At 62.1% G+C, this 44,188-nt stretch carries 46 protein-coding genes and 1 pseudogene (1 of these 47 only partly in view); 26 read left to right on the top strand and 21 right to left on the bottom strand.

Annotated elements, in window-relative coordinates; translation table 11 throughout:
* Nucleotides 1-193 carry the final stretch of a 2-amino-4-hydroxy-6-hydroxymethyldihydropteridine diphosphokinase gene (folK, locus tag BQ8482_RS00345; RefSeq protein WP_123145776.1) on the top strand. 320 nt of this gene lie to the left of the window's left edge, so 193 of the gene's 513 nt are visible here — the last part of the coding sequence; its start codon lies off the left edge, out of view; its stop codon occupies nucleotides 191-193.
* A 103-nt stretch (nucleotides 194-296) separates the two neighbouring features.
* On the opposite strand, the gene BQ8482_RS00350 is transcribed toward folK, so the two are convergent.
* Nucleotides 297-845, bottom strand: coding sequence for a DUF924 family protein (locus BQ8482_RS00350; protein ID WP_165848374.1), 549 nt, complete (start codon nucleotides 843-845; stop codon nucleotides 297-299).
* Nucleotides 842-2,698 (bottom strand): monovalent cation:proton antiporter-2 (CPA2) family protein, encoded by a 1,857-nt coding sequence (locus BQ8482_RS00355; protein WP_123145777.1) that lies wholly within the window; start codon nucleotides 2,696-2,698, stop codon nucleotides 842-844. The genes BQ8482_RS00350 and BQ8482_RS00355 overlap by 4 nt, the downstream gene beginning before the upstream one ends.
* Before the next feature lie 216 nt (nucleotides 2,699-2,914).
* Between BQ8482_RS00355 and BQ8482_RS38890 the strand changes: the two genes are divergently transcribed.
* Nucleotides 2,915-3,073 (top strand): hypothetical protein, encoded by a 159-nt coding sequence (locus BQ8482_RS38890; protein ID WP_244602583.1) that lies wholly within the window; start codon nucleotides 2,915-2,917, stop codon nucleotides 3,071-3,073.
* 94 nt (nucleotides 3,074-3,167) lie between these two features.
* On the opposite strand, the gene BQ8482_RS00365 is transcribed toward BQ8482_RS38890, so the two are convergent.
* From BQ8482_RS00365 to BQ8482_RS00380, 4 genes are all read right to left on the bottom strand, one after another.
* The gene (locus tag BQ8482_RS00365) at nucleotides 3,168-3,722 is read right to left on the bottom strand and encodes a hypothetical protein (protein ID WP_123145779.1); all 555 of its coding nucleotides are present in this window, start codon (nucleotides 3,720-3,722) and stop codon (nucleotides 3,168-3,170) included.
* Between the two features lie 189 nt (nucleotides 3,723-3,911).
* Nucleotides 3,912-5,000 (bottom strand): YcjF family protein, encoded by a 1,089-nt coding sequence (locus BQ8482_RS00370; RefSeq protein ID WP_123145780.1) that lies wholly within the window; start codon nucleotides 4,998-5,000, stop codon nucleotides 3,912-3,914.
* A complete protein-coding gene (locus BQ8482_RS00375) occupies nucleotides 4,997-6,493 on the bottom strand; it encodes a YcjX family GTP-binding protein (protein WP_123145939.1) in 1,497 nt (498 codons plus the stop codon). Before BQ8482_RS00375 ends, BQ8482_RS00370 begins: the two co-directional genes overlap by 4 nt.
* Nucleotides 6,494-6,785: 292 nt before the next feature.
* Complete coding sequence (locus tag BQ8482_RS00380) at nucleotides 6,786-7,289, bottom strand: SixA phosphatase family protein (protein WP_123145940.1); 504 nt, start codon at nucleotides 7,287-7,289, stop codon at nucleotides 6,786-6,788.
* A gap of 263 nt (nucleotides 7,290-7,552) precedes the next feature.
* On the opposite strand from BQ8482_RS00380, the gene dksA reads away from it, so the two are divergent.
* Nucleotides 7,553-7,969 carry an RNA polymerase-binding protein DksA gene (dksA, locus tag BQ8482_RS00385; RefSeq protein WP_006202025.1) on the top strand — a complete coding sequence of 139 codons (417 nt, stop codon included), beginning with the start codon at nucleotides 7,553-7,555 and terminating at the stop codon, nucleotides 7,967-7,969.
* Nucleotides 7,970-8,070: 101 nt separating this feature from the next.
* Here dksA and BQ8482_RS00390 read toward each other — a convergent pair whose 3' ends face one another.
* Nucleotides 8,071-8,808: a flagellar biosynthetic protein FliO gene (locus BQ8482_RS00390; RefSeq protein ID WP_123145781.1), complete on the bottom strand. Its 738-nt coding sequence runs from the start codon at nucleotides 8,806-8,808 to the stop codon at nucleotides 8,071-8,073.
* A gap of 300 nt (nucleotides 8,809-9,108) precedes the next feature.
* Here BQ8482_RS00390 and cckA point away from each other — a divergent pair, with 300 nt between their 5' ends.
* Nucleotides 9,109-11,679 carry a cell cycle histidine kinase CckA gene (gene cckA / locus BQ8482_RS00395; RefSeq protein WP_123145782.1) on the top strand — a complete coding sequence of 857 codons (2,571 nt, stop codon included), beginning with the start codon at nucleotides 9,109-9,111 and terminating at the stop codon, nucleotides 11,677-11,679.
* 85 nt (nucleotides 11,680-11,764) lie between these two features.
* Nucleotides 11,765-12,475 carry a purine-nucleoside phosphorylase gene (locus tag BQ8482_RS00400; protein WP_123145783.1) on the top strand — a complete coding sequence of 237 codons (711 nt, stop codon included), beginning with the start codon at nucleotides 11,765-11,767 and terminating at the stop codon, nucleotides 12,473-12,475.
* Here BQ8482_RS00400 and BQ8482_RS00405 read toward each other — a convergent pair.
* The gene (locus tag BQ8482_RS00405; RefSeq protein WP_123145784.1) at nucleotides 12,472-12,777 is read right to left on the bottom strand and encodes a ribbon-helix-helix domain-containing protein; all 306 of its coding nucleotides are present in this window, start codon (nucleotides 12,775-12,777) and stop codon (nucleotides 12,472-12,474) included. The genes BQ8482_RS00400 and BQ8482_RS00405 overlap by 4 nt on opposite strands.
* Nucleotides 12,778-13,142: 365 nt before the next feature.
* On the opposite strand from BQ8482_RS00405, the gene BQ8482_RS00410 reads away from it, so the two are divergent.
* The 3 genes from BQ8482_RS00410 to BQ8482_RS00420 all read left to right on the top strand — a co-directional run bounded on the left by BQ8482_RS00410 (nucleotide 13,143) and on the right by BQ8482_RS00420 (nucleotide 15,785).
* Entirely contained in the window at nucleotides 13,143-13,538 is a 396-nt protein-coding gene (locus BQ8482_RS00410) for a VOC family protein (RefSeq protein WP_123145785.1), read from the top strand.
* Nucleotides 13,539-13,617: 79 nt separating this feature from the next.
* On the top strand, nucleotides 13,618-14,166 hold the full coding sequence (locus tag BQ8482_RS00415) for a gluconate 2-dehydrogenase subunit 3 family protein (protein WP_123145786.1): 549 nt from the start codon (nucleotides 13,618-13,620) through the stop codon (nucleotides 14,164-14,166).
* 47 nt (nucleotides 14,167-14,213) lie between these two features.
* Complete coding sequence (locus BQ8482_RS00420) at nucleotides 14,214-15,785, top strand: GMC family oxidoreductase (RefSeq protein ID WP_123145787.1); 1,572 nt, start codon at nucleotides 14,214-14,216, stop codon at nucleotides 15,783-15,785.
* 68 nt (nucleotides 15,786-15,853) lie between these two features.
* On the opposite strand, the gene BQ8482_RS00425 is transcribed toward BQ8482_RS00420, so the two are convergent.
* Nucleotides 15,854-16,249 (bottom strand): hypothetical protein, encoded by a 396-nt coding sequence (locus tag BQ8482_RS00425; RefSeq protein ID WP_123145941.1) that lies wholly within the window; start codon nucleotides 16,247-16,249, stop codon nucleotides 15,854-15,856.
* 301 nt (nucleotides 16,250-16,550) lie between these two features.
* Between BQ8482_RS00425 and urtA the strand changes: the two genes are divergently transcribed.
* The 6 genes from urtA to BQ8482_RS00455 all read left to right on the top strand — a co-directional run bounded on the left by urtA (nucleotide 16,551) and on the right by BQ8482_RS00455 (nucleotide 22,979).
* Nucleotides 16,551-17,861 carry an urea ABC transporter substrate-binding protein gene (urtA, locus tag BQ8482_RS00430; protein ID WP_123145788.1) on the top strand — a complete coding sequence of 437 codons (1,311 nt, stop codon included), beginning with the start codon at nucleotides 16,551-16,553 and terminating at the stop codon, nucleotides 17,859-17,861.
* 125 nt (nucleotides 17,862-17,986) lie between these two features.
* Nucleotides 17,987-19,603 (top strand): urea ABC transporter permease subunit UrtB, encoded by a 1,617-nt coding sequence (gene urtB / locus BQ8482_RS00435; RefSeq protein ID WP_123145942.1) that lies wholly within the window; start codon nucleotides 17,987-17,989, stop codon nucleotides 19,601-19,603.
* On the top strand, nucleotides 19,600-20,829 hold the full coding sequence (gene urtC / locus BQ8482_RS00440) for an urea ABC transporter permease subunit UrtC (protein ID WP_123145789.1): 1,230 nt from the start codon (nucleotides 19,600-19,602) through the stop codon (nucleotides 20,827-20,829). Before urtB ends, urtC begins: the two co-directional genes overlap by 4 nt.
* Before the next feature lie 3 nt (nucleotides 20,830-20,832).
* The gene (gene urtD / locus BQ8482_RS00445; RefSeq protein ID WP_123145790.1) at nucleotides 20,833-21,579 is read left to right on the top strand and encodes an urea ABC transporter ATP-binding protein UrtD; all 747 of its coding nucleotides are present in this window, start codon (nucleotides 20,833-20,835) and stop codon (nucleotides 21,577-21,579) included.
* Nucleotides 21,580-21,649: 70 nt separating this feature from the next.
* Complete coding sequence (urtE, locus tag BQ8482_RS00450) at nucleotides 21,650-22,345, top strand: urea ABC transporter ATP-binding subunit UrtE (protein ID WP_006202038.1); 696 nt, start codon at nucleotides 21,650-21,652, stop codon at nucleotides 22,343-22,345.
* A 457-nt stretch (nucleotides 22,346-22,802) separates the two neighbouring features.
* Nucleotides 22,803-22,979, top strand: coding sequence for a hypothetical protein (locus BQ8482_RS00455; protein WP_084831419.1), 177 nt, complete (start codon nucleotides 22,803-22,805; stop codon nucleotides 22,977-22,979).
* Nucleotides 22,980-23,019: 40 nt separating this feature from the next.
* Here the strand turns inward: BQ8482_RS00455 and BQ8482_RS00460 are convergent, their stop codons facing one another.
* The 9 genes and pseudogenes from BQ8482_RS00460 to BQ8482_RS00500 all read right to left on the bottom strand — a co-directional run bounded on the left by BQ8482_RS00460 (nucleotide 23,020) and on the right by BQ8482_RS00500 (nucleotide 31,585).
* Complete coding sequence (locus BQ8482_RS00460) at nucleotides 23,020-24,171, bottom strand: GGDEF domain-containing protein (RefSeq protein ID WP_123145791.1); 1,152 nt, start codon at nucleotides 24,169-24,171, stop codon at nucleotides 23,020-23,022.
* A gap of 96 nt (nucleotides 24,172-24,267) precedes the next feature.
* Nucleotides 24,268-25,074 carry a DUF72 domain-containing protein gene (locus BQ8482_RS00465; protein ID WP_123145792.1) on the bottom strand — a complete coding sequence of 269 codons (807 nt, stop codon included), beginning with the start codon at nucleotides 25,072-25,074 and terminating at the stop codon, nucleotides 24,268-24,270.
* Between the two features lie 27 nt (nucleotides 25,075-25,101).
* A pseudogene (locus tag BQ8482_RS00470) lies at nucleotides 25,102-25,573 on the bottom strand (GNAT family N-acetyltransferase).
* A gap of 34 nt (nucleotides 25,574-25,607) precedes the next feature.
* The gene (uvrA, locus tag BQ8482_RS00475; RefSeq protein WP_123145793.1) at nucleotides 25,608-28,529 is read right to left on the bottom strand and encodes an excinuclease ABC subunit UvrA; all 2,922 of its coding nucleotides are present in this window, start codon (nucleotides 28,527-28,529) and stop codon (nucleotides 25,608-25,610) included.
* 770 nt (nucleotides 28,530-29,299) lie between these two features.
* Nucleotides 29,300-29,590 carry a hypothetical protein gene (locus BQ8482_RS00480; RefSeq protein WP_123145794.1) on the bottom strand — a complete coding sequence of 97 codons (291 nt, stop codon included), beginning with the start codon at nucleotides 29,588-29,590 and terminating at the stop codon, nucleotides 29,300-29,302.
* A gap of 96 nt (nucleotides 29,591-29,686) precedes the next feature.
* Nucleotides 29,687-30,292 carry an ATP-dependent Clp protease proteolytic subunit gene (locus BQ8482_RS00485; RefSeq protein WP_095492808.1) on the bottom strand — a complete coding sequence of 202 codons (606 nt, stop codon included), beginning with the start codon at nucleotides 30,290-30,292 and terminating at the stop codon, nucleotides 29,687-29,689.
* 21 nt (nucleotides 30,293-30,313) lie between these two features.
* A complete protein-coding gene (locus tag BQ8482_RS00490; protein WP_123145795.1) occupies nucleotides 30,314-30,808 on the bottom strand; it encodes an SRPBCC family protein in 495 nt (164 codons plus the stop codon).
* Nucleotides 30,805-31,119, bottom strand: a complete 315-nt coding sequence (locus BQ8482_RS00495; RefSeq protein ID WP_123145796.1) for an ArsR/SmtB family transcription factor — start codon at nucleotides 31,117-31,119, stop codon at nucleotides 30,805-30,807. Before BQ8482_RS00495 ends, BQ8482_RS00490 begins: the two co-directional genes overlap by 4 nt.
* A 76-nt stretch (nucleotides 31,120-31,195) precedes the next feature.
* Entirely contained in the window at nucleotides 31,196-31,585 is a 390-nt protein-coding gene (locus tag BQ8482_RS00500) for a cupin domain-containing protein (protein ID WP_123145797.1), read from the bottom strand.
* Between the two features lie 218 nt (nucleotides 31,586-31,803).
* On the opposite strand from BQ8482_RS00500, the gene ssb reads away from it, so the two are divergent.
* The 3 genes from ssb to BQ8482_RS00515 all read left to right on the top strand — a co-directional run bounded on the left by ssb (nucleotide 31,804) and on the right by BQ8482_RS00515 (nucleotide 33,527).
* Nucleotides 31,804-32,322, top strand: a complete 519-nt coding sequence (gene ssb / locus BQ8482_RS00505; RefSeq protein WP_123145798.1) for a single-stranded DNA-binding protein — start codon at nucleotides 31,804-31,806, stop codon at nucleotides 32,320-32,322.
* Between the two features lie 134 nt (nucleotides 32,323-32,456).
* Nucleotides 32,457-32,879 carry an OsmC family protein gene (locus tag BQ8482_RS00510; protein ID WP_123145799.1) on the top strand — a complete coding sequence of 141 codons (423 nt, stop codon included), beginning with the start codon at nucleotides 32,457-32,459 and terminating at the stop codon, nucleotides 32,877-32,879.
* A gap of 249 nt (nucleotides 32,880-33,128) precedes the next feature.
* On the top strand, nucleotides 33,129-33,527 hold the full coding sequence (locus BQ8482_RS00515; RefSeq protein ID WP_123145800.1) for a hypothetical protein: 399 nt from the start codon (nucleotides 33,129-33,131) through the stop codon (nucleotides 33,525-33,527).
* 17 nt (nucleotides 33,528-33,544) lie between these two features.
* Here the strand turns inward: BQ8482_RS00515 and BQ8482_RS00520 are convergent, their stop codons facing one another.
* Complete coding sequence (locus tag BQ8482_RS00520) at nucleotides 33,545-34,174, bottom strand: MarC family protein (protein ID WP_123145801.1); 630 nt, start codon at nucleotides 34,172-34,174, stop codon at nucleotides 33,545-33,547.
* 77 nt (nucleotides 34,175-34,251) lie between these two features.
* Complete coding sequence (locus tag BQ8482_RS00525) at nucleotides 34,252-34,788, bottom strand: hypothetical protein (protein ID WP_123145802.1); 537 nt, start codon at nucleotides 34,786-34,788, stop codon at nucleotides 34,252-34,254.
* A gap of 103 nt (nucleotides 34,789-34,891) precedes the next feature.
* Here BQ8482_RS00525 and BQ8482_RS00530 point away from each other — a divergent pair, with 103 nt between their 5' ends.
* The gene (locus BQ8482_RS00530) at nucleotides 34,892-35,746 is read left to right on the top strand and encodes a helix-turn-helix transcriptional regulator (RefSeq protein ID WP_123145803.1); all 855 of its coding nucleotides are present in this window, start codon (nucleotides 34,892-34,894) and stop codon (nucleotides 35,744-35,746) included.
* Between the two features lie 191 nt (nucleotides 35,747-35,937).
* Nucleotides 35,938-38,748, top strand: a complete 2,811-nt coding sequence (gene gyrA, locus BQ8482_RS00535; protein WP_123145804.1) for a DNA gyrase subunit A — start codon at nucleotides 35,938-35,940, stop codon at nucleotides 38,746-38,748.
* Between the two features lie 59 nt (nucleotides 38,749-38,807).
* On the opposite strand, the gene BQ8482_RS00540 is transcribed toward gyrA, so the two are convergent.
* Nucleotides 38,808-38,960 carry a hypothetical protein gene (locus BQ8482_RS00540; protein WP_095485300.1) on the bottom strand — a complete coding sequence of 51 codons (153 nt, stop codon included), beginning with the start codon at nucleotides 38,958-38,960 and terminating at the stop codon, nucleotides 38,808-38,810.
* A gap of 325 nt (nucleotides 38,961-39,285) precedes the next feature.
* Between BQ8482_RS00540 and coaD the strand changes: the two genes are divergently transcribed.
* The 7 genes from coaD (at nucleotide 39,286) to BQ8482_RS00575 (ending at nucleotide 44,109) form a co-directional block, all read left to right on the top strand.
* The gene (gene coaD, locus BQ8482_RS00545; protein WP_123145805.1) at nucleotides 39,286-39,786 is read left to right on the top strand and encodes a pantetheine-phosphate adenylyltransferase; all 501 of its coding nucleotides are present in this window, start codon (nucleotides 39,286-39,288) and stop codon (nucleotides 39,784-39,786) included.
* 75 nt (nucleotides 39,787-39,861) lie between these two features.
* Nucleotides 39,862-40,452, top strand: a complete 591-nt coding sequence (locus tag BQ8482_RS00550; protein WP_123145943.1) for a peptidylprolyl isomerase — start codon at nucleotides 39,862-39,864, stop codon at nucleotides 40,450-40,452.
* Nucleotides 40,453-40,480: 28 nt separating this feature from the next.
* A complete protein-coding gene (locus BQ8482_RS00555) occupies nucleotides 40,481-40,993 on the top strand; it encodes a peptidylprolyl isomerase (protein ID WP_023801171.1) in 513 nt (170 codons plus the stop codon).
* Nucleotides 40,990-41,388 carry a hypothetical protein gene (locus BQ8482_RS00560; RefSeq protein ID WP_123145806.1) on the top strand — a complete coding sequence of 133 codons (399 nt, stop codon included), beginning with the start codon at nucleotides 40,990-40,992 and terminating at the stop codon, nucleotides 41,386-41,388. Before BQ8482_RS00555 ends, BQ8482_RS00560 begins: the two co-directional genes overlap by 4 nt.
* Nucleotides 41,389-41,400: 12 nt before the next feature.
* A complete protein-coding gene (queA, locus tag BQ8482_RS00565) occupies nucleotides 41,401-42,513 on the top strand; it encodes a tRNA preQ1(34) S-adenosylmethionine ribosyltransferase-isomerase QueA (RefSeq protein WP_123145807.1) in 1,113 nt (370 codons plus the stop codon).
* Entirely contained in the window at nucleotides 42,510-43,640 is a 1,131-nt protein-coding gene (gene tgt / locus BQ8482_RS00570; RefSeq protein WP_123145808.1) for a tRNA guanosine(34) transglycosylase Tgt, read from the top strand. The genes queA and tgt overlap by 4 nt, the downstream gene beginning before the upstream one ends.
* A 232-nt stretch (nucleotides 43,641-43,872) precedes the next feature.
* Nucleotides 43,873-44,109 (top strand): Lrp/AsnC ligand binding domain-containing protein, encoded by a 237-nt coding sequence (locus BQ8482_RS00575; RefSeq protein ID WP_095492825.1) that lies wholly within the window; start codon nucleotides 43,873-43,875, stop codon nucleotides 44,107-44,109.
* Nucleotides 44,110-44,188 lie beyond the last annotated feature (79 nt).

Raw genomic sequence — 44,188 nt, forward strand, 5'->3', positions numbered from 1 at the left:
TCGGATCATCCACGAAACCGGGCTGGAAGTGCCACATCCGCGCATGCTGGAGCGCGCTTTCGTTCTGGCGCCGCTGGCCGAGATCGCAGCTGACCTCACCGTCGACGGCAGAAGCGTGGCGGAACGGCTTGCCGCTCTCGACAGCGCCGGCATCGAGCGACTGCCGTCCGGCCGGGATTGGTGGCTGACCTAAACGGCGTGTTTTCAAATGGAACCGCTGCGCTGCTCTATCTCGTTGTTTACGCATTGGATTTAACCGAAAGCCGCTTCGCACATTTCGCTCCGATGCACTGAGCTCAGCCGGAAAATCCGCCGCCGTCGAGGAACACCTGTTCCTCCGGCGTCGTCTCGCGGCCAAGCATCCTGTTTCGATGCGGAAAGCGGCCGAAGCGCTGAATGATCTCCAGGTGCTCGACCGCATACTTCAGATAGGATTGGGCTTTGGCGGTAGTGAGGTCCACTGATTTGAGCTGGTCGGCGAGATGCTCCGAATGCTCATAAGGCAGATAGAGGAAGACGCGCAGCTCTTCGTCGAGCGCCAGATCCTGGCCGGCGGCGATCGCCTTTTCGGCAAAATGCCTTGCCAGCGGGTCGGTCGCATACATATGGCCGGTGCCGCGAAAGCAGTTTCGCGGGAACTGGTCGAGCAGGATCATCAGCGCCAGTGAGCCTTCGGCATGCTCCGACCAGTCGTCGCATTCACGCCGCGCGGCAGCGTAGTGCAGGTCGAGAAACCGGTTGCGGAACTCGGCGTCGAAGGCATCATTCTTCTCGAACCATGCATCCTCTCCAGCGTCACGCCAGAATTTGGTGACGGAGAGCGAGCGCTCGTCCAGTTCGATCATCTGTTTGCTCCAGGTGTTAAATCCGCAGGCTCGGATTTATGCAGAACGCCGGCGGTTTCTTCATTGAGCGCCTGACCGGCGTGGCGTGGCTGGCTGAGCGGTGTCGGAATCGGCGTGCCGATATTGCCCTTGAGGAAGCGCGCTCCGGCGCGAACGCCTTCGGCGAGCTGCAGCTCGAAGCGGGCGGCATCGCGGTGGCGGACGTCCTCGATCACCTCGGCGACTTCCTCCGGGTCGACGCCCAGCGCTTCCAGCGTGGAGCCGCCGAAGACAAGCGCTGATTCGAAGGTTTCGCGAATCTGGAAATCGACGTCGGCACGTATCAACTGGAGTGCGGTTCCGCGGTCGAAAGCGCGTGCCAGCACGGTCAGCAGGGGAAACTCCGCCTTGATGAGCTTTGCGATGCGGACGGCGACATCGGGCTTGTCGACGCAGATCAACACGGCGCGCGCGCGGCCGGCGCCTGCGGCACGCAGAATGTCTAGCCGCGTGCCGTCGCCATAATAGACCTTGAAACCGAAATCGGCCGCCGCCTGGATCATCTCGACCTCATTGTCGATGATCGACACATCGATCCCGCGCAACAGCAGCGGCTGGCTGGCGATCTGGCCGAAGCGGCCGAAGCCGATGATCAGCACGCTGCCGGTAAGGCCATCGGCGATGTCGACGCCTTCGAGCGACTGCTCGTCGCGTGGCGTCAGATACCGCAATGCCAGAATGGCCAGCGGTGTCAGCACCATGGAGATGATGACGATCGCCGTCAGGGTCGCATTAGCCTGGCTGTCGATGATGCCGACCGCCGCGGCGGCGGAATAGAGAACGAAGGCGAATTCGCCGCCTTGCGCCATGAAGACGGCACGCTCGAGCGCTTCCCGGTGACCGGTCTTGAGGAGGCGGGCGACGAGATAGATGCCGATCGCCTTTATTGCCATGTAGGCGACGACGTAGATGACGACAATCCGCCAGTTCTCGATGACCACATGCAGGTCGAGCGACATGCCGACCGCGAGGAAGAACAACCCGAGCAGCACACCGCGGAATGGTTCGACATCGGCCTCGAGCTGATGGCGAAAGGTGGATTCCGACAAAAGCACGCCGGCCAGGAAAGCGCCCATCGCCATCGACAGGCCGCTGAGCTGCATGGCAAGCGCCGACCCCAGAACCACCAGAAGGGCGGCTGCGGTCATCACTTCGCGGGCGCGGGCGTCCGCCAGGATGCGAAAGAACGGATTGAGCAGATAGCGCCCGGCCAGCACCAGCCCGACGATGGCGGCAAGGCCGATGCCCACCTCCGTCAGCCGCTGCGTCAAGCTCATATCGGCGCCGCCCGGTGCCAGGAAGGCGATCAGGGCCAGCAGCGGCACGATCGCCAGGTCCTCGAGCAGCAGGATGGAGACAATGCGCTGGCCTTTGGGCGCGGCGATCTCACCGCGTTCCTCCAGAAGCTGCATGACGATCGCCGTCGAGGTCAGCACGAAGCCGGCGCCGGCGACGAAGGATTGCGAGACCGGAAAACCTCCCGCCAGTCCGACGCCGGTCAGCAACAGCGCGCACACGCCGACCTGCAATGCGCCAAGGCCAAAGATCTCTCGCCTGAGGCCCCACAGCCGCGACGGTTGCATCTCCAGCCCGATGATGAACAGGAACATGACGACGCCGAGCTCGGCGACGTGAAGAATGGCTTCCGATTCGGAAAAGATGCCGATGCCGAACGGGCCGATGACCACGCCAGCCGCCAGATAGCCAAGGATGGAACCAAGGCCCATGCGCTTGAAGATCGGCACCGCGACAACACCTGCGGCGAGCAGCGCCACCACGTGGATCAGATCGCTGCCCGCTGCTTCTGCCGCCATGCCTGCCGTTCCGTTCTCTCTAGGGACCGCCGCACGTGCTGCGGCATCGAGCGGCCAAGATAGGGGCTTCGGCTGAAATCGAACAGTCCGAATCCGGAAACTGGTGCAGCAGTGTTGCAGGCGCGCTCCACAGCTTTATGCACCCGCTGCGCTGAATGTTGCAGCAATCGGGCGCCTGACTGCACGACCGAAATGCTGACCAAGAAGGCTCAGGACATGACCGCAGCCCCTCAGGAGGCGGTTACCAAGGATCCGGCCAAGGCAGCCGACCTCACCGCCAAGGTCCAGGCGGTCATAACCAAGTATCAGGGCACGACGACGGCGGACGAGGCCTGCAAGGCCTATGACGAGTTGATCACCGCCATCAAGGGCTGAGCATCGATCGGAGTTTTGGAGAAAGCGGTGGCGGTAGCTGCCGCTTTTTTGCAACTAGAGTAGAGCGCCGCCTATCGGACGTGCAAAAGGTCGCTCAGTTCGGCGCTATGGAGCCGACTTCGACCGTATCGACGCGCTTCAGCTTCATGCCAATGACCGGCACTAATTGCTGGTCGACGCGCACCGCAACCGTCACCGTCATCGAATTGTCGTTGGGGACAAGAGCCTGCATGACGCCGCGCAACTGGTTGCGGTTGATGGTGAAGACGACCTTGTTGGCGCTGACCACGTTGCCGCCGATAATGTCGAGGCCGGAACCGGCAGCACCGCCCATGAAGCTGCCCTTGTAGCCCTCGCGGCCCTTGTGTTGGATCGTCGCCGACATCTGCTGGGTGAACATGCCGACCCGGCAGCCGCCGTCGAGCGACATGCCGATCTTGCCGTCTGGTGTCGAACCGGTGAAATTGCAGGTGAATTTCGTGCCCTTGTATTTGCCGGCGACGATTTCCCCGGGGCCGACCCATTCGCCTTCCACCGATTGAAAGAACTTCCTGTCCCGTTCTGCTGCAAAGGTCTTTTCGGCCATGCCGGCAGTTGTTGAAACCACGACCGCCATCGGCAGGACGCTAGACAAGATCACGCTTTTCATCGACGACACCCGGCAACAAAGAGACTGGTTTGGAACCCGTCCGACCATGAACAAGATTGGTTAATGCTTCGTCACCGCTAGCGCATGGCCCGAAAACCGGAAGCGATTTGCGCTGGGATCATGCGCGAAATCAAAGTGCTCCACCGTCCTTGGTGCGCTTACCAGGACGTGCGGTGCTGGAGACGGTTGTCACGTGTCGGAAGTCGATGTCTCCTTCTGCTTTTTCGTTGCAAACGATGTCAGCGCGGACAGGAAATCACCCATGCCGGGCCGTCTCGTGGCGCTGAAGGGCAGGGGCCTTGCGGTCTCCATCGCAGCAATGCCGATGCGCGCCGTCATCATGCCGTTGACGACACCTTCGCCAAGCTTGGCCGAGAGCCGAGCAGCGAGGCCATGGCCGACGATCTGCTGAACGAAACTGTCGCCGACGGCAATCGAGCCGGTCACCGCCAGATGAGCGAGAACGCTGCGCGCCAGCCGGAAGAACCCCAGCGTGCCCGGCCGGCCGCCATAAAGTTCCGACAGCCGGCGAATCAGCCGGCCCGCTTCGAACACGACATAGGCGACGTCGACCAGAGCGCGAGGGCTGACCGCCGTCACCAGCGACACACGCTTTGCCGCTTCGAGGATCATCACCTTGGCGCGCGCATCGAGGGGGCCGAGGATTTCGGTCTCGGCCAGGCGCACCAGATTGCCACCGTCGATGATCTCGTCGCGCAAGTCTGCCAACGCACGTCTGCCGGCCGCGGTTTCGGGTTTGGCCGCGACAAAGGCCGAGAGTTCGTCGACCACGGCGCGAGCGGCCTTCGGATCGTCGCGGGCAATGGCGTCGAGTGCCCGCTTCTGTAGCTTTTCGACCTCGGCGAGGCGGGCGATCGCCAGGAATTCGCGGACGAGGATGACCAGAAGCGCCAGCACCGCGATCACGGCCATCCCGGCGGCAAGCCAGCCCAGCCATTCGGCACGTGCGAACAGATCGCGAATCAGCTGATCGGTCCAAAGGCCGAGGGCCAGCGAAACCAGAACGCCCAATGCGCCGAACAACAAGCCACCTGATATCGAACGCTTACGCGGCGCGGTGGCAGGCGGCGGTTCGGCGGCGATAATATCCGGCTCGTCGAAAACGTCGATTTCCGCCGGAGTGACGACGGCAAGATCAGCCTTCGCGGCGCGTGGCCTTCTGGCCGATGGAGAGTCGGGCTGCCGCAAGGCTGCCCGTTCTTTTGGCGGGGCTTCCGGCTCGATGCGAAAAGCCGCCGGCTTGCGGGGCGCGGTCATGCCAGACGATCTCCGATCAGGAACTGCAGGGCGCGGTCGAGCCTGATATGCGGCAGCGACAGCGTGACGCCTTCAGCCGTGCGTTCGAGCTTTGGCGGGCGAAAGCGCACGAAGCGGATTGCCGGGTCATCATTACTTTGTCGATGGTCTGGGCTCTGCCGATGGTCTGGCCCAGAGACATCGAACACTGCATCAATTTTGTCCGGTAAATCACCGGGAAATATGGCTGTTTCGGTTTTTCCATCAAATGTTTCGCCGTTGATCTTTTCATCTTTCAACGGTGTGCCAATGATGACCGGCAACGTCTCACGGCCTTGCTTGACCGTGCCTTCCCGGGTCGCGCGCACCGCCGCCAGGGCAACCACGTCGACATCGGCGCCGGTGAAATTCGCCCGCGCCACGGCACGGTCGGCGAGCCGCCGCACGATCGCCTGCAGCCGGTCGTGGCTTTCGTGGTGCAGATGGTCCGCTTTCGTCGCCGCCACCAATATGCGGTCGATGCGCCTTGAAAAAAAGTCGGTCAGGAAATTGCCGCGGCCGGGGCGGAAACATGCGAGGATTTCGGTCACAGCACGTTCGAGATCGGCCATGGCGCCGGGGCCTGCGTTCAAGGCCTGCAGGGCGTCTATCACCACGATCTGACGGTCGAGGCGCGTGATGTGCTCCCGGAAGAACGGCTTTACGACATATGTCTTGTAGGCCTCGTAGCGCCGCTCCATCATCGCCTGAAGCGACCCGGAACGCGCCCGCCGCTCACTCAGGCCCGGCAAGGGCGCGAAGGTCAGTGCCGGCGAGCCCTCAAGATCGCCGGGCATCAGGAAACGGCCGGGTGGCAGGGTTGAAAGCGCCCGCTCGTCGAGCTTGCATGCCTTGAGATAAGCGGCGAAGCTGTCGGCGAGGCGGCGCGCCGTCATCTCGTCGGCGTCCGCATTCGGGTCGACTGCGGCAGAGAGCGCGCGCCATTCCTTCGAAAGGTCGGCGCGCACCGGCAGCGCGGCCATCTCGAAGGCTTCGCGTGAGAAATCAGCGTAGGATTTGCCGAGCAGCGGCAGGTCGAGCAGCCATTCGCCGGGATAGTCGACGATATCGACCGACAATTTGCCTGATGAAAACATGCGGCTCCAGCCGGAGGCCGATTCATATTCGATGGTGAGCCTCAGCTCGGAAATGGCACGTGTCGAATCCGGCCACAGGCGGTCGTTGACCAGGGCCGCTACGTGATCCTCGTACTGGAATCGCGGTACGGCGTCATCCGGTTGCTCTTCGAGGAAGGCACGGGCGATGCGTCCCGATTTCTGCGCCGCGAACAGCGGCAAGCGCCCGCCATGGATCAGATTGTGGACAAAGGCTGAGATGAACACTGTCTTGCCTGCGCGGGAAAGGCCAGTGACACCCAGCCGCAGCGATGGCGAAAAAAGCCCGGTAGCGCGCCCCGACAGCGTATCCAGGGCAATCTTCGCCTCGTCGGTGAAAGTGGTCAGCGATGATGCCAAAATGCGTCTCTCGGGGCTTCGGTACGACCCGATATAGACGCTGCCGCCTTGTGTGGCGAATCCGAAATTCGCAGTACCTTGGGGCAGCGCAGTGAGCGAATTTCGGAATCTAAGCCACACCAGCAAATCATTGAATTCGCGCATGAACCCGAACCATAGGCTCGGAAAAGATCATGCGCAAAATTGAGTTCTACAGCGTCCTTTGCGCGTCCAAGAGGACGGCGCTGTAGTGTGCGCTGATGCCATTGAAGTGGCAGGAACTTCAAGCCAACAACTTTAGGTTGAAATGGCGTCAGAGATCGGCCGGCGTCACGAAGGCTTCGAGATAGCCGGTGCCTTGCGCGGCATTGGCAAGACTGCCTGGAAAACGGACGACCGCAAGGCCGGAGGCCGGGAAGCCGTGGTTCAGAATTCCCCTCGCAGCCTCGTCGCCATCGCCCGAAAGCGCGATAGTAAGATCTTCCGTCATCGGGTTGTGGCCGATGACGAGCAGCGAGCCTGGCCCGCCATTGCCGCGGATGATCGAGAGATAACTGGCGGCGTCCTCGCTATAGAGCGTGTCCAAGAACAGGACCCGGCCTGTATCGGTGTGGCCGGCCAGGCCTTCCAGCGTCTGGCGCGCTCGCTTTGCGTTGGAGCAAAGGGTGAGGTCCGGAATGTAGCTGCGGGCCCGCATGGCCGCACCCATGGTTTCGGCGTCGGCGAGGCCGGATGCGTCGAGCGGACGATCGAAATCGCGCATGCCGGGTAGGGCCCATCCGGCCTTGGCATGCCTCAATAGATAGAGCTTGCTCACCGGCCCCTCGCTTGTGCCAAACACCGAAACTCGCCAAAGGCGCTGCAGGATTAGCCATGAGAACGGCCTTATGCACAATGGCCGGCACCTTTCAAACCCAACAAATCATACGCGAATTCGGTCGTGCCCTTCATGCGAATGATGCGGCCAATACCGTTTTGCCCGACATTAACAATTGCGTGAAACTGTCGTCGATTACGCTTGTGCAGCATTCGGTCCGCGAATATATAGGCGCCAAAATTGGGGCTGTTTGGGTGAGTCGAATGAACGACATCGTTACTGCCGATTACGTACCCTCCGAAGACGAGCCGTTCATGAACGAACGGCAGAAATCCTACTTTCGCCTGAAGCTCGTCACCTGGAAGAACGACATACTGCGCGAAGCGCGCGAAACTCTCGAAATCCTGCAGCAGGAAAACGCCAACCACCCCGATCTCGCTGATCGCGCCTCTTCGGAAACTGACCGCGCCATCGAACTTCGCGCCCGCGATCGCCAGCGAAAACTCATTTCAAAAATTGATTCCGCGCTTCAGCGCATTGATGAAGGCACTTATGGCTATTGTGAGGAAACCGGCGAGCCCATCGCGCTGAAGCGGCTCGATGCGCGTCCGATCGCGACCTTGTCGATCGAGGCGCAGGAGCGCCACGAGCGCCGCGAGAAGGTCTACCGCGACGACTGAAGCACAGGCGGAGCGCCTAAAAAGCAGCCGATAGCGAATTTTGTCATGGCCGGTCTCCGGCCATTTTTTGTTAGCTGTTCGCTGCCCCGGTTTCTGGCCGGTTATCTTTTCTGGCTGGAAAGCTCGCCGAGAAGCTTCGTCATCTCGTCATCGAGAGACGACGGCGCCTTTACCGCCGGCTTGCTCTCCGGCTTGGTGGGGTGCGGGTCATCAAACGAGACCTCGAGCTCCCTCATCAGCGTATCGTCAATAGAATCCTGCTTTGGCGGGGAATCCTGTCTTGCCGGCGATGGCGCCTGTCGAAACGCAGTGGCGTTCGCCGATCCGTAGGCGGGCAGCGGCGTGATGGTCGCCGATTCATGGCTTTGCCCTGGCTTCGGCGCTGGCGCCAGTGCGGTCTGATGGGGCCGGACAGGCGTCGGGGCCGCGCTTACCGGCTGCGGAGGCGGTGCTTGCATCATTGGCGCAGGAGCCGGTTGAGGCGCGCGCGGCCGCGGTGCCGGCTGATGGCCGCCGCTATCTCCGGTCAGTGCAGGACGGCGCAGCGCCGACAGCCGGATGTCGCGTTCGACGACGACATCGGTTGGGCCTCCGATCAACAGCAGGTGCTCGATGTCGTCGCGGCGCACCAGCACCAACCGGCGGTGACTGTCGACAGCGGTGGCGTCCATGACGGCCAGGCGCGTCTTGCGGTTCCTGCCACCGGCAACGAATGTTCCAAAGGTCAGATTGCGGACCAGCTTGATGATGAGGAGAATAATGGCCAGAAGGACAAGCGCGACCAGCGTCCACAGGATTTCCGCGGCATAAGGACCTAAAACGCTATCCAGCCCTTGCATTAGTGCCCCCGTATCGGCTTTCGAAGAAAAGTGACACTAGACTGTTGCGGCACGCCCCTGCAAGTTGCCTTTCGCGCTTCTTGAACAGCTTGAAACGCCAATCTGGTGGATTTGAAGTTCCTGCGAATTGAGTGCGTCAGCGTTCCCACTTCAAATCCACCACACTGGATTTTCAGCAAGTTGGTGGCGCAGAACGGGCGTCATTTTTAGCGGACATTTGCCGCCAAGGCCTTTTCCGGACCCTGAGAATGTGATTCAACCGGGCAGGGGCAAGTACCGGATTTCACGAGCAGGGGGCATATGGCCAAGGAAGCGCGCGGCGATTTCTATCCGGTACCGATCGTCGACCAGAACACGCGACCGGGTGCGGTCACCCGGCTCATCGTCTTCATCGTCGTCCTGACCGGCGCCGCGATCGTCTTCGGCCTTTTCCGCGAACGTCTTGGCGATCCATTCCTGCTCGGAATGCTTGGTGTGCTGGCGATGATCGGCGTCGGCTTCCTGTTCGCGACCGCCATCGGCTTCGTGCAGATCACACCGCGCTCGACGAGTGACGAGCTATCGAAAGCGTTTGTCGATTCGATGTCGCAAGGTCTTCTGGTCACGGACACCAAGGGTCGTGTCGTCTACGCCAATCGGGCCTATGCCGACATGACGGGCGCCGCGTCCGCGGCGGATCTCAAGACGGTCGAAAGTTTGCTGTCTGACGTTCCCGAGGCCTCGGTGACCATATACCGGCTCGCCTCCGGCCTGCGCGACGGCCAGCCCGGCGACGGAGAGTTTCGGCTTGCGCAATCCATTCGACCCGGCGCCGAGCCGGGCGCGCGCTGGTATCGCGCCCGTGCCCGCGCCTTCAGCGTCCCTGGCCAGCGGCTGCCCTTGCTCGCCTGGCAACTCGCCGACATCTCGGAAGAACGGGCCGAGCAGGAGCGATTCTTCCTTGATCTGCAGGAGGCCATCGACCATCTCGACCATGCGCCGGCCGGCTTCTTTTCGGCCGACCAGGAAGGCCGCGTCACCTATATCAACGCCACGCTGGCGGAGTGGCTGGGCATCGACCTGACGAGCTTCACACCTGGTGCCGTTACGCTTCCGGAGATCGTCGCCGGCGACGGCATGGCGCTGGTCCGCTCAGTCAAGGCCGATCCCGGCACCACGCGCAATGCGGTCATCGATCTCGATCTGACGACGGTGAAAGGCGAGGCGCTGCCCGTGCGTTTCATGCATAGGGTCTCGGCCAGCCGCGAGGGTGTCAACGGTCCGACGCGCACCATCGTGCTCAACCGGACGCAAGGCGAGGACGCTTCCGCCGATCTTCGCGCCTCGGAGATCCGCTTCACCCGCTTCTTCAATTCGACGCCGATGGCAATAGCGGCGGTCGACAACAGTGGGCGCATCTTGCGCACCAACGCGCCTTTCCTGTCGCTGTTTTCCTCCGTCGTCGACGGGGACGCGGTCGATCGGCGCGTGCGGCTGGACACGGTGATCCATGAGCGCGACCGGCCCGCCTTTGCCGCGGCGTTCGAAAAAGCGCGACAAAGGCAGGCCGACATCGAACCGATCGATACGCTGCTGCCCGGCAATGAAGAACGGCACATGCGCTTCTACGTCAACGCGGTCGCCGACGGCACCGGCGAGGGCGCCGAAGAATCGGCCATCGTCTATGCCGTCGAGACCACCGAGCAGAAGGCGCTCGAGGGCCAGATGGCGCAAAGCCAGAAGATGCAGGCGGTCGGCCAGCTTGCCGGCGGCATCGCACACGACTTCAACAACGTACTGACCGCCATCATCATGGCGTCGGACCTTTTGTTGACCAACCATCGCCCGTCGGACCCGTCCTTCCCCGACATCATGAACATCAAGCAGAACGCCAACCGGGCGGCTTCGCTGGTGAGGCAGCTTCTGGCCTTCTCGCGCAAGCAGACGCTGCGGCCGGAGGTGCTCAACCTGACCGACGTGCTTGCCGATCTGCGGATGCTGCTGGCCCGCCTGGTCGGAAGCGACATCAAGCTGAAGGTCGATCATGGCCGCGATCTGTGGCCGGTGAAGGTCGACATCGGGCAGTTCGAGCAGGTGGTGGTCAATCTGGCGGTCAATGCGCGCGATGCGATGCCGGCCGGCGGCGACCTCACCGTGCGCACCCGGAACGTGACGACAGAAGAGAGCAAAAGCCTTCCCTACCGCGAACTTGCGCCGGCCGATTACGTGGTGGTCGAAGTCGAAGACACCGGCAGCGGCATCGCCCCCGAAGTCCTCAAGAAGATTTTCGAACCCTTCTTCACCACCAAGGAGGTCGGCAAGGGCACCGGCCTCGGCCTGTCCATGGTCTACGGCATCATCAAGCAGACAGGTGGCTTCATCTTCTGCGATTCCGAGGTCGGCAAGGGATCGGTGTTCCGCATTTTCCTGCCGCGCTACATTGCTGAGGCGAGAAAGGCAGGCGAGCCCGGCGAGGCGCCGGTCGCACCGGCAAAGATCGCCGACGCAGCCAAGGATCTGTCGGGCTCGGCCACGGTGCTGCTCGTCGAGGACGAGGATGCCGTGCGCATGGGCGGCATGCGGGCGCTGACGTCGCGCGGCTACACCGTCCACGAAGCGTCCTCGGGCGTCGAGGCGCTGGAAGTCTTCGAGGCGCTCGGCGGCAAGGTCGACATTGTCGTTTCCGACGTGGTGATGCCTGAGATGGATGGGCCGACGCTGCTTGGCGAACTGCGCAAGCGGCAACCCGACATCAAATTCGTCTTCGTTTCCGGTTACGCCGAGGATGCGTTCGCCAAGAACCTGCCGGCAGACGCGCATTTCGGTTTCCTGCCGAAGCCGTTTTCGCTCAAGCAACTGGCCACAATCGTCAAGGATGTGCTGGAATCTTAGGGCATACTAATTCTCGCACTTGCGAAATGGCGTGAGACTGCCATGATTATGGCGAAACGGGCGGCGGGTTTTGGGGGAGCATGCCGTGACGCCGCACAACGAGGCAGGCAAAGGTGATTATGCCGCAACAGTGCTGTTGCCGGGCGATCCGCAGCGTGCCGAATGGATGGCGGAAACCTTTCTGGAGGCGCCGCGCTGCGTCAATCGTCGAAGGGAGGCCCTCGGTTTTACCGGCCTGTTTCGCGGCAAGCCCGTCAGCATCCAGTCCACCGGCATCGGCGTCTCGTCATTCCTGATCTACGCGCATGAATTGCTGGACTTCCATGGCGTGAGGACACTGATCCGCACCGGCACCTGTGGCGCCCTGACGGCGGCGGTTAAACTGCGCAGCCTGGTGATCTCGCAGTCGGTGCGGGGTGAAAGTGCAGAGAGCGGCCAGGTCTTGGGGCTCTACGGTGCTGATGCCGGCCCCGATCCGGCGCTTTATGCCCAGGCATTGACGCGGGCTGCCGAAATCGGCATCGAACATCAGGCCGGGCTGACCATCTGCAGCGATATATTCTATCATCCCCAGGGGCGCGATCGCTTCGCCGAAGCACAGGCACAGGGCGCGCTGGCCGTGGATATGGAGACCAGTGCGCTCTATCGCATCGCCGCGCATTTCGGCGCCCGGGCCCTGTCGATGCTGACTGTCGTCGACAATGTGGTGACCGGCGAGCAAACCGACTATTCCGAACGCCAGGCGCTTTTTACCGATATGACCCGCCTGGCACTCGATGTTGCGATCGAAAGTTAAGCCGCTTCCCGTTTCGGGGCCGAGTGTTCTTCGATGCCCGGCCGATGGCCACGCAGATAGAGAGCACAGGTCGTGCGCAGCATCGAGGCGAAGTTCGGAATCTGGCCATTGATCTCGATGGCCTCGTCATAAAGCTTCGAGATGAATTTCGGCGTCGTCAGACCTTGGCTGTCGGCGATCTCGTCGAGCAATGCCCAGAACGTCGCCTCGAGTTGGATGCTCGTCGAGTGCCCGTCGATGCGGATCGATCGATTGATCTGCCGGTAGCCCTCCGGATCCTGCCCGGCAAAAACCCTGCACATCGTTACCTCCCGTTCTTATTGGTCTTGGCCATTCTTGTTGATTTTAGGCGCAATCAGCAGCGATTCGCGCCTTTGAGCAGTGCCTATCGTGGCAAATTATCTTCAGCTGGAAAGCGGAAAACAGCAATCGGACTTTCGTCCTTAAAAGCGCGTCGCGTTTGAATGGATTCATGCGACGCGCTTTTAGGCCTCGTTCTTATGCATGTCGTTATCGCAAAACCGCTGCGCACTTTTGCGCGACATGCATTAGCGGTTTGCCACCCCGTCGTTAGATTAGCGCGTGGTAATCGGCTGCCACCACCTCTGCCGCAACCCGCGCATAATCACGCCGACGCGCACAAGGCGCTGCTGCGACGGAGTGTCATTTGGCGAAGACGATCCACACCATGATCCGGGTTCTGGACGAGGACCAGTCCATCAAATTCTACCGGAAAGCCTTTGGGCTGTATGTCGCCGAACGGCTCGATTTCGATACTTTCACGCTCGTCTATCTGAGCAATGCCGAGGCGGAGTTCGAGGTCGAGCTCACCGTCAACAAGGGCCGTGAAGAGCCTTATGCGCTCGGCGACGGCTACGGCCATCTCGCGGTTTCGGTCGCCGATCTGGACAGCGAGCATGACCGGCTCGGCGCGCTTGGCCTCGCCCCGAAGAAGATCGTCGAGTTCAACCGCGACGGAGCGCTGCTCGCGCGCTTCTTCTTCATCGAGGATCCCGACGGCTACAAGATCGAGGTCCTGCAGCGTCAGGGCCGGTTCAAATAGGAGACATTACGGCCGCGCCGGCCAGCGCGGCGCCAGCCAGGGCACCTTCGGGTGCAGATAGCAAGCAAGGGAGGAACAAATGGTCACGATTTATGAGAGCAAGCCGGCCCATGAAAAGAAGCCCGGCCTATCGCGGCGCGAGCTTCTGAAGCGCGGCGGTGTCGGCGCGTTGCTGGTCATTTCAGGCAGTGCCGTCATCAGCCCGGAACATGCCTGGGGTCTCGAAACATCCGCGCTCAAGCCCGAAACCATGGCGACCCTGATCCAGATGGCGCGCGACATCTACCCGCACGATCAAGTGCCTGACAAATATTACGCAATCGCCGTCAAGGCTCACGATGAGCAGGCCGGGAAAGACCCCACCCACAAAGATCTTATCGAAAAGGGCATTGCCGATCTCGACGTGAAGTCGGGCAAGGGCGGCTACACCGGTCTCGGCTGGGAGGAGCAGCGCGTTGCCGTGCTGAGAGAAATCGAGGACACGCCGTTCTTCCAGGCAGTCCGCGGCGGGCTTGTCGTCGGCCTCTACAACCAGAAGGAGGTCTGGCCGATCTTCGGCTACGAGGGCGAGTCCTACTCCAAGGGCGGCTACATGGCGCGCGGGTTCGACGACATCGAGTGGCTCTGAGCCCCATCGTCCCAAACCGTACACAACAGACATCACGGGAGGAAACCATGGCAGCACCATTTGATCTCAAGAACGATGGCGTGGTCGTCATCATCGGCTCGGGCGCCGGCGGCGGCACGCTCGGCAACGAACTCGCGCAGAAGGGCATCGATGTCGTCATCCTGGAAGCGGGCGCCCGCCACGAATATGAGGATTTCATCAACGACGAGTGGGATTCATTCGCCCAGCTCGCCTGGACGGACAAGCGCACGACCTCGGGAGACTGGCGGGTGGCGAAGGATTTCCCCAATCTGCCGGCTTGGATCGTCAAGGCGGTCGGCGGCTCGACCACGCACTGGGCGGGCGCCTCGCTGCGCTTTCAGGAGCATGAATTCAGAACGCTTTCGACCTACGGAAAACTGGAAGGCGCGAACCTGCTCGATTGGCCGATCACGCTTGCCGAGCTGGAGCCCTACTACGCAAAGGCCGAAGACAGACTAGGCGTGACGCTCACCAACAACATCCCGGGTCTTCCTGGCAACAACAACTTCAAGGTGATGAAGGCCGGCGCCGACAAGCTCGGCTACAAGGAGTGCCATACCGGCCGGATGGCAATCAATTCCGAGCCGCGCGACGACCGCAATGCCTGCCAGCAGACCGGCTTCTGCTTCCAGGGCTGCAAATGGGGCGCCAAATGGTCGACGCTCTACAGCGAAATTCCCAAGGGCGAGGCGACCGGCCATCTTGAGGTCAGGCCAAACGCCATGGCGATCAAGATCAGCCACGACGCCAGCGGGAAAGTAACCGGCGTTGTCTATGCCGACAAGGACGGCAAGCTTCAGGAACAGAAGGCCCGCATCGTCGCCGTCGCGGGAAATTCGATCGAGAGCCCGCGGCTGCTGCTCAATTCGGCATCGAGCCAGTTTCCCGACGGCCTTGCCAATTCGTCGGGGCAGGTCGGCAAGAACTACATGCGCCACACCACGGGGTCGGTCTACGGCATCTTCGACAAGCCGGTGCATATGTATCGCGGCACCACCATGGCCGGTATCATCCGCGACGAAGCCCGCAATGATCCCTCGCGCGGCTTCGTTGGCGGCTACGAGTTGGAGACGCTGTCGCTCGGCCTGCCGTTCATGGCCGCCTTCCTCAATCCCGGCGGCTGGGGGCGTTCCTTCACCACGGCGCTCGACCACTACGACCATATGGCCGGTATGTGGATCGTCGGCGAGGACATGCCGCGCGAGGAAAACCGCATCACGCTGCATGCCGATATCAAGGACGAGCACGGCATGCCGGTGGCGGACGTCCATTTCGACGACCATGCCAACGACACGGCGATGCGCAACCACGCCTACAAGCAGGGCTCGGCGCTCTACGCGGCGGTCGGGGCGACGCGGACCTTCCCGACGCCACCCTATCCGTCGACCCATAATCTCGGCACCAACCGGATGAGCGAGAAGGCGACCGACGGCGTCGTCAACAAGCATGGCCAGGCGCACGACATCAAGAACCTGTTCGTGTCGGATGGCAGCCAGTTCACCACCGGCGGCGCTGAAAATCCGACATTGACGATCGTGTCGCTGGCGATCCGTCAGGCTGACTATATTGCCGAACAGATGTCGGCCAAGAGCATTTAGCCATACCCTCCCGACTTGCCTGCTGGCGCGGAACCTCGCAAGGTTTCGCGCCTCTTCCTGTCGGCTGTTCAACGCTTTGTGCAGGTCGAGGCGGTGAAGGCGCCGTCAGGCTGCTTCATGATGATGTCGAAGGACGGGCTGGTTTGACCGTCCAGGGTGGCTTGCGTGAGCGAGATCGAGTTGCCGCCGGTCGTATAGCCGCCCAACGGGCCCAACCAGGTGATCTCGCCGTTTGCATCCATCTGATAGTTGTAGCCCTGCCGGGCGGTTCCGAAGGTCACCGGGCCGCTATAGACATTCCCCTTGATGGTGATGTCGCCAAGGCTGAGGAACATGCCAAGCAGATAGACTTCGCAGTGATAGGTGCCGTCCGGCAATTTGCCGTCTGTGAAGTCGGCGCGTGCGCCGCCGGTGGCCGCAACCAGAAGCATGGTGCTGAAAATACAAGAAATCCTAGAGGCCATGACGTCGCTCTTTTGAAGATCGAACTTGCCCCATTTTCCTGCTGCGCTGCAACGGTTCGCCGTCTTCGATCTGGTTCTGCTCAAAATTGGCGCATTAATTCGCGAGTGATCAAAAATTAGGCGAGAGCGGGGGAGTTTTTTCCAGGCAGAGCACCGGCGGCGGCGCTTATCTTTGGCGGCTAGTATATTAACCGGCTGATAGGGCTGGGAAATCCAAGCCCACTTAATTTTGCTCCCGCGGTTGGCACAGCCGTTGCATGGTCTGTTTGCGATGCGATCAACCAGCTAGGGAGTTTGAAATATGAGGGGCAGTTTCTCGACAATAACAAAAATGCTTTCGGCAGGCGCGGTTACGGCCGGCCTGCTGATGAGCGTCCCGGCCAGGGCGGCTGACGACACGATCAAGGTGGGTATTCTTCACTCGCTGTCGGGTACCATGGCGATTTCGGAGACGACGCTGAAGGACGCCATGCTGATGCTCATCGAAGAGCAGAATGCAAAGGGCGGCCTGCTCGGCAAGAAACTCGAAGCGGTCGTCGTCGATCCGGCTTCGAACTGGCCGCTGTTCGCCGAAAAGGCACGCGAGCTGATCTCCAAGAACAAGGTCGCGGCGGTGTTCGGTTGCTGGACCTCGGTGTCGCGCAAGTCGGTGCTGCCGGTGTTCAGCGAGCTCGACAACATCCTGTTCTACCCCGTCCAGTATGAAGGCGAGGAGAGCGAGCGCAACGTGTTCTACACCGGTGCGGCGCCGAACCAGCAGGCAATTCCGGCCGTCGACTATCTGATGAGCGAGGACGGCGGTTCGGTGAAACGCTGGGTGCTTGAAGGCACCGACTACGTTTATCCGCGCACCACCAACAAGATCCTCGAAGCCTATCTGAAAGCCAAGGGCGTCGCCGCCGAAGACATCTTGGTCAACTACACGCCGTTCGGCTTCTCCGATTGGCAGACCGAGGTCTCGGCGATCAAGAAGTTCGGCTCGGCCGGCAAGAAGACCGCCGTCGTCTCGACCGTCAATGGCGACGCCAACGTGCCGTTCTACAAGGAGCTCGGCAACCAGGGCATCAAGGCCGAGGACATCCCGGTCATGGCCTTCTCGGTCGGCGAGGAAGAGCTTGCCGGTCTCGACACAGCGCCGCTCGTCGGTCATCTAGCCGCCTGGAACTATTTCCAGAGCATCGATACGCCCGAGAACGCGAAGTTCATTGCCGACTGGCACAAGTTCATCAAGAGCGACAAGCGCACCACCAACGACCCGATGGAAGCCCACTATGTCGGCTTCAACATGTGGGTGAAGGCGGTCGAGAAGGCCGGCACCACCGATCCTGACAAGGTCATCGACGCCGTGATCGGTGTCTCGGTGCCGAACCTGACCGGTGGTTATTCGACCATGATGCCGAACCATCACATCACCAAGCCTGTGCTGATCGGCGAAATCCAGGCCGACGGCCAGTTCGAGACCGTCTCGCAGACGCCTGGCCTGGTGATGGGTGACGAGTGGTCTGACTATCTGGCTGATTCGAAGGACCTGATCTCCGATTGGCGCGCGCCTCTGTCCTGCGGCAACTTCAATGTTGCAACCGGCAAGTGTGGCGGCAAGGGAACCAACTGATCCTCCCGGGTCTGACGGTCGTGGATTTCTCCACGACCCAGACCGCGACGCGTCCGGGCGAGCTCCTCCTCTCCTCCAGCCCGCCCGGACGCGAAGTTCAACCCTTCAAGAGTCGCCAGAAATCGATGATCTTCACCCGCGCGATCGGCCTGACGCTGCTGCTCCTCCTGGGGATGCTGTCGCCGTCGAACGCTGCCGAAGCGGATCTGCGCGCCATCATCGCCAAATTTGCCACTGTCTCGAATTTTTCGGCCACCGAAGCTGTTGTGCGCGAGCTCGCGGCCACCGGTGACACTGCCGTCGAACGTCCGCTTGGCGCGCTTGCGGAGGGCGATCTCTACGTTCGCAAGGCCGATTCGCTGGTTTTCATCGGCAAGGAAGGTGGCGGCAGCGTTGCGCTGCTCGACCCGCTGAGCGGGGAAAAGTCCGGCGAGGCGGCCAAGGGCGAGATCACCAAGATCAAGGTCAACAATACGCTGCGCCGCGCCATCCGCGATGCGCTGGGCACGCTGACGCTCGGCGCGAAAGATCCGGCCGCGCGCATTGCTGCCGCCGACACCATGTTCAAGACGCCCGATGCCACAAACATCGAGCCACTCGATGCCGCCATCACCAGCGAGAGCGTGGCAAGCGTCAAAGCGCTGCTCGAACAGGCCCGCGCCGCATCGGTTCTGGTGTCGGACAGGCCGGAGGCCGACAAACTCGCAGCGATCGCCCTGATCGGCGCGCGCGGCGATCGCAACGCACTGTCCCTGCTCACCGCCGTCGAGGCCAATTCCGAAGGCGCGGTCAAGGACGCGGCGACGGCGGCGATCGCCAACATCAATTCGACGCTGGCGCTGTGGGATGCGGGCCAGAACATCTGGTACGGCATCTCGCTCGGATCGGTGCTGCTGCTGGCGGCGATCGGTCTCGCCATCACCTTCGGCGTCATGGGGGTCATCAACATGGCGCATGGCGAAATGGTCATGCTCGGCGCCTACACGACCTTTGTCGTGCAGGAAGTGATCCGAAACTCCTTTCCCGGCCTGTTCGACTGGTCGCTGGTCATCGCACTGCCGCTCGCCTTCTCGGTCGCGGCGCTTGTCGGCCTTGTCATCGAGCGGGGCGTGATCCGTTTCCTCTACGGCCGGCCGCTGGAGACGCTGCTGGCGACATGGGGCGTCTCGCTGATCCTGCAGCAGGCCGTGCGCACCATCTTCGGGCCGACGAACCAGGAGGTCGGCAACCCGTCATGGATGTCGGGTTCGTTCGATATCGGCCAGCTCGCCGTGACCTGGAACCGGCTCTGGATACTGGTATTCGCGCTCGGCGTGTTCGCGGTGCTGCTTTATGTGATGAAGCGCGCGCCCTGGGGCCTGCAGATGCGCGCCGTCACCGCCAACCGCCGCATGGCCGCTTCGATGGGCATCAGGACACCATGGGTCGACGCGCTGACCTTTGCATTGGGGTCCGGCATTGCAGGCATCGCCGGTGTCGCGCTCAGCCAGATCGACAATGTCTCGCCCAATCTCGGCCGCGGCTACATCATCGACAGCTTCATGGTCGTCGTCTTCGGCGGCGTCGGCAATCTCTGGGGCACGCTGGTCGGCGCCTTCTCGCTCGGCATCGTCAACAAATTCCTTGAACCCTATGCCGGGGCAGTCCTCGGCAAGATTGTCGTGCTGGTCCTCATCATCCTGTTCATCCAGAAGCGCCCGCGCGGCCTTTTCGCGCTGAAGGGCAGGTCGGTGGAAGCATGATCACGGGACGCTTCTTCGCCGCCGGCGCCGATCGCCGCATCGCGATCACGATCTTCATCCTTTTGGCGGTCGCCTTCATCGTGCCGCTGCTCAATCTTGCGGTCTCGCCGACGAGTGCGTTCTACGTGCCGTCCTATGTCGTCGCGCTCACCGGCAAGTATCTCTGCTACGCGCTGCTCGCCTTGGCGCTCGATCTCGTCTGGGGCTATTGCGGCATCCTTTCGCTCGGCCACGGCGCTTTCTTCGCGCTCGGCGGCTATGCGATGGGCATGTATCTGATGCGCCAGATCGGTTCGCGCGGCGTCTACGGCAATCCGCTGCTGCCGGACTTCATGGTGTTCCTGAACTATAGGGAATTGCCGTGGTTCTGGTACGGTTTCGACCAGTTCTGGTTTGCCGCGATCATGGTGCTTGCGGTGCCCGGCCTGCTCGCCTTCGTCTTCGGCTGGTTCGCCTTCCGCAGCCGCGTCACCGGCGTCTATCTGTCGATCATCACCCAGGCGATGACCTATGCCCTGCTGCTTGCGTTTTTCCGCAACGACATGGGTTTCGGCGGCAACAACGGCCTGACCGATTTCAAGGATATTCTCGGCTACAACGTGCAGGCGGATGCGACACGCTCGGCATTGTTCGCGGCCAGCGCCGTCACGCTGGCGCTCGCCGTCTTCGTCACCTGGGCAATCGTCGGTTCCAAATACGGCAAGCTGCTGATGGCGGTGCGCGACGCCGAGAGCCGCACGCGCTTTCTCGGCTGGCGCGCGGAGAACGTCAAACTGTTCGCCTTCACCGTGTCGGCTGTCATGGCCGGCATTGCCGGCGCGCTCTACGTGCCGCAGGTCGGCATCATCAATCCAGGCGAGTTCGAGCCGTCCAATTCGATCGAGGTCGTGGTGTGGACGGCCGTCGGCGGGCGCGGCACCATCGTCGGGCCGATCATCGGCGCGCTTGTGGTCAATGCCGGCAAATCCTGGTTCACCGGCGTGCTGCCCGAGTTCTGGCTGTTTGCGCTGGGCGGACTGTTCGTCGCCGTCACGCTGTTCCTGCCCAAGGGCATTGTCGGCATGTGGGATTCCTGGCGCGGCAACGCCAAGGCGCTGCGTGCGGCCTCGATCGCCGAGGAAGCCGGCACCGATCCGGATGTCCCGGCGCCGAAGATCGTTCGCAGTGCCGCGAGGACGCCCGGCGACTGGTCGGCATCCAGGCCCGAACCGCAGCCGGCGGAGTGAGCGATGTCGAAGAGCAACACCATCCTCTATCTCGACGGCGTCTCGGTTTCCTTCGACGGCTTTCGCGCTATCAACAATCTGTCGCTGGTGCTCGACAAGGGCGAGATGCGGGCAATCATCGGTCCCAACGGCGCCGGCAAGACCACGATGATGGACATCGTCACCGGCAAGACGCGGCCCGACGCGGGCGAGGTTTTCTTTGACGGCCAGGTCGACCTGACCAAACATGACGAGGCCGAGATCGCCATGATGGGCATCGGCAGGAAATTCCAGAAGCCGACCGTCTTCGAAAGCCACACAATCGAGGAGAACCTGATGCTGGCGCTGAAGGGCCCACGCTCGATCTTCCCGGCGCTGTTCCATCGCCGCTCGGCCGCGGAGTCGCGGCAGATCGACGATATCCTCGGCATCACCCGGCTGGGCGACAAGCGCGATGAACTCGCCGCCAATCTCAGCCACGGACAGAAGCAATGGCTCGAGATCGGCATGCTGCTGGCGCAGGATCCGAAGCTGCTGCTGGTCGACGAACCGGTCGCCGGCATGACCGACGCCGAGACCGAGGAGACCGCGCGGCTGCTCAAGGATATTGCGCGCGACCACTCGGTCATCGTCGTCGAGCACGACATGCATTTCGTGCGCGAGCTCGGCGTCAAGGTCACCTGCCTGCACGAAGGTTCGGTCCTGTCCGAAGGCTCGCTCGATTTCGTTTCGGCCGACGAGCGTGTCGTCGAAGTCTATCTGGGGAGATGATCATGGTCTGGCGCGTTCCGTTCCATCATTTCGACCTTTCGTTCTTCAGGCGTTGGAGAAAGCGCTGACCATGCTCGAAGTCTCCAACGCCACGCTGCATTACGGCGCCGCCCAGGCGCTGCGTGGCGTCTCGCTGAAGGCCGGCGCGGGCAAGATCACCTGCGTGCTCGGCCGCAACGGCGTCGGCAAAACCAGTTTGATGAGATCGATCGTCGGCCACCACCGGCTGACGAGCGGAAGCGTTGCCTTCGAGGGGAAGGCGCTCGACCGGAGCGCGGCGTATGATCGCGCCCGGTCGGGCATCGCATTCGTGCCGCAGGGCAGGGAGATCTTCCCGCTGCTCACGGTGCGGGAAAACCTCGAATCGGGCTTTGCGCCATTGAAGCGCGCCGACCGCAACATTCCCGGCCATGTCTTCGAATTGTTCCCGGTGCTGAAGCAGATGCTCGGCCGCCGGGGCGGTGACCTTTCCGGCGGCCAGCAGCAGCAGCTTGCCATCGGCAGGGCACTGGTGATGCGGCCGAAACTGCTGGTGCTCGACGAGCCGACCGAGGGCATCCAGCCGTCGATCATCAAGGATATCGGCCGCGCCATCCGCTATCTGCGCGATCAGGCCGGCATAGCCGTGCTGCTGGTCGAACAGTATCTCGATTTCTGCCGGGAACTGGCAGACGAGGTCAACATCATGGACCGCGGGCAGATCGTCCACACCGGCCCGGCCGAGGATCTCGACCGGGCGGATGTTCGCAAGTTCCTGACCGTTTAATCGCAGACCCTCGAGATTAGCCGAACCATCTCTCCCGTCGTCATCCTGCGGCGAAGCAAGGAGCGAAGCGACGCGGCGCAGAGCCCAGGATCCACGCCGTGACATCCGCCGAAGAGTGCAGCGGTCAAGAATAGAAGCCGTTCTCCCCCCCATCCTGGATTCTGCACTGTGGCGATGCTCTGAAGTTACGGCGTTGGGTCTTCGCTCCGCTTCGCGTCACTGCGCCCAAGGATGACGAAATCACGAAAGCCGCTCAGTCTTTCCTGAACGCCTCTGGCGCGCCGAGAATTGCATGCTAGGCTTTACTTGGCCTTGTTGAGTCGGCCGCTTTCCGTATCAGTCTCGTTGACGGATCAAGGTGAGGCGTGGGCTCAGCCGGCACGTTCTGTGCAAGCAACCCCTTCCTGCGATCCGATTTTTGTTCGACGCATTTGGGGCACTTGGGCCAGGGACGCCGATGGAACGTTACGTCGAGGACTACCAGAAACGACGGCTCACTGAGCGCGTCGACATCATGACCGCCATCAATATTCTGAAATCGCAAGGATACGACCACGACGAGCTGATCGCAGAGATCACCAAGGTCTTCTACGTCGATCTCGATACCTACAACGAGGTCGTGATGGCGGCGTGAGGGCTGACGGAAGGGGCGGATGCGCTATACCGCCACGCGGCTAGCCTGCGCGTCGGAAGGTCGAGGCCGCGACGCGGTTGCGACCGCCACGCTTGGCGGCATAGAGCGCCTTGTCGGCGGCGCTGAGCACCTTGTCAAAGCTCATGCCGTCCTTGCTGCCGAAAGCGTATCCGGCGCTGACCGTACATGTCAGGGGACGGGTTTCGGTCTCGATGACACGCGCGGCGAAGGCGGTACGTATACGCTCGGCGGTGAACTCCACCGCTTCGGGCAGGGTGCGCTTCAGAACCAGCGCGAATTCCTCTCCGCCCATGCGCGCGGCGACATCGGTCGGGCGAAGGTTCTCGACCAGTTCCTCGGCGAACACCCTCAGCACCTGATCGCCCGTGGCGTGCCCGAACTCGTCGTTGATGGCCTTGAAGCCGTCGAGGTCGAACACGACCACCGCCGTGAAAGCCCCGATCGGGGCGCCGCCATTGAGATCGAACAGTGCGCGGCGATTGAGCAGGCCGGTCAGCGGATCGGTCAGCGCATCTAGACGGTGGTATCGGGCCAGACGGCCCTGGTTGAGTGCCAGCGAAAGGGCGCCGATGCCGGTCGTGCTGGCGATGACGACGACGAGGCTCAGATCCTCGGCCCAGTTGCTCGGCGCATGTCCGAGGACAAGCTTCCCATCCCATGCAAGAGCCATGGCGCACAGCACAAAGGAAATGCCGGTGGCCGAGTAGAGCACGGTAAGGCCGATGATCGGGACCGGAGCTTCAGCGCGCCCGACCCAGTACTGATAGGCCGTTGCAAACAGAAGCAGGGCGGCAAGGAAATTTTCGAACATGAAGCCGAGCCCGTCATATCCGAGCGCCATCGGCGGCAGCGCCAGGGCAAGCGAGATGCAGCTGCCGAGCACCGTCAGCGGGATCGGCGACTGGCCTGACCTGAACTGGTAGGCGGCGCCCAGCATGGTCGAGAACCCAACCAGGAGCAGGGCGAATGTTGCGATGCCGAGGATGCGTCCGGGCGTCTCGATATAGTCCTCGTATATGAATACGTCGCCGACGACCAACAACGCGCTGATCGACCATGTCAGCAGAAACTTTTCAGTCCGCGCGGTCAGCCAGATGCCGAACAACGTCAGGCTCAGGCAGGCGGCGGAAAAACCGACAGCCAGCAGAAGTGAGTGGTAGTCGAGCGACATGCCCTAACCCGCGGCTGCCCCAGCTCCGCGAATTCATGCAGCAAGGAGGTATCGATAAGGTTACGACGGCTGTGAAGATGCCATGGTTCGACGTTGTCAGCCGGTGACGCGCTTCATCAGCGCCATGGCGCCGAACGGCGCGCGGACCTTGCCCTCGGTGATGAAGTAGACGAACACATCGCGCGGTTTGACCGGTGCGTCGGTTGGCGGATCGGTGCGCGGCAGGTCGGCCGGCGCCTTGCCTTCCGCCCAGGTTTTTGCCTGTGCCGCCCATTCGTCGAGCGCCTTTGGCGTGTAGCAGTCGGGATTGTCATCGCTGCCGGTCTGCAACCGGACATAGATGAAATCGCCGGTGATGTCGGCGATCCCAGGATATTTGGCGTGGTCGGCGTAGACGATCGCCACCTTGTATTTGCGCGCCAGGGCAGCGAATTCCGGCACGACGAAGCTGTCGTTGCGCACCTCCACCGCATGGCGCAGCGCAACGCCGTCCTGCTTTTCAGGCAAAAGCTTGAGGAAGGCCTCGAAATCGTCCGGATCGAACTTTTTGGTCGGCGCGAACTGCCACAGGATCGGCCCGAGCTTGTCGCCGAGTGCGGCGACGCCCGACCCCAGGAAGCGCATCATCGATTCACCGGCCTCGCCGAGCACGCGGCGGTTGGTGACGAAGCGGTTGCCTTTCAGCGAATAGACAAAACCGTCCGGCGCCTCGTTAGCCCATTTGACGAAGGTCGGCTCCTTGAAACTCGAATAATAGGTGCCGTTGACCTCGATGCTCGCCACCTGCCGGGTAGCGTAGTGCAGCTGTTTCGCCTTGGACAGCTTGTCCGGATAGAAGGACGCGTCCCATGGCTCGAAGGTCCAGCCGCCCATGCCGGCGCGGATTTTTCCAGTTTGAGTCATTGTCGTCCTCCCGATTGCTGAAAAGGATCAGGCGATGGCCGTTGTCTGGGCGGCTTTAGCCATGTCGACGAACCGTCCATCCTGACCGGTATGGATTGGGCCGACGACCCGTTTCGTGAAAGCCATAGGCTTTGTAGAGCGCGATGTTCCGCTCCATCTTCGCGTTTGTGTAGAGCCGCACCTCGGGCAAGCCCCACCGGCGCGTCCGTTCGTCCGCCCACTTGAGCAGTGCGATGCCGAAACCGTTGCCCTGGAAAGCAGGGCCGACGGCGACGGAGAAGATCATCGTGTGGTTTGGGTGCCGCTCGAGGACAATTAGTCCGGCCGGCTCGCCGCTGCTTTCCAGCAGCCGGACCTCGCCGCGTCCGATCCGCGGCGCATAGTCCTCGGTGACCGGGATCGGCGGGGCGCCAAGCAAGGCGGTGTAGGGCGCATAGGCGGCTTCGGTCAGCCGGACGATTGTGGCGAGATCCGCAGCAAGCGCTCTTCTGATCTTCATTTGAAGGTTCTTCCAAGCGCCAGCCAGTCCTCACTCACTCCGCCGCTTCGCGCTTGCCTCCGGGCCGCCGCTCCAGCAATTCCCGCAGGAACTGGCCGGTGTAGCTGCGCTTCTCGCGGACGATGTCCTCCGGCGTGCCGGACGCCACCAGCTCGCCGCCGCCATCGCCGCCTTCGGGGCCGAGATCGAGCACCCAGTCGGCGGTTTTTATCACCTCGAGATTGTGCTCGATGACGACCACCGTGTTGCCCTGGTCGACCAGCTCGTGCAGCACTTCCAAGAGCTTGGCGACGTCGTGGAAATGCAGGCCGGTGGTCGGCTCGTCGAGGATGTAGAGCGTCTTGCCGGTCGCCTTGCGCGACAGTTCCTTGGCCAGCTTGATGCGCTGCGCCTCGCCGCCCGACAAAGTCGTCGCCTGCTGGCCGACATGGATGTAGCCGAGGCCGACCTGTTTCAGCGTCTCCAGCTTGTCGCGCACGCCGGGCACGGCGGCGAAGAAATCGACGCCCTCCTCGACCGTCATGTCGAGCACGTCGGCAATCGACTTGCCCTTGAACAGGACGTCGAGCGTTTCGCGGTTGTAGCGCTTGCCATGGCAGACGTCGCAGGTGACATAGACGTCGGGCAGGAAGTGCATCTCGATCTTGATGACACCGTCGCCCTGGCAGGCCTCGCAGCGGCCACCCTTGACGTTGAAGGAGAAGCGGCCGGGCTGATAGCCACGCGCCTTGGACTCCGGGAGGCCGGCGAACCAGTCGCGAATCGGTGTGAAGGCTCCGGTGTAGGTGGCGGGATTGGAGCGCGGCGTCCGTCCAATGGGCGACTGGTCGATATCGATGACCTTGTCGAGGAATTCGAGGCCCTCGATGCGGTCGTGCTCGGCCGGGTGCTCGCGCGAACCCATGATGCGGCGCGACGCTGCTTTGAACAAGGTCTCGATCAGGAAGGTCGACTTGCCGCCGCCGGACACGCCGGTGACGGCGGTGAACGTGCCGAGCGGGATTTCGGCGGTGACGTTCTTCAAATTGTTGCCGCGCGCGCCGACGATCTTCAGGCGCCGGTTCTTCTTGGCCTCGCGCCGGACGGCAGGCGTCGCCACTTCGAGCTCGCCCGACAGATATTTGCCGGTGATCGAGGCGGGGCTCGCCATGATCTGCTGCGGCGTTCCCTGCGCGATGATGTGGCCGCCATGGATGCCGGCAGCCGGGCCGATATCGACGACATAGTCGGCATGCAGGATGGCGTCCTCGTCATGCTCGACGACAATCACCGTGTTGCCGATGTCGCGCAGATGCTTCAGCGTGTCGAGCAGCCGCGCATTGTCGCGCTGGTGCAGGCCGATCGACGGCTCGTCCAGCACATAGAGCACGCCGGTGAGGCCGGAGCCGATCTGCGAGGCCAGGCGAATGCGCTGGCTCTCGCCGCCCGACAGCGTGCCGGAATTGCGCGACAGAGTCAGGTAGTCGAGCCCGACATCGTTCAGGAAGCGCAGCCGCTCACGGATCTCCTTGAGCACGCGCACCGCGATCTCGTTCTGCTTGTCGCTGAGCGAAGCGGGCAGGGCGGTGAACCATTGGTCGGCCTTGCGGATCGACAGCTCGGTGACCTCGCCGATATGCTTGCCGGCGATCTTCACCGCAAGCGCTTCCGGCTTCAGCCGGTAGCCGCGGCAGGCCGGGCAAGGCGTGGCCGACATGAAGCGCTCGATCTCCTCGCGCATCCAGGCCGATTCGGTTTCCTTCCAGCGCCGCTCGAGATTGGGAATGACCCCCTCGAAGGTTTTGGTCGTCTTGTAGGAGCGCAGGCCGTCATCATACTGGAAAGTGACCTCGCGCTCGCCGGTGCCATGCAGGATGGCTTGCTTTGCCTCTTCGGTCAGGTCCCGGAACTTGTCGCCGAGCTTGAAGCCATAGGCCTTGCCCAGCGCCTCCAGCGTCTGCACGTAATAGGGGGAGGTCGATTTCGCCCATGGGCTGACGGCGCCCGCACGCAGGGACAAATTGTCGTCGGGCACGATCAGACTGGCGTCGATGGCGCGCTGGCTGCCGAGGCCGTCGCAGGTCGGGCAGGCGCCGAACGGGTTGTTGAAGGAGAACAGCCGCGGCTCGATCTCAGGAATGGTGAAGCCGGACACCGGGCAGGCGAATTTTTCCGAGAACAGAATACGTTCGTGCGTCTCGTTCTTCGACTTGTTGACCGAATCCTCGCCGGTCTGGCTGGCGTCGAGCGGCCGGTCGGCGAATTCGGCCACCGCCAGCCCGTCGGCGAGCTTCAGCGCGGTCTCGATGGAATCGGCAAGCCGCGTCGCCAGATCGCCGCGCACCACGATGCGGTCGACGACGACGTCGAGATCATGCTTGTATTTCTTGTCCAGTGCCGGCACGTCGGCGATTTCGTAAAAGACACCATCGACCTTCACGCGCTGAAAACCCTTTTTCTGCAGTTCCAGTAGTTCCTTGCGGTATTCGCCTTTGCGCCCTCGCACCATCGGCGCCAGGATGAACAGACGAGTGCCTTCCTCGACCGCCAACACGCGGTCGACCATCTGCGACACCGTCTGGCTCTCGATCGGCAGGCCGGTGGCCGGCGAATAAGGGATGCCGACGCGCGCGAACAGCAGCCGCATATAGTCGTAGATCTCGGTGACGGTCCCGACCGTCGAGCGTGGGTTCTTCGAAGTGGTCTTCTGCTCGATTGAGATGGCCGGCGACAGGCCGTCGATCTGGTCGACGTCAGGCTTCTGCATCATTTCGAGGAATTGCCGCGCATAGGCCGACAGGCTCTCGACATAGCGGCGCTGGCCTTCGGCATAGATGGTGTCGAAGGCCAGCGACGACTTGCCGGACCCCGACAGGCCGGTCATGACGATCAGGCTGTCACGCGGCAGGTCGAGATCGACATTCTTCAGATTGTGTTCGCGCGCCCCGCGAATGGAAAGATATTTATGGTCGGCCATCGCCGGTCGCCGCCTCAGATCTGGAATCTCGTGGGATGGCGGGTTGTCCCGACCATCCCCTATGTAGGTAATTTCGTCACCTTTTCGAGAGACGCCACAACTCTCGACCAGAGCCTTTAACCGTCTTTCGCGCGGGCGAGCAAGCGGAAAGAACAAAGGCCGAACACGCTCCTGACAAAAGCGCCCATGTAATCCACGGCCGACGCCGGGCTGCTCAAAACGGATGCAAATTTCGGATTCGCCACACAAGCGATCACATTTTTTGTAATCGGCTATCCAACGGTTGACGTCTCAGCCTCTGAGAGTCAGACTCCAAACGTCAACCGAAGCCGGCCGTCTTTCGATGGCCTCGCCACCCAAGGTGGCCTGCGAGACGCCGCGGGCTTTTGCGATATGTGCTTCGGACGACACCGGTCGCAATGGACAGAAAAGGAGAGCAGAGGAATGACTCCACCGGACAGTCCCTTGAGGCTCCACGTGTCGCTGGAGCCGCGGCAGGCATAAGTGCCAGGGCCAGGCGTTTGCGCCGCCCGACAAACCGTGATCTGCCGATCCCCATTAAAATCAGAGACTACTAGTCGGATCGTCGGCTGAACGCCGCGAAGCATCCGAAATCAAAAGCCGGCAGTGTACTCCCGGCGAGTTTGGATTTCAGATCCAAAAAAGCCCCGACCGTTTGCGGAAGCAGCGGCGGGGCTATTCGTTTTCAGTGGCGCAAGCGCGCACGAGTGCCTTGAGATTGTGGCAGCGATGATGGCCGATAGAGGTGTTTATCGCCGAGGGGCCTTGATTGCGCCGGCGCCGACATCGAAGGTTATGCTGCCGGAAATCCTGACATCGGTATCGCCGATCTTGAACTGCCCGTTGCCGTTGCTGGGCACGGCGTCGTCGGGTTCGGAAGCCGGCTTGGCGATGCGATAGTCGTTGGTCACACCGGGCAGCGTGCCGTTCTGCGAAGGCGGTGAACTGTCTTCGGCGAACGCCGTGCCGGAGGTCATGGCCGCGACGGCAACACCGATAACTAGCCGGTTCAAGCCGGTGCGGGAATCCCTGTCGAACATCGGCCGACCATATCGCTGCAGAGCGCCCGAAGCCAGATCGGCTCGGTAAAACGGGCGAAAAACTCTCGTGGCCAATGCTGGCGGCCGGCTACCCTTTCACGCCGCCCTCTTACGGGTGTCAAAAACATGATCGACAAGCCCCCAGGTCTTTGCCTCCTCGGCGGTCATGAAATGGTCGCGGTCGAGCGTGCGTTCGACCTCTTCGAAGGTGCGACCGCAATGGTGCGCGTAAAGCTCGGTCATGCGCCGCTTGGTCCTGAGGATGCCTTCGGCGTGGCGCTGGATGTCGGAGGCCTGGCCCTGGAAACCGCCTGACGGCTGGTGCAGCAGGATGCTGGTGTTGGGCAGCGCGATGCGCCGGCCCGGCGTGCCCGCCATCAGCAGGAAAGAGGCCATCGAGGCGGCAAAGCCCATGCAGACGGTCGATACCGGACTGCGTATATACTGCATCGTGTCGTAGATGGCGAAACCGCTGGTCACCACGCCGCCCGGCGAGTTGATGTAGAGCGAAATCTCCTTGTCGGGATTGTCGGATTCCAGCGACAGAAGCTGGGCACAGACCAGCGCCGACACATTGTCATCGATCGGACCGTTGATGAAGACGATGCGCTCGCGCAGCAGCCGCGAAAAAATGTCGAAGGCGCGTTCGCCGCGGCTCGACTGCTCGATCACCATCGGCACCAGGTTGGCAAAACCGCTCATCGCCTTTCTCCGTTGTGTCGTTCAGGCCGCGCGCAGGGAGAGGCGAGGCGGGTTTGCGGCAATGGTCTGTTTGGGGCTGTGTGCGTTGAGCGAAACCCGGCAACCGGCGCCTGCAACCGCAGGCGTAGCTACCCGCGCAAATCCATCGTGGACGATGCGCAGATGCGTGCCGCCCGACAGGGTGCGGTCGAGCGTGAAGGTGACAATGCTATCCATTGGGTTGTCCAGCGGGCTGGTGAGCGGATCCGCTGCGTTGCCAGGCGCCGGCCGCTCCCGCCAGGAATAACGCAGCAGGCGTTCGGGCTCGGCGTCGAGAATTTCGCACTCGATCTGCGCATCAGCCTTAGCAAAGGCAAAGCGGCCGCCGATCTCCGGCTTGATGTCGTTCGGCATCATCCAGGCTGCGAGCAGGTCCGGCACCGTCAGCGCCCGCCACACTTTTTCCGGCGGCTCTGGAAGCTCGCACTCGAACTCGATCGAATCTGCCGCCATGTCTGAATGCTGTTTTGCCGTCATTGGTCCATATCCTTCAAAACCGCCTTGAGCCTTTCGATACGCTCGGGCCAGAACGCACGGTAACGCTCGATCCAGCCAAGCAGTGGGTCGAGCCCTTGCGGATCGGCGCGATAATAGGCGTTGCGGCCGGCCCGCCGCTCGGCCACCAGGCCGGCGCCGCGCAGCACGGCGAGATGCTGCGAGACGGCCGGTTGCGACACGCTCATGCCGCTGCGCAGTTCCGATACGGTCATCTCGCCGGCGGCGAGCCGTTCGTAGACGGCGCGGCGCGTCGGATCGGAAAGCGCTCGAAAAATCTCTGCTTCGATCATGGTCAAAGCATAAGTGGATACTTATTGGTTTGGCAAGCGGTGTTTTAGGCTGGCGGTGTTTTAGGCAGGGCGCTTTTTACAGGCTCGTTAGAAGCCAGCGTCTCACCATCTCGGGGGACCCGTCGAACGTCGCCTCGAAAATTGGTGACGCGAGCACGGCATGGATATGAAGCGTTTCGAAGCTGGCGTTTCGGAAGCCATGTTTCCTGTGCGCGGGAACAACAAGGGACTGCCCGGGAACCAAGAAGACACGCTCCTCATCGATCCACATTTCGGCTTTGCCAGCGATCACGGTAAGCACCTCCTCGACCGGGTGCCAATGTGTCGGGGCGCCAACCCAGGGCTCGACCCATTGTTCAAATAGGCAAAGTTGAGTTGCGCCGTTGCGGGCCGAGACATGCATGCGGGTTTGTACTCCCGCTCGCCACTCTTCTTGCGGCTGGTCCTCATGTGCAACTGTCTTCATTGTGTTCAACCTTCGATCCCGGCGGCCAGATTTCGTGGAATTTCCAGGCCCAAGATACTACTTGTTGCTGACATTCCTTGACAGTAGGGATTGATGAGCCTAGAACGAAAAGAGAACAAAAACCTTGTGGGAAAAGGCAGCCACGGCAGGCGGGGATTGTCCGCAGTCTATAAGGTGAGCGACAGAAATTTTGTTTCGGATGAGCGCGGAGAAGTATCATGGCGGGTAGCGTCAACAAGGTCATTCTGGTGGGCAATCTCGGGGCGGATCCGGAAATCCGCCGTTTGAATTCGGGTGAGCCGGTCGTCAATATCCGCGTCGCCACCTCGGAAAGCTGGCGCGACAAGACTTCCGGCGAGCGCAAGGAAAAGACCGAGTGGCACAGTGTCGTCATCTTCAACGAGCAGCTCGCCAAGGTCGCCGAGCAGTATCTGAAGAAGGGCGCGAAGGTTTATGTCGAGGGCCAGTTGCAGACGCGCAAATGGCAGGACCAGACCGGCAATGACCGCTACACGACCGAAATCGTGGTGCAGAAATTCCGTGGCGACCTGCAGATGCTCGACGCACGCGGGCAGGGCGAGGGCGGTCAGGTCGGCAGCTATACCGGTAGCGGCAGCAGCCGCGGTTCCGATTTTGGCCAGTCCGGCCCGGGCGAGAGTTTCAATCGCGGCGGCGGTGGCGGCAACAAGGCTGGCGGCGGTTCGTCGCGCGAACTGGACGACGAGATTCCGTTCTGATCGCTCGGAGCGAACGGCTCTGCGCGAGCTGACAACGCCAGCTATTTGAGGCCACGCATTGGCGTCCCGAAAATCTGTCTTGGATTTTCGGGACGTTGTGCGTTTGAGTAGTGCGCGGTGAAAGGACGTATCAGATGAAAGCACGGGTCAAATGGGTCGAGGAGCGCACTTTTGTCGGCGAGTCCGGCAGCGGTCACAAGGTGGTGCTGGGGACTGCGTTCGGACCGGAAGGCAAGACGCCGGGACCAAGCCCGATGGAGCTGGTGCTGCTCGGCACTGGCGGCTGCTCGGCCTATGATGTGGTCCACATCCTCGAAAAGGGGCGCGAGGCGGTCGAAGACTGCGTGGTCGAACTCGACGCCGACCGGGCAGAGAAGGAGCCGCGGGTGTTCACCCGCATCCATATGCGCTTCATCGTCAAAGGCCGCGCGCTTTCGCGCGACAAGGTGAAACGGGCGATCGACCTGTCGATCGAAAAATACTGCTCAGCGACCGCGATGATGGCCAAGACGGCGACCATCACTCACGATTTTGAAGTCATAGACACAACGGCGTAAATTCAGCGCATCGTTTCGCATAACCTAGTTCCACCTAGAACTTGGCAGCAAGGTTAAGTGGGGGCCTGTCGATGTCGACAGCTATATCCGCCGGGGCGTCGCTCTATGGTCTGCTTGTCGCTGAAATAGCGCGAATTGCAGCGAGATACGAACCTATCCAATTGACCTCTGACGGGAGATTTTTGGATAGGGATCAAGTAGCTACGCGCCTACTTTCAATTCCAGCATGATATTGATGCCATAGCGGCCGTGGCGGCAAGCGAAGCGTCGCGTGTGTTCCCCTCGCTCGACTATGTGTTGAGTACCTATTTCGACATGATCGAACAGGTCTCAGGCCCTTTTGTCGAGCTGGCAGCGTCTTTGAAAAATGACAGCGAATTGAACTCATCAGCGGAGCTTCGCGAGTTGGTCGCATCAGCGTTGCCAGACGGATACGACGGCAAGCGAGCTGATCTGCCTATGCTCATAGAAGCGTCAGCTCCACATCTCGCAGTGCTACTTGAACGAGCAGGCTATCTCATTCGCGGACATGAGCGTCCCATCTGGACCGAAGCAGCCGCGTCGGCTTTGCGAGGCGACTGGTACGCCTTACAAGGCGGCGACTTTATCATTGATGGCGGCAGGCCTCGGCTTCGCCTATTGAACTAGATCGGATGTGTCTGCTTCTAAGCCGCCATCAGCGCCTTGATGCCGTCGGCGACGAACTGCACGGCGAGTGCCGCCAGGATGACGCCGAGCAGCCGTGTCAGGATCGAGCGGCCGGTCTGGCCGAGGATACGGTCGATGCGCTCGGCCAGCACGAACACCAGGTAGGTGATGACAAGGCAGATCGCGATGATGCCGACAAGGGCTGCCTGCGCGCCAAAACCTGGAAAAGAGCTGGAGAGCAGGACGGTCGCTGAAATCGCTCCCGGACCGGCGATCAGCGGGATCGCCAGCGGAAAGGCGGCGATGTTGTGGATCATGTCCTTGGTGATGGCGACGTCGCCGATCTTCTCCTTGCGGTCCTGCCGGCGCTCGAACACCATTTCGAAGGCGATGAAGAACAGCAGGAACCCGCCGGCGACGCGGAACGCCGGCAGCGTGATGCCGAACACGGACAGGATCGATGCGCCGGCGATTGCAAACAGCGCCATCACCAGGAAAGCGATGATCGAGGCGCGGACGGAAACCTGGTTGCGCTCCTCGCGGTTCATGCCGCGCGTCACGGCGAGGAAGAGCGGCGCCAGGCCAGGCGGGTCGATGGTCACGAGAATGGTGACGAAGGCGTTGAACAGGCTGTCGAAGCTCGGCATCTCTGACCCTCCCCGCCGGGCCGTGCCCGAGACCCTGCATTGGTAGAGCAAAGCGGCGTCAGGGGAAACCGTGCAGGTCAGGTGCTGGCGACGCGCCGCGCCAGGAACTCGACTTCGAGCCGCCAGGTCGCGCCATCGTCCTGCGAGCGTTCGCCGAGCCAGCGGAACGAATTTTCGGTAATGCCTAGAAAGCTCCAGCGCACCGAAGCCCCGGTGCCGTCAGCACCTTGCTGGACGATGGTGTCGCCCTCGGCGCGGCCGAGCTGGCGGCTGTAATACTGGGTGCGCGGATCGCTCCAGAAGATGTGCCAGGCGTCGACGCCGGGGTCATAGACGCGCAGTGTCGTGCCATAGAAGGTCCATTTGCCGAGGGAACTCTGTGCGCCAGTGTTCCGCGCGGGCAGGATCCATACGTCCTGGATCGCGCGGCCTTCGAGCACCCAGCCGAAATGCACCTCGCCGCGCCCGGTCAGCAGCTGGCCGTCTTCGAGATGGCGCGTGGCATCGAATATCCAGGCGCCGACGAAGCGGCCGTAAAGATCCAGTTTCTCGGCAAAGTTCGCGGCTGGCCCGTCGCTGTGCAGGGCTTCGGCAAAGGAGGATGAATTGAACATGGTTGTGGTCTCTTCTTGTCAGGAGCCCCATCTTGTCAGGAGAATGGGATGAATACGCCGGGCCAGGCTTCTTGCGCTTGGGAAAAATTGCTATGTTTCGGCCATGACGACGAGCGTGCATACACTGGCGTCCGGAAAAGGCTGGCAGGTGTCGGACGTGGTCTGCACTGCCGGCGTCGCTGATCGCCCGTTCGAGGAAGAGCATCGCAACTTCTGCGTCGCCGTGGTCACCAATGGCACCTTCCGCTACCGCGCAAGCCAGGGCACGGCGATGCTGACGCCGGGCGCGCTTCTGCTCGGCAACCCTGGCACCTGCTACGAGTGTGGGCACGAGCATGGCGTCGGCGACCGCTGCATCTCCTATCATTTCAGCCCGGCCTATATGGAACAGATCGTCGCCGACACGCCGGGCACGAAGAAGCTGGCCTTCGAGACGCCGCGGCTGCCGCCGTTACCGGCGCTGGCACCGCTGCTGGCCGAGGCGGAAGCCGCACGCGAGATGGCCGACATCGAGGCGTTCGAGGAACTCGGTTTGCGGATTGCCGGCGCAGCCGTTGCCTCCGGTATCACGCCTGCTGCCCAGGCGCCGAGCCGCCGCGACCAGAAACGTGTCGCGGAGGCAGTGCGGCGCATTGAGCTGGATGCCGACCGGCCGGTCTCGCTTGCTGCGCTTGCAAGCGAGACGGCGACCAGCCCGTATCATTTCCTCCGCACGTTCCGACGCATCGCGGGCATGACGCCATACCAGTTCCTGCTGAAAACCCGCCTGCACAGGGCGGCGGTGCGGCTGCGCATGTCGGACGAGCCAATCTCGATGATCGCCTTCGAGGCAGGGTTCAACGATTTGTCGACCTTCAATCGCCGTTTCCGGCGCGTGATGGGCGAGGCGCCCGGCGCCTATCGGCTCCAGCGGCGAGGCGATAAATTGCTGAACGCATCTGCCGTTCCGGCTTTGTGAAGCAAATTGGCCTGACAATGAGCTTTGCCGCGACAGCCACGAAAAAGCGCCTCGGCCATATCGTCGCAATCAGTGATATCCTTTTGAAATCACCACAAAAATCGCCACTGGAAAACGACCGCGGACATTGGAGTTTCGACCCGGCTTCCTATATAAGCACCGAGTGATTCCCGATTAGATTGTGACCTGATTTGACCGACCAGAAGACACCGCGCGGCGCCGACGGCGGCCCGACCGGCATCGAGCCGATATCCATCATCGAGGAGATGCAGCGCTCCTATCTCGATTACGCCATGAGCGTGATCGTCAGCCGTGCGCTGCCCGACGTGCGCGACGGGCTGAAGCCGGTGCATCGCCGCATCCTCTATGCCGCCCATGAGAGTGGCTACCACTGGAACCGCAAATATGTGAAGTCGGCGCGCCCGGTCGCCGACGTGATGGGTAAATACCATCCGCATGGCGACGCCTCGATCTACGACGCCTTGGTGCGCATGGCGCAGGACTGGTCGCTGCGCGTGCCGCTGATCGACGGGCAGGGCAATTTCGGCTCGATCGACGGTGATCCGCCGGCGGCGATGCGTTATACCGAATCGCGGCTGACCAAGGTCGCGCATGAGTTGCTGGAAGACATCGACAAGGACACCGTTGATTTCCAGGACACTTATGATGCGTCCGGCAGCGAGCCGAAAGTCCTGCCGGCGCGCTTCCCAAACCTGTTGGTCAATGGCTCCGGCGGTATCGCCGTCGGCATGGCCACCAACATCCCGCCGCACAATCTGGGCGAGGTCTGCAACGGCGCCATTGCCCTCATCGACAATCCGGCGATCGACCTGCCGGCGCTGATGGAGATCATTCCAGGGCCGGATTTCCCGACCGGCGGCATCGTGCTCGGCCGCTCCGGCATCTACAGCGCCTATTCGACAGGCCGCGGTTCCATCGTCATGCGCGGCCGCGTCAACGTCGAGGCGCGCGGCAACGACCGTGAATCGATCGTCATCACCGAGGTTCCCTACCAGGTGAACAAGTCGTCGATGATCGAGAAGATGGCCGAGCTTGTGCGCGACAAGCGCATCGAGGGCATTTCCGACATTCGCGACGAGAGCGACCGCCAAGGCTACCGCGTCGTCATCGAACTGAAGCGCGATGCGGTCGCCGACGTCATCCTCAACCAGCTCTACCGGTTTACGCCGCTGCAGACGTCTTTCGGCGCCAATATGGTGGCGCTGAACGGCGGCAAGCCGGAATTGCTGACGCTGACCGACATGCTGAAGGCGTTCGTCGCCTTCCGCGAGGACGTGATCAGCCGGCGCACGAAATTCCTGCTGCGCAAGGCGCGCGACCGCGCCCATGTGCTGGTCGGCCTTGCCATTGCCGTTGCCAACATCGACGAGGTCATCAAGCTGATCCGCAGCGCGCCGGACCCGCAGACGGCGCGCGAGCAGTTGATGGAGCGGCGCTGGCCCTCGGGCGACGTCGAATCGCTGATCCTGCTGATCGACGATCCGCGCCACCGCATCAATGAGGACGGCACCTACAATCTGTCCGAGGAACAGGCCCGCGCCATCCTCGAACTGCGCCTGCAGCGGCTGACCGCGCTCGGCCGCGACGAAATCGCCGACGAGTTGAACACGATCGGCGACGAGATCAAGGATTACCTGGACATCCTGTCGTCCCGAGCCCGCATTCAGCAGATAGTCAAGGACGAGCTTGCCGCCGTGCGCGACGAGTTCGGCACGCCGCGCCGCACCGAACTCTCCGAGGGCGGGGCTGATATGGAAGACGAGGACCTGATCCAGCGCGAGGACATGGTCGTGACGGTCAGCCATTCCGGCTACATCAAGCGTGTGCCGTTGTCGCTCTACCGGGCGCAGCGCCGCGGCGGCAAGGGCCGCTCCGGCATGTCGACCAAGGAAGAGGATTTCGTCACCCGGCTGTTCGTCGCCAACACGCACACGCCGGTGCTGTTCTTCTCCTCGCGTGGCATCGTCTACAAGGAAAAGGTCTGGCGCCTGCCGATCGGCAACCCGCAGTCACGCGGCAAGGCGCTGATCAACATGCTGCCGCTGGAGCAGGGCGAACGCATCACCACCATTATGCCACTGCCCGAGGATGAGACCAGCTGGGGCGAGCTCGACGTGATGTTCGCCACGACGCGCGGCACGGTGCGCCGCAACAAGCTGTCGGACTTCGTCCAGGTCAACCGCAACGGCAAGATCGCCATGAAGCTGGAAGAGGAAGGCGACGAGATTCTCGGCGTGGAGACCTGCACCGACAATGACGACGTGCTTCTGACCGCAAGCTCCGGCCAGTGCATCCGCTTCTCGGTCAGCGACGTGCGCGTCTTCCAGAGCCGCAATTCGGTCGGCGTGCGCGGCATCGCCATGGCTGCCACCGACCGGGTGATCTCGATGGCGGTGATCGAACATGTCGAGGCGCCGCCGGCCGAGCGCGCCGCCTATCTCAAGCGGGTGACGGCCGAAAGGCGGCTCGCCGCCGGCATTGCGGCGGGCGAGGACGAAGACATCCAGCTGACCAATGAGGAGGTTGGCGAGGAGACGGAGCTATCCGACGAGCGCTACGAATTCCTCAAGGCACACGAGCAGTTCGTGCTGACGGTGACGGAATATGGCTACGGCAAGCGTTCGTCTTCCTATGATTTCCGCCTCACAGGGCGCGGCGGTAAGGGCATCCGCGCCACCGATGTATCGAAAGTGGCTGAGATCGGCCGCCTGGTGGCGACTTTCCCGGTCGGCAACGACGACCAGATCATGCTTGTCTCGGACGGCGGCACCGTCATCCGCGTGCCGGTCAACGGCATTCGTTTCGCCAGCCGCGCCACGAAGGGCGTGACCATCTTCAACACGGCTGACGGCGAGAAGGTCGTTTCGGTGGAGCGGATATCGGAACCGCAATCGGACGAGGAAGCCGAAGAGAGTGTCGAGGGCGACGCCGGCCCGGATGCCGGTGCTGAAGGCGCTGGCCCGGACAACAACGCCGACTAGGCCTTGGTTGGGGAGTGCCGGCCCGATGGGTCCGGCGCCGTCAACAAATAGCGGCCGGTTCAGAAGTGGCGATAAGGCTTGCGGATACCGAAGCCTTCGAACCGTTTGGTATTGGCCTTGGCGCGGACACGCCCTGCTTCCTGATGCAGCCCGAATACAGTGGCTATCAGCATAGCGACGGTCATTGCGGCGGCGAGCATGTAGATCAGCATGTGCGTGTTCTCCCGCACCTAGCAACGATTAAATGGGGTTTTGGTTTCATCTTCTGAAGCTGTAACCTAGTGAACGCTGCGTGAAGCCTTCGTGATCGGCCCATTCATTGGTCGTTCATCTCGGCCAAAAGGTTCACTCAAAGCGCATCGCGATTAACGTGGCTCAGCCCATGCGCTTTGAGTCCCTGTCTGGGTGCATGTCGTTGTCCCAAAGCCGCCGCGCACCCTCGGGTCAGGCCCGAGGGCATGCTTTTGCGGCGACATGCATTGGCGGCTCGCTGATCGGATTGCCTTTGCGAGAGAGGGTCGCTAGAAGCACCCTGCCATGACAGAACGCATCGCCCTTTATGCCGGCTCCTTCGACCCGCCGACCAACGGCCATCTCGACGTGCTGAAGGCGTCGCTGGCCGTGGCGGACACCGTCTATGCGGCGATCGGCATTCATCCCGGCAAAAAGCCGCTGTTTTCGTTCGAGGAACGGGTCGGCCTCATCGAAACGGCGACGAAGGCCGAATTCGGCCGCGACGGCGCGCGCATCAAGGTTGTCGCTTTCGACGGGCTGGTCATCGACGCGGCCAGGAAGCAGGGCGCCTCGATCATGATCCGCGGCCTGCGCGACGGCACCGATCTCGACTACGAGATGCAGATGGCCGGCATGAACGAGACAATGGCGCCGGAACTGCAGACGGTTTTTCTGCCCGCCAGCCCTTCGGTGCGAACCATTACCGCCACACTTGTCCGTCAGATAGCCTCGATGGGAGGCGACATTCGCCCCTTCGTGCCGACGGCTGTGGCCGGCGCACTTACCGCCAAATTTGCGAAATAATGCATGTCGCCCAAACGTGGAACCCGGTTTTGGGACAACGACATGCATGAAACAAAGGTTTTCGGAGAAATATCCATGCAGCTCAAAAGGCTCGCCACCTGCGTTGTCGTTGTTTTCGGTCTTGTGGCTGCATCTGTTTCGGCGTTCGCCGCCGATCCGGAAAACACCATGATCATCACTCTGAAGGGCGGCGACGTGACCATCGCGCTCAGGCCCGATCTCGCGCCGAAGCATGTCGAGCAGATCAAGAAGCTGGTGCGTCAGGGCGCTTACGACAACGTCGCTTTCCACCGCGTCATCGACGGCTTCATGGCGCAGACCGGCGACGTGAAGTTCGGCAACATGAAGAACGGCTTCAACGCCGATGCTGTCGGTACCGGCGGTTCCGATCTTCCCGACCTGCCGGCCGAATTCTCGACGTCCGAGCGCTACGAGCGCGGCGTGGTCGGCATGGCCCGCTCGCAGGACCCGGATTCCGCCAATTCGCAGTTCTTCATCATGTTCGCGCCGGCGCCGCCGCTCGATGGCCAGTACACCATCGTCGGTAATGTCGAGAAAGGCATGGAATTGGTGGACCAGATAAAGAAAGGCGACGAGGCGCAGAACGGGGTCGTCACCGGTCCCGATCGCATGATCAAGGTGCGCATCGCCGCCGACGGCAAGTAAACCCATTTGTTTCAAAGGATATTCTGACATGGCCGAGATCAAGGACCGCGAGAACGCGCTTATCATGGAAACGACCAAGGGCAAGGTCGTCATCGAACTGTTTCCCGATCTGGCACCCGGCCATGTCGGCCGTATCAAGGAACTGGCGCGCGAAGGCGCTTATGACGGCGTGGTGTTCCACCGCGTCATCGACGGCTTCATGGCGCAGACCGGCGACGTGAAATTCGGCAATTCCAGCAAGCCCTCTTTCGCACCGTCGCGCGCCGGCACCGGCGGCTCCGACAAGCCCGACCTGAAGGCGGAGTTCTCCAACGCCAATCACGGCCGCGGCACCTGCTCGATGGCACGCTCGCAGAACCCGAACTCGGCCAACTCGCAGTTCTTCATCTGCTTCGACGATGCCGCCTTCCTCAACCGCCAATACACGGTCTGGGGCCAGGTCATCGAAGGCATGGACAATGTCGACAAGATCAAGCGCGGCGAGCCGGTGCCGGATCCTGACAAGATCGTGTCGCTGAAGGTGGCGGCCGACGTAAAATGACCTACCGAGCTGTCGCGGCGATCACTCTGATGCTTGTCGCGGCGGCTACTCCGGCGCTGGCGACAGAATCGATTGTTTGCAGCGCTGAGGGCGACGCGGCATCGATCGACGTCCTGATGGGGCACACTGCCGTCATCGCGGTTGCGCGCGTATGGCTTGATGCCGGCGGCAGGAACTGGACCACCGACGGTCAGCCGGGTTCGACGAAAGTCATCGTCGGACAGGCATTCGAGGACGACCAGCAGATGGCGATCGATCTCACCGATGAGGGCATCAGCTCGATCGTCGCCAAATTGCGACTGGTCAAGGCCAAGGAACAGTCCAATTCCGCAATGGGCGGCACGCTGAGCATCGCCGGTGTTGGCGCCTGGGCGGTGACCTGCCCGGAATTTTGAGGCGGGGTTTTCTTGCGCGTCGATCTATTCGACTTTGATCTGCCGGAGGAGCGCATCGCGCTTCGACCGGCAGAACCGCGCGACAGCGCCAAAATGCTGGTTGTCAGACCGGGTGAGGGACTTGAGGACCGGACGGTGCACGAGCTGCCGTCCCTGCTCGAGTCCGGTGACGTGCTGGTCTTCAACGATACCAAGGTCATCCCGGCGCAGCTGAAAGGCATCAGGCGGCGCGGCGAAGCAGCGGCGCAGGTCGAAGCCACGCTGCACATGCGGGTGGCTCCCGACCGCTGGCTGGCTTTCATGCGGCCGGGCAAGCGCATCGCCGTCGGCGACCGCATCCATTTCGGCCATGACGCCAATTCCTGCTTTCTCGGCCAGCTTGATGCCACGGTGATCGCGAAGGGCGAGGCCGGCGAGGCTTTGCTCGGTTTTGACCTCTCAGGTCCGTTTCTCGATGAGGCGCTGCACGCCGTCGGCCACATTCCGCTGCCGCCTTACATCGCTTCGAAGCGCGACGACGACGAACGCGACCGCAAGGACTACCAGACCATCTATGCCAGGGAGGAGGGGGCTGTGGCGGCACCCACTGCCGGCCTGCATTTCACGCCCGAGCTTTTCGCCGCTCTCGATGCCAAGGGCGTCGAGCGGCGCTTCGTCACCCTGCATGTCGGCGCCGGCACGTTCCTGCCGGTGAAAGTCGACGACACCGCCGACCACAAGATGCATGCCGAGATCGGTTCTGTCAGCCCGGAAACCGCCGAGGCGCTCAACGCGGCGAAGGCGCGCGACGGGCGCATCATCGCCGTCGGAACGACGTCGCTGCGCCTGCTGGAGAGCGCCACGCGGGAGGACGGCACATTGGCCGGATGGTCGGGTCCGACCGACATCTTCATCACACCCGGTTACCGATTCAAGGCCGCCGACATGCTGATGACCAATTTCCATCTGCCGCGTTCGACGCTGTTCATGCTGGTTTCGGCGTTTTGCGGTCTGGAAACGATGCGTGCGGCCTATGCGCATGCCATCGAGACCCGCTACAGGTTCTACTCCTACGGAGATGCAAGCCTTCTGTTCAAAGAGGACAACGATGGACGCGCGCCCGGTATAGAACAAGGAATTCAATGACTAAGGCGTTCACCTTCGAGGTGCTGGCGACCGACGGCAAAGCGCGGCGCGGCTCCATCACCATGCCGCGCGGAGAAGTCCGCACGCCGGCCTTCATGCCGGTCGGCACCGGCGGCACGGTCAAGACCATGTATATGGACCAGGTGCGCGGTGTCGGCTCGGACATCATCCTGGGCAACACCTATCATCTGATGCTGCGGCCCGGCGCCGAACGTGTGGCGCGGCTTGGCGGCCTGCATGAATTCGCCCGCTGGCCGCATCCGATCCTGACCGACAGCGGCGGCTTCCAGGTGATGTCGCTGTCGAAGCTTAGGAAACTGACCGAAAACGGCGTCACCTTCCGCTCGCATATCGACGGCGCCGCCCATGAGATGTCGCCCGAGCGCTCGATCGAGATCCAAGGGCTGCTCGATTCCGACATCCAAATGCAGCTCGACGAATGCACCGCGCTGCCGGCCATGGAGAAGGAGATCGAGCGGGCCATGGAGCTGTCGCTGCGCTGGGCCGAGCGTTGCAAGACGGCGTTCGGCGACCAGCCGGGCAAGGCGATGTTTGGCATCGTCCAGGGCGGCGACATACCGGCCCTGCGGCTGCGCTCGGCGCAGGCGCTGAAAGCGATGGACCTCAAGGGCTATGCGATCGGCGGGCTGGCGGTCGGCGAGCCGCAAGCGGTGATGCTCGAAATGCTCGACATCACCTGCCCGGAACTGCCCGCCGACAGGCCGCGTTATCTGATGGGTGTCGGCACGCCCGACGACATATTGAAATCGGTGGCGCGCGGCATCGACATGTTCGATTGCGTGATGCCGACGCGCGCCGGTCGCCATGGCCTCGCCTATACAAGGCGCGGCAAGGTCAATCTGCGCAACGCCCGCCATGCCGAGGATCCGCGTCCGCTCGACGAGGAAAGCGACTGCCCGGCCGCCAGAGATTATTCCCGCGCCTATCTGCACCATCTGGTCCGCTCGCAAGAGGCGCTGGGGGCGATGCTTCTGACCTGGAACAATCTTTCCTACTATCAGAAGCTGATGCAGGACATTCGTGCCGCCATCGAAGCCGGCGCCTTCGAGGCGCGGGCGGCGGAAATCTCCGAGGGCTGGGCAAGGGGCGATATCCCGGCGATGTGAGCGAGCGCTCACGTGCCCCAGCGAAGTGCCGCGCGCAGGTCGCAGCCAGTGATGCGGAAACTGCCGTCGGGTAATCCTTGCCGTCCGGCCCGACGATCAGCAGGCGCGAACATTTCGGCGATTGGCTGCACTTAAGTCGGGTTCTGCCTGAGCGCCGTCCTGAAGCTTGAAAGCCGGGCGGCAGTCTGCCACAAGGGCGGCCTATGCGTGCAAGCTTGAGCAGGACCGGGCAATGAAGGCATTTTTCGTGCAGATAAAGTGCGATCTGGGCAAGTCCTATGACGTTGCCGGCGCGTTGGCCGATGCCGAGATCGCTTCGGAAATCTACTCGACAGCCGGCGATTACGATCTGCTCGCCAAATTCTATGTCGACGACGAGGAAGACATCGGCCATTTCGTCAACGAGAAGGTGCAGATTCTTCCAGGCATCAAGGACACGTTTACAGTCGTCACCTTCCGCGCGTTCTGAGAGACCGTTTGAAAACCTACTCTGGCGGCCATCTGATGGCGTTTTCTGCGCTTCCGGCCTTCGCCGGCCGAAGCACTTA

This window comes from Mesorhizobium delmotii (genome assembly GCF_900149755.1).
Lineage (GTDB): Bacteria > Pseudomonadota > Alphaproteobacteria > Rhizobiales > Rhizobiaceae > Mesorhizobium > Mesorhizobium delmotii.

Coding starts and splice junctions, on each gene's coding strand:
- coaD (WP_123145805.1), top strand. CDS start 39,286: ATGACAGAACGCATCGCCCTTTATGCCGGCTCCTTCGACCCGCCGACC.
- urtB (WP_123145942.1), top strand. CDS start 17,987: ATGATCTTCACCCGCGCGATCGGCCTGACGCTGCTGCTCCTCCTGGGG.
- BQ8482_RS00495 (WP_123145796.1), bottom strand. CDS start 31,119: ATGATCGAAGCAGAGATTTTTCGAGCGCTTTCCGATCCGACGCGCCGC.
- urtC (WP_123145789.1), top strand. CDS start 19,600: ATGATCACGGGACGCTTCTTCGCCGCCGGCGCCGATCGCCGCATCGCG.
- BQ8482_RS00500 (WP_123145797.1), bottom strand. CDS start 31,585: ATGAAGACAGTTGCACATGAGGACCAGCCGCAAGAAGAGTGGCGAGCG.
- BQ8482_RS00425 (WP_123145941.1), bottom strand. CDS start 16,249: ATGGCCTCTAGGATTTCTTGTATTTTCAGCACCATGCTTCTGGTTGCG.
- urtE (WP_006202038.1), top strand. CDS start 21,650: ATGCTCGAAGTCTCCAACGCCACGCTGCATTACGGCGCCGCCCAGGCG.
- uvrA (WP_123145793.1), bottom strand. CDS start 28,529: ATGGCCGACCATAAATATCTTTCCATTCGCGGGGCGCGCGAACACAAT.
- BQ8482_RS00530 (WP_123145803.1), top strand. CDS start 34,892: ATGACGACGAGCGTGCATACACTGGCGTCCGGAAAAGGCTGGCAGGTG.
- BQ8482_RS00550 (WP_123145943.1), top strand. CDS start 39,862: ATGCAGCTCAAAAGGCTCGCCACCTGCGTTGTCGTTGTTTTCGGTCTT.
- BQ8482_RS00415 (WP_123145786.1), top strand. CDS start 13,618: ATGGTCACGATTTATGAGAGCAAGCCGGCCCATGAAAAGAAGCCCGGC.
- BQ8482_RS00490 (WP_123145795.1), bottom strand. CDS start 30,808: ATGACGGCAAAACAGCATTCAGACATGGCGGCAGATTCGATCGAGTTC.
- BQ8482_RS00365 (WP_123145779.1), bottom strand. CDS start 3,722: ATGAAAAGCGTGATCTTGTCTAGCGTCCTGCCGATGGCGGTCGTGGTT.
- BQ8482_RS00520 (WP_123145801.1), bottom strand. CDS start 34,174: ATGCCGAGCTTCGACAGCCTGTTCAACGCCTTCGTCACCATTCTCGTG.
- ssb (WP_123145798.1), top strand. CDS start 31,804: ATGGCGGGTAGCGTCAACAAGGTCATTCTGGTGGGCAATCTCGGGGCG.
- BQ8482_RS00485 (WP_095492808.1), bottom strand. CDS start 30,292: ATGAGCGGTTTTGCCAACCTGGTGCCGATGGTGATCGAGCAGTCGAGC.
- urtD (WP_123145790.1), top strand. CDS start 20,833: ATGTCGAAGAGCAACACCATCCTCTATCTCGACGGCGTCTCGGTTTCC.
- BQ8482_RS00370 (WP_123145780.1), bottom strand. CDS start 5,000: ATGACCGCGCCCCGCAAGCCGGCGGCTTTTCGCATCGAGCCGGAAGCC.
- BQ8482_RS00420 (WP_123145787.1), top strand. CDS start 14,214: ATGGCAGCACCATTTGATCTCAAGAACGATGGCGTGGTCGTCATCATC.
- tgt (WP_123145808.1), top strand. CDS start 42,510: ATGACTAAGGCGTTCACCTTCGAGGTGCTGGCGACCGACGGCAAAGCG.
- BQ8482_RS00455 (WP_084831419.1), top strand. CDS start 22,803: ATGGAACGTTACGTCGAGGACTACCAGAAACGACGGCTCACTGAGCGC.
- BQ8482_RS00405 (WP_123145784.1), bottom strand. CDS start 12,777: ATGTGCAGGGTTTTTGCCGGGCAGGATCCGGAGGGCTACCGGCAGATC.
- BQ8482_RS00390 (WP_123145781.1), bottom strand. CDS start 8,808: ATGCAAGGGCTGGATAGCGTTTTAGGTCCTTATGCCGCGGAAATCCTG.
- BQ8482_RS00575 (WP_095492825.1), top strand. CDS start 43,873: ATGAAGGCATTTTTCGTGCAGATAAAGTGCGATCTGGGCAAGTCCTAT.
- BQ8482_RS00525 (WP_123145802.1), bottom strand. CDS start 34,788: ATGTTCAATTCATCCTCCTTTGCCGAAGCCCTGCACAGCGACGGGCCA.
- BQ8482_RS00560 (WP_123145806.1), top strand. CDS start 40,990: ATGACCTACCGAGCTGTCGCGGCGATCACTCTGATGCTTGTCGCGGCG.
- BQ8482_RS00540 (WP_095485300.1), bottom strand. CDS start 38,960: ATGCTGATCTACATGCTCGCCGCCGCAATGACCGTCGCTATGCTGATA.
- BQ8482_RS38890 (WP_244602583.1), top strand. CDS start 2,915: ATGACCGCAGCCCCTCAGGAGGCGGTTACCAAGGATCCGGCCAAGGCA.
- BQ8482_RS00480 (WP_123145794.1), bottom strand. CDS start 29,590: ATGTTCGACAGGGATTCCCGCACCGGCTTGAACCGGCTAGTTATCGGT.
- BQ8482_RS00555 (WP_023801171.1), top strand. CDS start 40,481: ATGGCCGAGATCAAGGACCGCGAGAACGCGCTTATCATGGAAACGACC.
- dksA (WP_006202025.1), top strand. CDS start 7,553: ATGAACGACATCGTTACTGCCGATTACGTACCCTCCGAAGACGAGCCG.
- BQ8482_RS00350 (WP_165848374.1), bottom strand. CDS start 845: ATGATCGAACTGGACGAGCGCTCGCTCTCCGTCACCAAATTCTGGCGT.
- urtA (WP_123145788.1), top strand. CDS start 16,551: ATGAGGGGCAGTTTCTCGACAATAACAAAAATGCTTTCGGCAGGCGCG.
- cckA (WP_123145782.1), top strand. CDS start 9,109: ATGGCCAAGGAAGCGCGCGGCGATTTCTATCCGGTACCGATCGTCGAC.
- BQ8482_RS00510 (WP_123145799.1), top strand. CDS start 32,457: ATGAAAGCACGGGTCAAATGGGTCGAGGAGCGCACTTTTGTCGGCGAG.
- BQ8482_RS00355 (WP_123145777.1), bottom strand. CDS start 2,698: ATGGCGGCAGAAGCAGCGGGCAGCGATCTGATCCACGTGGTGGCGCTG.
- BQ8482_RS00465 (WP_123145792.1), bottom strand. CDS start 25,074: ATGACTCAAACTGGAAAAATCCGCGCCGGCATGGGCGGCTGGACCTTC.
- BQ8482_RS00460 (WP_123145791.1), bottom strand. CDS start 24,171: ATGTCGCTCGACTACCACTCACTTCTGCTGGCTGTCGGTTTTTCCGCC.